Annotated in this window: 53 protein-coding genes, 1 tRNA gene, 1 other RNA gene and 2 pseudogenes (1 of these 57 only partly in view); 19 read left to right on the plus strand and 38 right to left on the minus strand. The window is 68.5% G+C overall.

Annotated features, from left to right (window positions below):
* The 7 genes and pseudogenes from ABS64_RS05065 to ABS64_RS05095 all read right to left on the minus strand — a co-directional run.
* Nucleotides 1-186, minus strand: a 186-nt coding sequence (locus ABS64_RS05065; RefSeq protein WP_292681515.1) for an acyl carrier protein, incomplete at its 3' end; no start/stop codon positions are given.
* Nucleotides 187-279: 93 nt separating this feature from the next.
* Entirely contained in the window at nt 280-1,296 is a 1,017-nt protein-coding gene (locus tag ABS64_RS05070) for a beta-ketoacyl-ACP synthase III (RefSeq protein WP_292681518.1), read from the minus strand.
* Nucleotides 1,293-2,213: an ACP S-malonyltransferase gene (locus ABS64_RS05075; RefSeq protein WP_292681521.1), complete on the minus strand. Its 921-nt coding sequence runs from the start codon at nt 2,211-2,213 to the stop codon at nt 1,293-1,295. The genes ABS64_RS05070 and ABS64_RS05075 overlap by 4 nt, the downstream gene beginning before the upstream one ends.
* A 93-nt stretch (nt 2,214-2,306) precedes the next feature.
* Entirely contained in the window at nt 2,307-3,530 is a 1,224-nt protein-coding gene (locus ABS64_RS05080) for a PucR family transcriptional regulator (RefSeq protein ID WP_292681524.1), read from the minus strand.
* Nucleotides 3,531-3,538: 8 nt separating this feature from the next.
* Complete coding sequence (gene aceE, locus ABS64_RS05085; RefSeq protein WP_292681527.1) at nt 3,539-6,268, minus strand: pyruvate dehydrogenase (acetyl-transferring), homodimeric type; 2,730 nt, start codon at nt 6,266-6,268, stop codon at nt 3,539-3,541.
* Nucleotides 6,269-6,401: 133 nt separating this feature from the next.
* Nucleotides 6,402-6,474: transfer RNA gene (locus ABS64_RS05090), tRNA-Val, on the minus strand.
* A gap of 30 nt (nt 6,475-6,504) precedes the next feature.
* Nucleotides 6,505-8,006 (minus strand): annotated as a pseudogene (locus ABS64_RS05095) (amino acid permease).
* A 118-nt stretch (nt 8,007-8,124) separates the two neighbouring features.
* Here ABS64_RS05095 and ABS64_RS05100 point away from each other — a divergent pair.
* Both ABS64_RS05100 and ABS64_RS05105 read left to right on the plus strand, forming a co-directional pair.
* Nucleotides 8,125-8,856, plus strand: coding sequence for a C4-type zinc ribbon domain-containing protein (locus ABS64_RS05100; protein ID WP_036285062.1), 732 nt, complete (start codon nt 8,125-8,127; stop codon nt 8,854-8,856).
* Nucleotides 8,853-10,580, plus strand: a complete 1,728-nt coding sequence (locus ABS64_RS05105) for a bifunctional 3'-5' exonuclease/DNA polymerase (RefSeq protein WP_036285064.1) — start codon at nt 8,853-8,855, stop codon at nt 10,578-10,580. The genes ABS64_RS05100 and ABS64_RS05105 overlap by 4 nt, the downstream gene beginning before the upstream one ends.
* Before the next feature lie 32 nt (nt 10,581-10,612).
* On the opposite strand, the gene ABS64_RS05110 is transcribed toward ABS64_RS05105, so the two are convergent.
* Both ABS64_RS05110 and ABS64_RS05115 read right to left on the minus strand, forming a co-directional pair.
* Nucleotides 10,613-12,400 carry a DUF4012 domain-containing protein gene (locus ABS64_RS05110; RefSeq protein ID WP_292681533.1) on the minus strand — a complete coding sequence of 596 codons (1,788 nt, stop codon included), beginning with the start codon at nt 12,398-12,400 and terminating at the stop codon, nt 10,613-10,615.
* On the minus strand, nt 12,393-13,061 hold the full coding sequence (locus ABS64_RS05115) for an LPXTG cell wall anchor domain-containing protein (RefSeq protein WP_005049458.1): 669 nt from the start codon (nt 13,059-13,061) through the stop codon (nt 12,393-12,395). The genes ABS64_RS05110 and ABS64_RS05115 overlap by 8 nt, the downstream gene beginning before the upstream one ends.
* Before the next feature lie 107 nt (nt 13,062-13,168).
* Between ABS64_RS05115 and rnpB the strand changes: the two genes are divergently transcribed.
* An RNA gene (gene rnpB / locus ABS64_RS05120) (RNase P RNA component class A) lies at nt 13,169-13,543 on the plus strand.
* Between the two features lie 10 nt (nt 13,544-13,553).
* Here rnpB and ppgK read toward each other — a convergent pair.
* Nucleotides 13,554-14,312: a polyphosphate--glucose phosphotransferase gene (ppgK, locus tag ABS64_RS05125; protein ID WP_292681538.1), complete on the minus strand. Its 759-nt coding sequence runs from the start codon at nt 14,310-14,312 to the stop codon at nt 13,554-13,556.
* Nucleotides 14,313-14,413: 101 nt separating this feature from the next.
* Here ppgK and ABS64_RS05130 point away from each other — a divergent pair, with 101 nt between their 5' ends.
* The 3 genes from ABS64_RS05130 (at nt 14,414) to ABS64_RS05140 (ending at nt 19,045) form a co-directional block, all read left to right on the plus strand.
* On the plus strand, nt 14,414-14,599 hold the full coding sequence (locus tag ABS64_RS05130; protein WP_036285081.1) for a hypothetical protein: 186 nt from the start codon (nt 14,414-14,416) through the stop codon (nt 14,597-14,599).
* Between the two features lie 105 nt (nt 14,600-14,704).
* Entirely contained in the window at nt 14,705-16,042 is a 1,338-nt protein-coding gene (gene glnA / locus ABS64_RS05135) for a type I glutamate--ammonia ligase (protein ID WP_036285083.1), read from the plus strand.
* A 3-nt stretch (nt 16,043-16,045) separates the two neighbouring features.
* Nucleotides 16,046-19,045 (plus strand): bifunctional [glutamine synthetase] adenylyltransferase/[glutamine synthetase]-adenylyl-L-tyrosine phosphorylase, encoded by a 3,000-nt coding sequence (locus ABS64_RS05140; RefSeq protein WP_292681544.1) that lies wholly within the window; start codon nt 16,046-16,048, stop codon nt 19,043-19,045.
* Here the strand turns inward: ABS64_RS05140 and ABS64_RS05145 are convergent.
* The 4 genes from ABS64_RS05145 to ABS64_RS05160 all read right to left on the minus strand — a co-directional run bounded on the left by ABS64_RS05145 (nt 19,036) and on the right by ABS64_RS05160 (nt 22,175).
* Nucleotides 19,036-19,599, minus strand: a complete 564-nt coding sequence (locus ABS64_RS05145; RefSeq protein WP_155947509.1) for a hypothetical protein — start codon at nt 19,597-19,599, stop codon at nt 19,036-19,038. The genes ABS64_RS05140 and ABS64_RS05145 overlap by 10 nt on opposite strands.
* On the minus strand, nt 19,596-19,955 hold the full coding sequence (locus ABS64_RS05150) for a hypothetical protein (RefSeq protein WP_036285098.1): 360 nt from the start codon (nt 19,953-19,955) through the stop codon (nt 19,596-19,598). Before ABS64_RS05150 ends, ABS64_RS05145 begins: the two co-directional genes overlap by 4 nt.
* A complete protein-coding gene (locus ABS64_RS05155; protein WP_036285101.1) occupies nt 19,952-21,739 on the minus strand; it encodes a TIGR03767 family metallophosphoesterase in 1,788 nt (595 codons plus the stop codon). Before ABS64_RS05155 ends, ABS64_RS05150 begins: the two co-directional genes overlap by 4 nt.
* A gap of 103 nt (nt 21,740-21,842) precedes the next feature.
* Complete coding sequence (locus ABS64_RS05160; RefSeq protein WP_036285104.1) at nt 21,843-22,175, minus strand: YbjQ family protein; 333 nt, start codon at nt 22,173-22,175, stop codon at nt 21,843-21,845.
* A gap of 399 nt (nt 22,176-22,574) precedes the next feature.
* On the opposite strand from ABS64_RS05160, the gene ABS64_RS05165 reads away from it, so the two are divergent.
* From ABS64_RS05165 to ABS64_RS05180, 4 genes are all read left to right on the plus strand, one after another.
* Nucleotides 22,575-22,799, plus strand: coding sequence for a DNA-binding protein (locus ABS64_RS05165; protein ID WP_125131959.1), 225 nt, complete (start codon nt 22,575-22,577; stop codon nt 22,797-22,799).
* Between the two features lie 38 nt (nt 22,800-22,837).
* Entirely contained in the window at nt 22,838-24,121 is a 1,284-nt protein-coding gene (locus tag ABS64_RS05170; RefSeq protein WP_292681556.1) for a tyrosine-type recombinase/integrase, read from the plus strand.
* Between the two features lie 77 nt (nt 24,122-24,198).
* On the plus strand, nt 24,199-24,555 hold the full coding sequence (locus ABS64_RS05175; protein WP_125131957.1) for a helix-turn-helix domain-containing protein: 357 nt from the start codon (nt 24,199-24,201) through the stop codon (nt 24,553-24,555).
* On the plus strand, nt 24,530-25,201 hold the full coding sequence (locus tag ABS64_RS05180; protein WP_292681560.1) for a hypothetical protein: 672 nt from the start codon (nt 24,530-24,532) through the stop codon (nt 25,199-25,201). Before ABS64_RS05175 ends, ABS64_RS05180 begins: the two co-directional genes overlap by 26 nt.
* Before the next feature lies 1 nt (nt 25,202).
* On the opposite strand, the gene ABS64_RS05185 is transcribed toward ABS64_RS05180, so the two are convergent.
* The 4 genes from ABS64_RS05185 to ABS64_RS05200 form a co-directional block, all read right to left on the minus strand.
* Nucleotides 25,203-30,137: an SNF2-related protein gene (locus ABS64_RS05185; protein ID WP_205783766.1), complete on the minus strand. Its 4,935-nt coding sequence runs from the start codon at nt 30,135-30,137 to the stop codon at nt 25,203-25,205.
* Between the two features lie 71 nt (nt 30,138-30,208).
* Nucleotides 30,209-30,733, minus strand: a complete 525-nt coding sequence (locus ABS64_RS05190; protein ID WP_125131955.1) for a hypothetical protein — start codon at nt 30,731-30,733, stop codon at nt 30,209-30,211.
* 138 nt (nt 30,734-30,871) lie between these two features.
* Nucleotides 30,872-31,486: a DUF4913 domain-containing protein gene (locus tag ABS64_RS05195; protein ID WP_240640376.1), complete on the minus strand. Its 615-nt coding sequence runs from the start codon at nt 31,484-31,486 to the stop codon at nt 30,872-30,874.
* 9 nt (nt 31,487-31,495) lie between these two features.
* Nucleotides 31,496-31,936: a single-stranded DNA-binding protein gene (locus ABS64_RS05200; protein WP_240640375.1), complete on the minus strand. Its 441-nt coding sequence runs from the start codon at nt 31,934-31,936 to the stop codon at nt 31,496-31,498.
* A 91-nt stretch (nt 31,937-32,027) separates the two neighbouring features.
* Between ABS64_RS05200 and ABS64_RS05205 the strand changes: the two genes are divergently transcribed.
* Nucleotides 32,028-32,837, plus strand: coding sequence for a hypothetical protein (locus tag ABS64_RS05205; RefSeq protein ID WP_125131954.1), 810 nt, complete (start codon nt 32,028-32,030; stop codon nt 32,835-32,837).
* A 4-nt stretch (nt 32,838-32,841) separates the two neighbouring features.
* Here the strand turns inward: ABS64_RS05205 and ABS64_RS05210 are convergent, their stop codons facing one another.
* The 15 genes from ABS64_RS05210 to ABS64_RS05280 all read right to left on the minus strand — a co-directional run bounded on the left by ABS64_RS05210 (nt 32,842) and on the right by ABS64_RS05280 (nt 46,278).
* On the minus strand, nt 32,842-34,653 hold the full coding sequence (locus ABS64_RS05210; protein ID WP_292681578.1) for a type IV secretory system conjugative DNA transfer family protein: 1,812 nt from the start codon (nt 34,651-34,653) through the stop codon (nt 32,842-32,844).
* Nucleotides 34,650-35,240 (minus strand): hypothetical protein, encoded by a 591-nt coding sequence (locus ABS64_RS05215; RefSeq protein ID WP_240640374.1) that lies wholly within the window; start codon nt 35,238-35,240, stop codon nt 34,650-34,652. The genes ABS64_RS05210 and ABS64_RS05215 overlap by 4 nt, the downstream gene beginning before the upstream one ends.
* Before the next feature lies 1 nt (nt 35,241).
* Nucleotides 35,242-36,726, minus strand: coding sequence for an ATP-binding protein (locus tag ABS64_RS05220; protein ID WP_125131952.1), 1,485 nt, complete (start codon nt 36,724-36,726; stop codon nt 35,242-35,244).
* Nucleotides 36,723-37,160 (minus strand): hypothetical protein, encoded by a 438-nt coding sequence (locus ABS64_RS05225; protein WP_125131951.1) that lies wholly within the window; start codon nt 37,158-37,160, stop codon nt 36,723-36,725. Before ABS64_RS05225 ends, ABS64_RS05220 begins: the two co-directional genes overlap by 4 nt.
* Before the next feature lie 33 nt (nt 37,161-37,193).
* The gene (locus tag ABS64_RS05230) at nt 37,194-38,660 is read right to left on the minus strand and encodes an SCO6880 family protein (RefSeq protein ID WP_125131950.1); all 1,467 of its coding nucleotides are present in this window, start codon (nt 38,658-38,660) and stop codon (nt 37,194-37,196) included.
* Nucleotides 38,661-38,663: 3 nt separating this feature from the next.
* On the minus strand, nt 38,664-39,941 hold the full coding sequence (locus ABS64_RS05235; RefSeq protein WP_292681584.1) for a conjugal transfer protein TrbL: 1,278 nt from the start codon (nt 39,939-39,941) through the stop codon (nt 38,664-38,666).
* 30 nt (nt 39,942-39,971) lie between these two features.
* Nucleotides 39,972-40,241: a DUF6112 family protein gene (locus ABS64_RS05240; protein ID WP_045246597.1), complete on the minus strand. Its 270-nt coding sequence runs from the start codon at nt 40,239-40,241 to the stop codon at nt 39,972-39,974.
* Nucleotides 40,242-40,312: 71 nt separating this feature from the next.
* Nucleotides 40,313-40,579: a DUF6112 family protein gene (locus ABS64_RS05245; protein ID WP_125131949.1), complete on the minus strand. Its 267-nt coding sequence runs from the start codon at nt 40,577-40,579 to the stop codon at nt 40,313-40,315.
* Nucleotide 40,580: 1 nt separating this feature from the next.
* Nucleotides 40,581-41,735: a M23 family metallopeptidase gene (locus tag ABS64_RS05250; RefSeq protein WP_292681592.1), complete on the minus strand. Its 1,155-nt coding sequence runs from the start codon at nt 41,733-41,735 to the stop codon at nt 40,581-40,583.
* 26 nt (nt 41,736-41,761) lie between these two features.
* A complete protein-coding gene (locus ABS64_RS05255) occupies nt 41,762-42,436 on the minus strand; it encodes a hypothetical protein (RefSeq protein ID WP_125131947.1) in 675 nt (224 codons plus the stop codon).
* Nucleotides 42,436-43,425, minus strand: a complete 990-nt coding sequence (locus tag ABS64_RS05260; RefSeq protein ID WP_125131946.1) for a ParB N-terminal domain-containing protein — start codon at nt 43,423-43,425, stop codon at nt 42,436-42,438. The genes ABS64_RS05255 and ABS64_RS05260 overlap by 1 nt, the downstream gene beginning before the upstream one ends.
* Nucleotides 43,426-43,429: 4 nt before the next feature.
* On the minus strand, nt 43,430-44,260 hold the full coding sequence (locus ABS64_RS05265) for a hypothetical protein (protein WP_125133392.1): 831 nt from the start codon (nt 44,258-44,260) through the stop codon (nt 43,430-43,432).
* A gap of 7 nt (nt 44,261-44,267) precedes the next feature.
* Nucleotides 44,268-44,708 (minus strand): hypothetical protein, encoded by a 441-nt coding sequence (locus ABS64_RS05270; protein ID WP_125131945.1) that lies wholly within the window; start codon nt 44,706-44,708, stop codon nt 44,268-44,270.
* Entirely contained in the window at nt 44,705-45,346 is a 642-nt protein-coding gene (locus ABS64_RS05275) for a DUF2637 domain-containing protein (protein WP_240640373.1), read from the minus strand. Before ABS64_RS05275 ends, ABS64_RS05270 begins: the two co-directional genes overlap by 4 nt.
* Nucleotides 45,343-46,278 carry a bifunctional DNA primase/polymerase gene (locus ABS64_RS05280; protein ID WP_125131944.1) on the minus strand — a complete coding sequence of 312 codons (936 nt, stop codon included), beginning with the start codon at nt 46,276-46,278 and terminating at the stop codon, nt 45,343-45,345. Before ABS64_RS05280 ends, ABS64_RS05275 begins: the two co-directional genes overlap by 4 nt.
* A 288-nt stretch (nt 46,279-46,566) precedes the next feature.
* Here ABS64_RS05280 and ABS64_RS05285 point away from each other — a divergent pair, with 288 nt between their 5' ends.
* The 7 genes and pseudogenes from ABS64_RS05285 to ABS64_RS14655 form a co-directional block, all read left to right on the plus strand.
* Entirely contained in the window at nt 46,567-47,037 is a 471-nt protein-coding gene (locus tag ABS64_RS05285; RefSeq protein WP_292681600.1) for a hypothetical protein, read from the plus strand.
* Between the two features lie 57 nt (nt 47,038-47,094).
* On the plus strand, nt 47,095-47,559 hold the full coding sequence (locus tag ABS64_RS05290; RefSeq protein WP_292681603.1) for a hypothetical protein: 465 nt from the start codon (nt 47,095-47,097) through the stop codon (nt 47,557-47,559).
* Nucleotides 47,556-48,575 (plus strand): DUF6545 domain-containing protein, encoded by a 1,020-nt coding sequence (locus tag ABS64_RS05295; protein ID WP_125131941.1) that lies wholly within the window; start codon nt 47,556-47,558, stop codon nt 48,573-48,575. The genes ABS64_RS05290 and ABS64_RS05295 overlap by 4 nt, the downstream gene beginning before the upstream one ends.
* Before the next feature lie 133 nt (nt 48,576-48,708).
* Nucleotides 48,709-49,695: an IS481 family transposase gene (locus ABS64_RS05300; protein ID WP_292681605.1), complete on the plus strand. Its 987-nt coding sequence runs from the start codon at nt 48,709-48,711 to the stop codon at nt 49,693-49,695.
* Nucleotides 49,696-49,796: 101 nt separating this feature from the next.
* Nucleotides 49,797-50,813 carry an alpha/beta fold hydrolase gene (locus ABS64_RS05305; RefSeq protein ID WP_288118634.1) on the plus strand — a complete coding sequence of 339 codons (1,017 nt, stop codon included), beginning with the start codon at nt 49,797-49,799 and terminating at the stop codon, nt 50,811-50,813.
* A gap of 330 nt (nt 50,814-51,143) precedes the next feature.
* Nucleotides 51,144-52,412: a DEAD/DEAH box helicase gene (locus ABS64_RS14650; RefSeq protein ID WP_363331267.1), complete on the plus strand. Its 1,269-nt coding sequence runs from the start codon at nt 51,144-51,146 to the stop codon at nt 52,410-52,412.
* Nucleotides 52,354-52,617, plus strand: a pseudogene (locus ABS64_RS14655) (C-terminal helicase domain-containing protein); the annotation flags it as partial. The gene ABS64_RS14650 and the pseudogene ABS64_RS14655, both read left to right, overlap by 59 nt.
* Nucleotides 52,618-53,252: 635 nt before the next feature.
* Here ABS64_RS14655 and ABS64_RS14660 read toward each other — a convergent pair.
* The 5 genes from ABS64_RS14660 to soxR all read right to left on the minus strand — a co-directional run bounded on the left by ABS64_RS14660 (nt 53,253) and on the right by soxR (nt 57,063).
* Complete coding sequence (locus ABS64_RS14660; RefSeq protein WP_363331268.1) at nt 53,253-53,720, minus strand: DUF3817 domain-containing protein; 468 nt, start codon at nt 53,718-53,720, stop codon at nt 53,253-53,255.
* Complete coding sequence (locus tag ABS64_RS05320; protein WP_292681612.1) at nt 53,717-55,231, minus strand: DHA2 family efflux MFS transporter permease subunit; 1,515 nt, start codon at nt 55,229-55,231, stop codon at nt 53,717-53,719. The genes ABS64_RS14660 and ABS64_RS05320 overlap by 4 nt, the downstream gene beginning before the upstream one ends.
* Nucleotides 55,228-55,803, minus strand: coding sequence for a flavin reductase family protein (locus tag ABS64_RS05325; protein WP_125131938.1), 576 nt, complete (start codon nt 55,801-55,803; stop codon nt 55,228-55,230). The genes ABS64_RS05320 and ABS64_RS05325 overlap by 4 nt, the downstream gene beginning before the upstream one ends.
* 106 nt (nt 55,804-55,909) lie before the next feature.
* The gene (locus ABS64_RS05330; protein WP_125131937.1) at nt 55,910-56,509 is read right to left on the minus strand and encodes a superoxide dismutase; all 600 of its coding nucleotides are present in this window, start codon (nt 56,507-56,509) and stop codon (nt 55,910-55,912) included.
* An 89-nt stretch (nt 56,510-56,598) separates the two neighbouring features.
* Nucleotides 56,599-57,063, minus strand: coding sequence for a redox-sensitive transcriptional activator SoxR (gene soxR / locus ABS64_RS05335; RefSeq protein WP_125131936.1), 465 nt, complete (start codon nt 57,061-57,063; stop codon nt 56,599-56,601).
* Nucleotides 57,064-57,148: 85 nt separating this feature from the next.
* Here soxR and fdxA point away from each other — a divergent pair, with 85 nt between their 5' ends.
* On the plus strand, nt 57,149-57,243 hold the beginning of the coding sequence (gene fdxA / locus ABS64_RS05340) for a ferredoxin (protein WP_125131935.1). Its footprint extends 226 nt past the window's final position; only the first 95 of its 321 coding nucleotides appear in the window; the start codon lies at nt 57,149-57,151; the stop codon falls past the right edge of the window.

Consider the following 57,243-nt stretch of genomic DNA (forward strand, 5'->3'; position numbering starts at 1 on the left):
TTCGTCGGGGATCGTGACGCCGAACTTCTCCTCGGCGTTGACGACGATCGTCATCATCGAGATCGAGTCGATGTCGAGGTCGTCGGTGAACGACTTCTCCAGCGCGACCTCGTCCGCCGAGATGCCGGTCTCGTCCGTGATGAGCTCGGCGAGCCCTGCGAGGACCTCGTCGTTGCTGAATGCCATGGGATTCTCCTTGTTTATCGGGGTTTCACCGGCCCTGCGGGGCCGACGTTCAGTCTAGGTGCGACGGCTGTCGCGACCGGGTATCTCGGGCCGTCAGGGAAGGACGACGACCTGCGCGCCGAAGACCAATCCGGCGCCGAATCCGATCTGCAGCGCCAGCCCGCCGGACAGTTCCGGGTGCTCGGAGAGCAGGCGGTGGGTGGCGAGGGGGATGGATGCCGCCGACGTGTTGCCGGTGGTCTCGATGTCGCGGCCGATCACGACCGTGTCGGGGAGCTTCAGCTGCTTGGCGAACTCATCGATGATGCGCATGTTCGCCTGGTGGGGCACGAAGGCAGCGAGGTCGGAGGGCTGCACGCCGGCCTCTTCCAGCGCCTGGCGGGCGACCTTGACCATCTCCCACACGGCCCAGCGGAAGACCGTCGGACCCTCCTGACGCAGCGTCGGCCAGGGTGCCGTGCCGTCGCGGAACTCGGTGAGCGTGTGGTTCATCCCGACCGCATCGGCCTTCGAGCCGTCCGATCCCCAGACGGTGGGACCGATGCCCGGAAAGTCGCTCGGTCCGACGACCACGGCGCCGGCGCCGTCACCGAGCAGGAACGAGATCGAGCGGTCCGTGGGGTCGACGACGTCGCTGAGCTTCTCTGCGCCCACGACGACGGCGTAGTGCGCAGCGCCCGCCCGGATGAGGGCGTCCGCCTGGGCGACGCCGTACGCGAAGCCCGCGCAGGCGGCGTTCAGGTCGTACGCGGCCGCGGGGTTGGCGCCGATGCGATCGGCGACGATCGCCGACACCGAGGGAGTCTGCTTCGGGTTCGAGATCGTCGCGACGATCACGGCGTCCACCAGCGACGGGTCGATACCGGCGCCGGCGATGGCCTCGGCCGCGGCGTCGGCAGCGAGTTCGATCGCCGTCGTTGCGGCATTCGCGCGCACACGCGTGATGATGCCGGTGCGCTGGCGGATCCACTCATCGCTGGAGTCGATGGGGCCCACGAGGTCGTCGTTGGGCACGGCGTTCTCGCCACGGGCAGCGCCGTAGGCGTAGATGCGGGTGTATGCCGGTCCCGTCGACTGGACGAGAGTGGGTCGGGTGGGCGCGTCGGTCACGCGTCGCCTCCTGTCAGCAGGGCGGCCGCAGCCGCGAGGTCATCGGGTGTCTTCACGGCCACGGTCGGAACTCCGCGCAGCGCACGCTTGGCGAGCCCGGTCAGGGTGCCGGCCGGCGCGAGCTCGATGATGCCGGTCACGCCCGCGTCGGCGAACGACTCCATGCAGAGATCCCAGCGCACCGACGAGGAGACCTGTGCGACGAGCAGGTCGAGCGCCTCGCGCCCGTTCTCCACGCGCGCGCCGTCGCGGTTGGTCCAGAGGGCGAGCGTCGGATCGGATGCCGACACCTCCGCCGCCGCCGCGCGGAGCGTGTCGACGGCCGACGCCATGTAAGAGGTGTGGAAAGCGCCGGCGACCTGGAGCGGGATCACACGACTGCCTGCGGCAGGGTGGGCGGAGAGCTCCGCCAGGGCGTCCAGTGCGCCCGCGGCGACGATCTGACCGGCGCCGTTGTGGTTGGCGGCCGTGAGCTCCAGCTCGTCGAGGAGGGCGAGCACGGCGTCGCGGTCGCCGCCGAGGATCGCGCTCATCCCGGTCTGCTCCTGCGCGGCGGCATCGGCCATCGCCCGCCCGCGAAGCCCGACCAGTCGCATGCCGTCATCCTCGCTGAGCACCCCGGCAGCGACGAGGGCGGCCACCTCACCGACCGAGTGCCCGGCGACGCCGGCGGGTGAGGAGCTCGCGGCATCCTGAAGCGCCGCATACGAGAGCAGGCTCGCCGCCACGATCAGCGGCTGGGCGACGGCCGTGTCGCGGATGCGGTCGGCGTCCCACTCCGTGCCCGCGGCGACGAGGTCGACCTGGGCGGCGTCGGCGTAGCGCTCGAGCCGCTCCCGCGTGTCCTCGAGCTCGAGCCAGGGTGTCAGGAACCCCGGGGTCTGCGACCCCTGACCGGGGAAGACGGTGATGATCACGTGCCTATCCTTCCAAGTTCTTCGCCGTCGCGCTGGCGACGACGTCACAACAAACGCGAAATGCTTTGTATCAGATCGACAAGCGCGACCCTGTCAGTCGGCCCGCACAGACCGTCGGGCCGCGCTCCCGCGCCGTCGCGTCGCCTCCGTGCCGATCGATCCGATGATGAGCGCCGTCTGCAGAATGAGGGCCTCACGCGGGCCCGTCGCATCCCATCCGATGACATCGGAGACCCGCTTGAGTCGGTAGCGCACCGTGTTCGGATGGACGAACAGCTCGCGGGCTGTCGCCTCGAGGGAGCGGCCGTTGTCGAGATAGCTCCACAGGGTGGCCACCAGATCGGCCGAGTGCGCCTGCAGAGGTCGGTAGATGCGCTCCACGAGGGTCGCTTTGGCCATCGAGTCGCCGGCCAGTGCGCGCTCGGGCAGCAGATCGTCGGCTTCGACAGGGCGGGGGGCGTGGCGCCAGGCGCCGGCCACGGCGAAGCCCGCCAACGCGGCGCGGGCACTCAGCCCGGCATCCACCAATGCGGGCACGGTCGGCCCGAGCACGAGATGGCCGGGACCGAAGCCCGGCTCCAGGCGCAGGGCGATCTCGGTGAACGGCAGCTCTTCGGCGACGGGCTCACGTCCGGGCAGCACGGCGCGTCCGATCACGAGCACGAGGCGAGATCCCTGCACGCCGATCAGGACATCGACGCCCAGCTTGCGCGCCACACGACGCAGATGATCGACGTCCAGCTGCGGCGGAGAGGTGCCGACGAGGACGGCGACCTCGCCGTGACCATGCCACCCGAGGGCGGCGATGCGGCTGGGAAGCTCCTCGTCCGCTTCGCCGGTGAGGATGGAGTCGACGACCAGAGCTTCCAGGCGCGCATCCCAGAGCCCGCGAGCCTCCGCTGCACGTGCGTACACGTCGGCCGATGCGAAGGCGACCTCGCGCGAGAAGAGCAGGATGCTCTCGCGGAGGTCCTCCGCCTTTCCGGCGACACGCTCTTCCGTGACGGCCACGGTCACGCGGATGAGCTGGAGCGTCTGAGTGAGGCTGACGCTGCGCAGCAGCTCACGCGGAGCGGCGGCGAAGATGTCCGCCGCGATCCAGGGCGTCGAACCCGGGTCCTCGTACCACTGGATGAACGACGCGATGCCCGCCTGCGCCACCAGGCCCACCGCCGAGCGGCGGGCCGGCGGCATGTCGGCGTACCAGGGCAGCGACTCTTCGAGCCGCTTGATGGTCGCCGTGGCCAGGTCTCCGGAGATCCGGCGGAGCCACGCGAGTGTCTCCGCCTTCTCCTGAGGGGTGGGGCGGGCGGGCATCAAATCGATCAGCTTTCGCCGCCGGCGTTCCCGCTCGTTCCGGCCGTCACATCGTGCAGGCGGTACTTCTCGATCGCCTGTGCCGACAGTGCTCGGTCGACGAGCCCTTCGTCGGCCAGCGCCTGCAGGGCGCGGACGACGATGGACGGTCCGTCGATCTTGAAGAACCGACGCGCGGCGGCCCGGGTGTCGGAGAAGCCGAAGCCGTCCGCACCGAGCGTGACGTAGCGGCGGGGAACCCACTCGCGAATCTGGTCCTGGACCGCGTGCATGTAGTCGCTCACGCCCAGGACGGGGCCTGCGGTGTCGCGAAGCTTCTCCGTGAGGTACGCCGTGCGCGGCTCGGCGAGCGGGTTCAGGAAGTTGTGCTCGTCGGCGGCGAGTCCGTCGCGGCGCAGCTCCGTCCAGCTCGTGACCGACCACACATCGGCAGCCACTCCCCAGTCCTCGCGCAGCAGCTGCTGCGCCTCGAGCACCCACGGCACGCCCACGCCGGACGCGAGCAGCTGCACGCGGTGTCCGTCGCCGGAGGCCTCCGAGATGCGGTGGATGCCGCGGACGATCCCCTCGACGTCGACGCTCTCGGGCTCGGCCGGCTGCACCAGCGGCTCGTTGTAGAGGGTGATGTAGTACATGACGTTCGGGTCGGGGTGGTTGCCGCCGTACATCCGATCCAGGCCGGAGCGGACGATGTGGGCGATCTCGTACCCGTACGCGGGGTCGTACGACACCGTTGCCGGGTTCGTCGACGCGAGCAGGTGGGAGTGGCCGTCGGCGTGCTGAAGACCCTCACCGGTCAGCGTCGTGCGGCCGGCGGTGGCACCCATGATGAATCCGCGCGCCATCTGGTCGGCGGCGGCCCACTGGGCGTCGCCGGTGCGCTGGAAGCCGAACATCGAGTAGAAGATGTAGACCGGGATCAACGGCTCGCCGTGCGTGGCATACGAGGTGCCCGTGCCGGTGAACGCCGCCACCGCTCCGGCCTCGTTGATGCCGACGTGCATGATCTGGCCCTGCGGGCTCTCCTTGTAGGCGAGCAGCAGCTCCCGGTCGACCGACGTGTAGTTCTGACCGTTCGGGTTGTAGATCTTGGCGGTCGGGAAGAAGGCGTCCAAACCGAACGTGCGCGCCTCGTCGGGGATGATCGGCACGATGCGGTTGCCGAAGTCCTTCGATCGCAGCAGGTCCTTCAGCAGACGCACGAACGCCATGGTCGTGGCGACCTCCTGCGTTCCGGATCCCTTCTTCGGCAGTGCGTACGCGCTGTCGTCCGGGAGGCTGATCGGAACGTGGTGGGTGCGACGCTCGGGCAGGAACCCGCCGAGCGCGCGCCGCTTCTCGACCATGTACTGGATGGTCTCGTCTTCCATACCGGGGTGGAAGTAGGGAGGGGCGTACGGGTTCTCCTCGAGCTGGGCGTCGGAGACGGGGATGCGCATCGAGTCACGGAAGTGCTTGAGGTCGTCGAGCGTCATCTTCTTCATCTGGTGCGTCGCATTGCGCCCCTCGAAGTGATGACCGAGGCCGTAGCCCTTGATGGTCTTGGCGAGGATGACCGTCGGCTGGCCCTTGTGCTCCGTCGCCGCCTTGTAGGCCGCATAGAGCTTCTGGTAATCGAGTCCGCCACGGCGGAGCTTTCCCCAGATGTCCTCGTCGGACCAGTCGGTGACCATCGCCGCGGTGCGCTCATCACGACCGAAGAAGTGGTCGCGGATGAACTTGCCGTCCTCGGCGCGGTAGGTCTGGAAGTCACCGTCGGGGGTGGTGTTCATGAGGCGAACGAGCGCGCCATCGGTGTCCACCTGCAACAGCTCGTCCCACCCGCGGCCCCAGACGACCTTGATGACGTTCCAGCCCGCGCCGCGGAAGAACGCCTCGAGCTCCTGGATGATCTTGCCGTTTCCGCGCACCGGGCCGTCGAGACGCTGCAGGTTGCAGTTCACGACGAACGTGAGGTTGTCCAGGCCCTCGTTGGCCGCGACCTGGAGCTGTCCGCGGCTCTCGACCTCGTCCATCTCACCGTCGCCGAGGAAGGCCCAGACGCGCGAGCCCGACAGGTCCTTGATGCCGCGGTTGGTCAGGTACTTGTTGGTCATCGCCTGATAGATCGCGTTGATCGGGCCGAGACCCATCGACACGGTCGGGAACTGCCAGTACTCCGGCATGAGGCGAGGGTGCGGGTAGGAGGGGATGCCGTCGGGCGCCTTCGACTTCTCCTGACGGAAGCCGTCGAGCTGATCGGCCGACAGTCGTCCTTCGAGGAACGAACGGGCGTAGATGCCGGGGGAGGCGTGACCCTGGATGAAGATCTGGTCACCGCCGTGGGGATCGTCCAGTCCCCGGAAGAAGTGGTTGAAGCCGACTTCGTACAGCGACGCGGACGACGCGTAGGTCGAGATGTGACCGCCGACGCCGATACCCGGACGCTGTGCGCGGTGCACCGTGAGTGCGGCGTTCCAGCGGATCCACCGGCGATACCGGCGCTCGAGCTCCTCGTCACCGGGGAACTCGGGCTCGTTCTCCGGAGCGATCGTGTTGATGTAGTCGGTCGTGGGCACCTGGGGAACGTTCAGCTGCAACTCGTGCGACTTGTTGAGCAGGCTGAGCATGATTTCGCGGCCACGCCCGGCGCCCTTGCTGTCGACGAGCTGCTGGAGCGATTCCTGCCACTCGTGCGTCTCTTCGGGGTCGCTGTCCTGCGGGCCCTGGGAGTACGGATCCTGATCGTTGACCGTCACGAGACACCTTTCTTCGTCTGGCAGATCATGCCAGGGACGGGGCTTCTGATACGCGTGGCTTTGTGCAGCGTCGACAACGCATCCTGGATCAGCCTAGTCACATCTCGATGGGGTGGATCGCGACCGCGGCGAGTGGGCCCTGCCGGGATCGAACCGACGACATCCACGGTGTAAACGTGGCGCTCTACCAGCTGAGCTAAAGGCCCTGACCTCGACAGTCTACGAGGTCGTGGCGCTCACCCGTCGCGGCCGACCACCTTCGGCTCCGCGGGATTGAGGTACAGATCACCATCCTTGCCGAGCCGCGAGTGGCGACGTGAGTACGCGAAGTAGACGACGAAGCCGATGACCAGCCAGACGAGGAATCGCAGCCACGTCTCCACGGTCAGGTTGAGCATCAGGTACACGCAGATGAGCGCCGCCAGGACCGGCAGCACCGGGCTCCACGGGACGCGGAAGCCGCGCGTGAGGTCGGGCCGGGTGCGGCGGAGCACGACCACTCCGACCGAGACGAGCACGAACGCCGAGAGCGTGCCGATGTTGACCATCTCCTCCAGCACGCCGACGGGGGTCAGCCCGGCCACGAGTGCGACGATGACGGTGACGATGATCGAAATGAGCCAGGGCGTTCGGCGGGTCGGGTGCACCTTCGCGAGGCGCTGGGCAGCAGGCCGTCGCGCGACATCGCGAAGATGATGCGGGTCGCGCCGATGAGCAGCGTGAGCACGACGGTCGTCAGACCGGCCACCGCTCCAGCCGAGATCACCGTCGCCATCCACGTCTGCCCGTGGAAGGCGAAGGCGTTCGCGAGGGCGGCTGCCGGGTCGAGCTCGTCGAAGCGGACCATGCCCGTGACCACCAACGCCACCGCGCAGTACAGCAGTGTGCAGATCGCGAGCGAGGCGATGATGCCGATGGGGAGGTCACGCTGCGGGTTCTTCGTCTCCTCCGCCGTGGTGGCGACCACGTCGAACCCGATGTACGCGAAGAAGACGAGAGCTGCGCCGGCGAAGATGCCACCGACACCGAAGGCCATGGGCGCCGAGCCCGAGATGAACTGCAGCAGCGGCTGCATGAGACCCGTCGCCGCTTCGCGGGGCGCGGCATCCGGGACGAACGGCGCATAGTTCGCGGGGTTGATGAACATGATGCCCGCGACGATCACGAACAGGACGATGAAGAGCTTCACCCCGACCAGCACGAGGTTGACGCGCATCGACTCACGGATGCCGAGCGTCATGAGGGCGCCCAGCACGATGACCAGGACGATCGCCATCACGTCGACGGTGCCGCCGTAGCCGATCGCCGCGGGGAGTGGGATGCCGAGCTGCCCGAGGAGAACGCCGAGGTAGGCGCTCCAGCCCTGAGCCACGACACTCGCACCGAGGAACATCTCCAGGATGAGATCCCAGCCGATGATCCAGGCGAACAGCTCGCCGAGCGACGCGTAGGAGAAGGTGTACGCGGAGCCCGAGACCGGCACCGTGGAGGCGAACTCGGCGTAGCACATCGCCGCCAGGGCGCATGCGATCGCCGCGATGACGAAGCTGACGACGACGGCGGGGCCGGCCACCTCATGGGCGGCGCGACCGGTGAGCGTGAAGATGCCGGCGCCGATCACGACGCCGACGCCGAAGACGGTGAGATCGAGAGCCGACAGCGATTTGCGAAGCCGGAACTCGGGCTCCTCGGTGTCGGCGATGGAGCGCTCGATCGACTTCGTGCGCATCAGGCTCATGATGTCTCCTCTGCGAAAACGAACGACGCCCTCGCAGCGCCGCCGTCGGTGTGGTCATGCTAGTGCGGCGCGAGCGCGCACGGGACGGACTGTCCACGTGTCGCGGTAGGTTGGGACCGTGAAGTCCCGACCCGCAGACCAGCAGCTCCTGCTCGAACTCGCGAGCCTCGACGGTGCGATCCGCGCCGCCGAGCACGCCCGTCGCACTCCCGAGCAGGCGGGCCGCGTTCAGGAGCTGCTCGCTCGCCGTCAGAGCCTGTCGGCGGAACTGACGACACTCTTGGGACGACGTGACGACATCACCGCCGAACTCGCCCGCGTGGAGTCGGACGTCGCCGTGGTCGATGCGCGAGCGGCCCGCGACACCGAACGACTCGCGTCGTCGGCGAACGCGAAGGAGGCCCAGGGACTCGAGCACGAACTGGTCTCGCTCGCCAAGCGCAAGAGCGACCTCGAGGACGCTCAACTCGAACTGATGGAGCGACTCGAGACCGCCCAGAGCGCCGTGTCCGCACAGGAATCGACGATCGCCGCGGTGAACGAGGAAGGCACTCGCCTCAGCGCAGAGGCCAAGGAAGCCGTCGCGGCGGCCACCGCCCGAGGGGAGGCGGCGTCGCGTGACCGCGCGGCGGTCGCCGCGCGCGTGCCCGCCGACCTGCTGGCGATGTACGACCGTCTCGCCGCCCGCGGCGTCGGGGCCGGTCTGCTGCATCGAAAGACCTGCGAGGCGTGCCGCATGGTCCTCTCCGGAACTGACCTGCAGACGATACGACAGGCATCCGACGATGACATCGTGACCTGCCCGGAGTGCGGTGCGATCCTGGTGCGCACCGACGAATCGGGGTTGTGACGATCAGCAGCACGGCTGCGATCGCGCCGCGCTGGCGTCTCGTGGCGCGCGAGGGAGAGGACGTCGTCATCACGACGATCGACGCCGACCTCGACGTCACACACGTGCAACGCCGCCCGCGCGAAGGCTGGTGGGACGCCGATGACGCAGGCACCCGGTGGGTGTGGTCGGAGACGAACCGTTGGTATCCCGGCATCCTGGCGACACCGTCGCTGGTCGCGCGCTGTCACGATCTTCGCCTGGCCCACGCGATCCTCCGCCGCAGCGCGCTCGTCGCCGACGCCAATGCACTCCGGGCGGCGACGCAGTGGGATGTCGCCGGCACGGAAGAGGTGCAGCCGGTGACAGCACCGACCCTGTTCGACGTCGAGGGAACATCACCCACCGGCGTCCCGGATGATCCGGAGGAGGTGCTCGCCGAATTCCGCCGGCAGCAGCTGGCGATACGCGGCTCATCTAACGCCGCACGATTGCGCCTGCTCGTGGCTGCGGAATCCGCCGGCGCACTCTTGGCAGTCGAGATGCACAGCGCCGGACTGCCGTGGGATCGTCGGACGCACGAGCGCATCCTCGAGGAGACGCTCGGTACGCGACCGCCGCCGGGAGAGCAGCCCGAACGCGTGCGTGAGGCCGCGGCGCGAGTCCGTGCCGCGCTCCAAGACCCGACCGCCAACCTCGACTCGCAGCCCAAGCTGCTGCGCAGCCTTCATCGTGTCGGCATCAGCGCAGACTCGACGAGCCGGTGGGAGCTCGCGGAGTACGACCATCCCGCGATCGCGCCGCTGCTCGTCTACAAGAAGCTGACGCGGCTGATGAGCGCGAACGGCTGGGGGTGGCTCGACGAGTGGGCCCCGGACGGTCGGTTCCGTCCCGTGTACGTCCCCGGCGGCGTGGTCACCGGGAGGTGGGCATCGTCCGGGGGAGGAGCGCTGCAGATTCCGCGCCAACTGCGTCCCGCCGTACGCGCGGACCCCGGGTGGACACTCGTCGTCGCGGACGTGGCTCAGCTCGAGCCCCGGGTTCTCGCGGCGATGTCCTCGGACGAAGCACTGGCCGCCGCGGCGCGCGGACAGGACCTGTACGAGGGCATCGTCAACAGCGGTGTCGTCCACACGCGTCAGGAGGCGAAGATCGCCGTGCTGGGGGCGATGTATGGCGCGACGACGGGCGACAGCGGACGGCTGGTGCCTGCCCTGCGGCGCGCCTACCCCCGCGCCATGGGCCTCGTGGATGCCGCGGCGGCGACGGGGGAGCAGGGCGGTGTGGTATCGACCTGGCTCGGACGGACCAGCCCCCGGGCATCGGCGCACTGGCGCGACATCCAGGCCGCCGCAGCTCTGCCGGAGGCAGCCGAGACAGATCGCACCCGAGCACGTCGCGCCGCGCGCGATCGCGGGCGTTTCACCCGCAACTTCGTCGTGCAGGGCACCGCAGCCGAGTGGGCGCTCGCGTGGCTCGCCGACCTCCGTGGTCGGCTGGCGGCGCTCCCGTCGGTCGACGCGAACGATGCGGCGCGGAACTCTGCCGCCGTGTTCGAGAGGCGCCCGCACCTGGCGTTCTTCCTGCACGACGAGATCATCGTCCACACGCCTGTCGTCTACGCCGACGCCGTTGCAGACGCCGTGCGTCAGGCCGCCGACGGCGCGGCGCGGCTGCTGTTCGGCGGGTTCCCGATCGACTTCCCCCTCGATCTTCGTGTCGCGCAGGATGCGGCCAAGAGCTGACACCACCGCGGTGTCCTGCTCGCCCGAAGCGCTCAGCCGCACCCCGTGCGTGCTGCCTCGGCGACACCGACCTCGTTCATCATCGGGGTGTGAACGAGCGTGGGCCGCAGCTGCGCCCCGTTCTTCGCCACGAACGCGAACGTCAGCGTCTTCTGCTCACCGGGACGCAGTGTCACCCGTGCCAGCGAGGCGGCGGCGTCACTCCCGTCCGCGGCGGTCGCAGCGACGTGCGCACCGTCGAGCGTGACACCCGCGATGAACCACTCGCGGGGGACCATCACCGTCACGTCGGTCGTGATGTCTCCGGGAGCGGCAGGGTTGGCGGCGCCGGTCATCGACGCTGCGAAGGTGCGCGCCTCTGCCGGCGCCGCGCTCGTGAGGGTCACGGCCACCGTCACGTCGGCGGCGCCATCTGCCCGACAGTCCCGCACGGACGGCGCGAGATCAACGTGGAGGAACGTGTCCATCTTCCCCGTCGTCGCATCGTTGAAGTAGACGCCCACGGCATCCGGCCCCGCGTCCCGGAATCTCCCCAGCGTTCCCGAGAACGCTCCGTGGGCCACGGCGAGCTGTTCATCGCTGTGTGTGCTGAAGATCGAGATGCGTCCGTCGGCGATCGGCTTCGCGAATGCTCCCACCCAGCGGAAGGGGTCGATGGGGGAAGACGTGATCTGAGCGAAGAGCCGATCGAAAATGTCGCGCTGGACCGCCGTCTGCTCCGCGGGGGTCTTGTCGAGATACGGCGTGACGAGCACGTCACCGACTACATCCGCCGGATCGACGACCGTGCCGTTGGTGAGGGTGATCGGCCCCGTGATCGTGAGCATCGCGGTGAGGACCGCAGGGTCGATGGCGATCACGGCATCCGGAGCTGGACGGCCGATCGACTGCCACCAGGTCGACGCAAGCCGGGCGCTCAGGGCGAAGTCGGCGGTCATGGTCGCATTCATGACGAATCGCCCCGGAGCCTGGCCGTAGAGAGCGACGAGATCGGCGGGCAGCTCGGTGATCGGCGTCTCCCGATGCGGAAAGACACTCGAGTCGACCTGGTCGAGCACTTCGAGCCGATCGCCGTCGGCGCTCAGCAGGATGAACGAGCCCGTGATGCCTCCACCGGTGCGCACTTCGGCAGAGTTCTGCACCATCACCAGAATCGTTCGAGCCCCGTGCGCTCCCAGCATCGCCGGCATGATCTGCGCCACAGAGGCTGCCTCCGCCACCGTCGGCGCGGCCGCGGCGACCGCCGCGCGGATCCGCGCGGTCGCCGTCGCCACGGGCTCGACCAGATCGTCGGTCGACATTCCCGTCAGTGATTCGTCGACACGCGAGAAGACCGCAGCGAACTCGTCCAGCGGCTGCGCGGCCGCCGATACCGCCGACAGGTCGAGCCCGCCCTGCCCGTCGTGCGGCTGCGCCGCCTGGCGCAGCACCGGTTGGGCAGCGGCGGCCATGTCGCGGATGCTCTCCGCGACGATCCGCACCGCGGCGGTGTTGGCGCCGACGACCGGGACGGCCTCGGTGGCTCGCCAGATCGGGTCGGTCGTCAACTCGGCGGCGCGACGCGCGTGCTGTTCGGCGTCGGTCACGACGGCACTGAGCGCACCGGCGTCACCCGCGGCGATCGCTGAGCTCAGCCGCGGCTGCAGCGCCGCGACGTCATCGAGGTCGCCTTTCGCCATCCACCCGCGGATGCCGAGCCATGCGGCCCCGACCACGACGACGCCCACGGAGATCAGGAGGACGACCGCGACGCGCCGCCGGCGGGGACGCCGGCGGGCGTTCTCGCGATGCTCCGGTGAGCCGGTGGTCGCGTCAGTCACGGGCGCGACGGGTGCGGCGCACGTACAGCAGGACGCCTCCACCGACGACCAGGACGACCGCCCCGCCGAGGAGCGGAAGCACCGCGGCGATGTTGCCTCCCGTCGCCGGCAGCGACATGCCGGCCGCTGCGACGGCTCCCGAGGTTCCCACACCGGCCGGGTCTGTCAGGCACGCCGACGTGGACGGCGGGTACGACAGAGCGACGCGCAGCGACGGGTTCACCTCGACCACGGCGGAGATGTCACCGCGAGTCCAGGCGAAGTTGCCCGATGACGCGACCCACTGGCCGTTCTCGAACGCCCATCCGGGCCATCCGTTGCCGACGCCGTTCGCGTCGACGGACGCGCCGGGCCAGAGCACGCGCCCCGATAGCCGCCCGTTCACCAGCTCACCGAGCGGGATGGTCGTGGATTGGTTGCCGTCGCTCAGCACGATAAGGGCCGTGTGACTCGTGACGAGTCCGCCCGGGTCGTTCATGACGATCGAGTAGTTGATCCACGGAACATCGGATTCGCAGGACGGTGCGACCATCGTGCCGACCAACGTCGGCGCCGGCGGTGTGTCGGGCCCGTAGCCGTCGGTATCGGCGGCGGCCGCAGCGGTCGCACCTCCCGACAGCAGCAGGACAGCGAGAACAGCGGACAGTGCGTACTTACGCATGATGATTGCCTCCCCCAGGCGATGCGAGCCCAAACCCCCCAGCCGGGTCTCGTGGCGACACCGTATCACGATCACTCGGCACCGACCAGTAGGATCGAGATCGCGAATGGGTCGGCTGGACGGTCGCGTGGCGGGGTGACCCGCACCGAGGAACGTCCGGGCTCCACAGGGCAGGGCGGTGGGTAACACCCACCCGGAGCAATCCGCGAGACAGTGCCACAGAGAGCAGACCGCCCCGGACTCCGCTCGTCGGAGTTCCGAGGTAAGGGTGAAAGGGTGGTGTAAGAGACCACCGGGATCGTGGTGACACGATCCGCACGGTAAACCTCGCCCGGAGCAAGGCCAGACAGGGGATGCCGACGCGGCTCGCCGAGTCCCCGGGTAGGCCGCTGGAGCGGCACGGCAACGTGTCGCCGAGAGAGATGACCGTCCACGGAGCGTCAGCTCCCGGACAGAACCCGGCGTACAGGCCGGCCCATTCGCCCCCGTCTGTCAGACGGCCAGCGCGGCGGCGCCGATGATGCCGGCGTTGTTGCGATGCGTCGCGGGCACGATCGGTGTCGTGAGCGTCAGCATCGGGAGGAACTCGTCGGCGTGCTTCGAGACGCCGCCACCCACGATGAACAGGTCGGGGCTGAGCAGGAACTCGAGGTAGCTGTAATACCACTGCAGGCGCTTCGCCCACCCCTTCCACGTCAGCGCGTCGCGCTCCATCGCCGAGTACGCGGCCCACGCCTCGGCATCCTTGCCGTGGTTGGCGCGCTGCAGGTGACCGAGCTCCGCGTTCGGGATGAGCACGCCGTTGTAGAGCATCGCGGTGCCGATGCCCGTACCGAGCGTCGTCAAGAGCACCAGCCCGGACACATCGCGCGCGGCGCCGTAACGGGCCTCGGCCACACCGGCGACGTCGGCATCGTTGGCGAAGTGGATCTCGCGCCCCAGCCCGTCCTCGAAGAACTTCTCGGCTTCGAAGCCCACCCACGTCTCCGCGACGTTCGCCGCCGACAGGGTCTTGCCGTTCTTCACGATCGCCGGGAACGCGACGCCCAGCGGAACGTCGGCATCACTGACGCCGAGCGTCTCGAGCACGGTCTTCACCGCGCCCAGCACGTCGTCTGGCTCTGCGCCGGCCGGTGTCGGAACCTTGACGCGGTCGCTGAGCAGGTTTCCCCCCTCCAGATCCACGAGGGCACCCTTGATGCCGGTTCCGCCGATGTCCACACCGACCGCGCGGGTCGCCTTCGTCGTCATGGCGTCCAGCCTATCCAGGTCGTCGGTGCCGCTCGTTAGGATCGAGCCAGAGCCCGCAGATCGGGACCGGTGGGCGTACGCCCCGACAGGAAGGACGCGCCATGACGTCAGGCGAAGACAAGTACTGGTACAACTTCTCCACCGGCGCCGTGGAGCGCGGCTTCGAGTCGCCGGCGATCGACCGCGCCGGCCCGTTCGACACCGCCGAGGAGGCGGCCAACGCTCCGCAGCTGCTCGCCCAGCGCTCTCGCGAATGGGCCGAGGACGACGAGCGCGAGAACGACTGACGCGCGCCCGGCGACACGTCGGACACGAGCCGGGACCGATAGTCTGGGCGTGGGCCCGGCTTCCCTTCGAAGCGGCATCTGAGAAGCGGCATCTGAGAGGACGCGATGGACAAGCAGCGGGACTTCGTACTGCGCACGATCGAAGAGCGGGGCGTGAAGTTCGTCCGCCTCTGGTTCACCGATGTGATCGGCACCCTGAAGTCGGTCGCGATCGCTCCGGCCGAAGTCGAAGGGGCGTTCACCGAGGGACTCGGCTTCGACGGCTCGGCGATCGAAGGACTCACGCGCTCCTACGAGTCGGACCTTCTGGCGCACCCCGACCCGACGACGTTCCAGACTCTTCCGTGGCGCGGGGAGATCGACCCCACGGGTCGCATGTTCTGCGACATCACGACCCCCGACGGGCAGCCGGCGGTCGCCGATCCCCGTCACGTGCTCAAGCGCACGCTCGCGAAGGCGGCGGATGCCGGGTTCACGTTCTACACGCATCCCGAGATCGAGTTCTACCTGCTCAAGTCGTCGTCGTTCGGCGCCGAGGGTCCCGAGCCGGTCGACTCGGCCGGATACTTCGACAACGTGCCCGGAGGCACGGCGCACGACTTCCGCCGCCGCAGCGTGCGGATGCTCGAAGACCTCGGCATCTCCGTCGAGTACAGCCACCACGAGGGCGGCCCCGGTCAGAACGAGATCGATCTGCGCTACGCGGACGCCCTCGCCACCGCCGACAACATCATGACCTTCCGGACGGTCGTCAAAGAGGTCGCGATCGAGCAGGGCGTCTACGCGACGTTCATGCCGAAGCCCCTCTCCGGCAAGCCCGGCAGCGGCATGCACACCCACATGTCGCTGTTCGAGGGCGACCAGAACGCCTTCTACGAGGAGGGCGCGCAGTACCAGCTCTCCAAGACGGGCCGACAGTTCATCGCCGGTCTGCTGACCCACGCGAACGAGATCGCCGCCGTCACGAACCAGTTCGTGAACTCGTACAAGCGCCTCTGGGGCGGTGACGAAGCCCCGAGCTTCATCTGCTGGGGCCACAACAACCGCTCCGCCCTCGTGCGCGTCCCCATGTACAAGCCGAACAAGGGACAATCCACGCGCGTCGAGTACCGGGCGCTGGACTCTGCGGCCAACCCCTACCTTGCCTTCGCTCTCATGCTGGCCGCCGGCCTCAAGGGCATCGAGGAGGGATACGAGCTTCCTCCCGAGGCCGAGGACAACGTGTGGTCGCTGACGGATTCCGAGCGCCGCGCGCTCGGCTACGCGCAACTGCCCGCGAGCCTGGACCACGCCCTCGAGTACATGGAGGAGTCGGAGCTGGTCGCAGAGACCCTCGGCGAGCAGGTGTTCAACTACGTGCTGCTCAACAAGCGCCGCGAATGGCAGGAGTACCGCGCGCAGGTGACGCCGTTCGAGCTGAAGAGCAACCTGGAGATGCTCTGAGCCGTGTCCTCGAACGAGCGCACGTCGGTTCTCACACAGCTGGCGCGCGACGGGTTCGGTGAGCTCGGCGACGCCGACGCACTGCTGACCGAGCTGGTCGATGCGCTCGCGATGGACCGGCAGGAGATTCTGCGCGGGGCTGCGGAAGCGGGCGACCCCGACGCCGCTCTGTCGGCGCTGGCGCGCATCGCACGACGTGACGCACCGGCCGTCGGAGGCGCCCTGCGTCGCGTCTCCTCGAGCGTCTGGCGGCTGCTCGGCGCCTCGAGCGGCTTCGCGGACTTCTACCTGCGCCATCCCGACGAGCTGGCTCATCTCACGGGTGCGGGTGCGCCGCTGCCGACGGCCGACGAACTTCGCGCAGAGCTCACGAACGCTGTGAGAGCGGATGCCGATGGCTTCGCCGCCACGGGCGATGAGAGCGCGTGGGTGGCGCTGCGCGTGCGCTACCGCCGCATGCTCGCACGCATCGCGACGTATGATCTCGGCGCCGAGGATGGGGTCGACGTCCTGGCGTCGGTGGCCGCAAGCCTTGCGGACGCGGCCGGGGCGGCTCTGGAGGCAGCTCTCTGCGTGGCGCGCACCCGCGTCGCCGGCGGTGCGCCGGGCTCCGGGTTGTTCCCCCGGGAGCAGGTCTCCGCCACACGGCTGGCGATCATCGGGATGGGCAAGACCGGCGCTCGAGAGCTCAACTACGTCAGTGATGTCGACGTGATCTTCGTCGGCGGCGGCTCGGATGAGCTCGTCGAGCAGGTGGGGGAGAGCCGCGTCATCGACATCGCCACGCGACTCGCCGTCCAGACGATGCGTGGCATCTCGGGAATGGAGATCGAGCCCCCGCTGTGGGAGGTGGATGCGAATCTGCGGCCCGAGGGCAAACAGGGCGCCCTCGTCCGCACGCTCGACTCGCACCTGTCGTACTACGACAGGTGGGCCAAGAGCTGGGAGTTCCAAGCCCTTTTGAAGGCCCGTCCACTCGCGGGTGATCGCATGCTCGGCGACGCATACGTCGCCGCCGTCCAGCCGAAGATCTGGACGAGCGCTGCCCGGGAGAACTTCGTCGACAGCGTGCAGCGCATGCGTGAACGCGTCACCGAGCACATCCCTCCCGCCGACGTCGCCTATCAACTCAAGCTCGGACCCGGCGGCATCCGCGACATCGAGTTCACGGTGCAGCTGCTGCAGCTCGTACACGGACTGACCGACGACAGCATTCGTCAGCGTGGCACGCTCGACGCGCTGGAGGCCCTCGCGGGCGCCGGTTACATCGGCCGTGAGGATGCCGCGACCTTCTCCCGCGACTACCGCATGCTGCGCGTACTCGAACATCGCATGCAGCTGAAGGATCTTCGACGAACCCACCTGATGCCGCAGCACCCCGAGGGCCTACGTGTGCTGGCCCGCTCCTCCGGGCTGGCCGAGACCGGGCCCGCCGTGTGGGCGCTGTGGGAAGGGATCAAGCGCGAGGTCCGCGAGATCCACGTGCGTCTGTTCTACCGTCCGCTGCTGTCTGCGGTGGCGGCGCTCAGTTCCGACGAGCATCAGCTGTCGCCGGATCAGGCGCACGACCGGCTGGCGGCGATCGGATTCCACGATCCGGCGGGGGCCCTCCGGCACATCGGCGCTCTCACCGGCGGGCTGAGCCGGAAGGCGACGATCCAGCGTCACCTCATGCCGGTGATGATCCGTTGGTTCGCCGACGGCGTCGACCCCGACTACGGTCTGCTGGCCTTCCGACGCATCAGCGAGCGCCTGGGCGACACACCCTGGTTCCTGCGCATGCTGCGGGACTCCTCCGGGGCGGCCGAGCGTCTCACGCGCGTGCTGTCGGGTTCGCGGTACATCGGCGAGCTGATGGAGTGGATCCCTGAGTCGGTGGCCTGGCTCGACTCAGACGAGCAGTTGCGTCCGCGCGGCGGGCACGCGCTGCAGGAGGAGGCGCGGGCGATCCAGACACGCCACGAGACGGTCGGCGACGCCATGCGAGCGGTGCGCGCGCTGCGTCGGCGCGAACTGCTGCGCCTCGCCTTCGGCGCCATCCTCGGCACCCTCACCATCGACGAGCTGGCACAGGGTCTCACGACGGTCAGCGAGGTGACCATTCAGGCCACTCTCCGTGCCGTCCGGCGCGAGATCGTCGCTCCGCAGGACGCCTCCCTTGATTTCTCCGTCATCGCGATGGGGCGCTTCGGCGGCGCCGAGCTCGGCTTCGGATCGGATGCCGATGTCCTGTACGTCTACGAAGCCAACGGGATCGATCCGCAGCGCGCCCACGATCTGGCGATCAAACTCGTCAGCGGCCTGCGCTCGTACTCCGAAGACCACCGCGTTCCGTTCGATCTCGACGCCGATCTGCGGCCCGAGGGGCGCAACGGGCCGCTGGTGCGTTCGCTCGACTCGTATACCGAGTACTACCGCCGCTGGTCGCTGTCCTGGGAAGCGCAGGCGCTGCTGCGGGCCCGCGGCGTCGCTGGCAGCGTGAAACTCATCAACCGTTTCATGGCCCTCGCCGACGAGGTGCGCTACCCCGCGCGGCCTGCGGTGCAGGATCTGCGGGAGATCAAGCGCATCAAGGCCCGTGTCGAGAACGAGCGCCTCCCACAGGGCGTCGATCGCGCACGTCACCTCAAGCTCGGGCCCGGCGGCCTGAGCGACGTCGAATGGCTCGTGCAGGTGTTGCAACACGAACACGCGCACGATGTCCCGCCCCTCCGGACGACGTCGACCCTCGAGGCCCTCGAAGCGGCACGCGCGGCCCGGCTGGTGCCGGATGCCGCCGCGCAGCGCCTGCACGACGCGTGGCGCCTGGCCAGTCGGCTGAGGTCGGCGAACACGCTGCTGTCGGGGCAGACGAGCGACGTGCTGCCGACCGACCGCGGCAAGCTGGACGGCATCGGGCGGCTCCTGGAGTATCCGGCGCGCTCGGCGACCCTGGTGGAGGAGGAGTGGCTGCGCACGGCGCGACGGGCGCGCCGCGACTTCGAGAAGCTGTTCTACGGCTGAGCCGGCCCCGGCGAGGTCCTCGCACCTGCCCATCGCACCCAGGCGCCGATCAGACCGACGGCGCCGACACCGATCAGCACCCAGGCCAGCGCAGCCCCGGGCGCACCGGGGGAGAGCAGCCCGAGCAGCATCGCGACGGTCATCGCCAGCACGACCGCGACATCCGTCACGATCAGCCAGGCCAGCGTGCGCCACGGATGCCGACGCGCGATCGCTGCTGCCGTGGATGGCGAGCCCACCGCGATGAGCGGGCTCGCGAGCGCGACGACGACCGGGAGCGCGACGGGTGCCACGACGGCGGATGCTCCGACGACGAGCCCCACGATGAAAAGCGTCAGGAGCGTGCCACGGGCCACCGCGCGCAGGGCAAGTGTCCACAGGGCAGCGGCGGCCACGAGCATCACGAGTGCGGATGCGGCGGCGAGGGCGATCGCTCCGGCATCCAGCGGCAGCCGGGGCGCCACGGCGACGAACGCGGCCTGCAAGCCGCCATGCGACGTGACCACGAGTGCAGCCAGGACGCCGCGACGTGCCCGGGAGCGCAACATGCTCATCCGCGAGCCGCCTCGTCGAGCACCTCGGTCAGCGCGCCGGAGAAGATCGTCTCGCCGCCGACGGCGACGACCAGCTGCGCGTCGGATGCGACGCTCGAGGTGACCGTGATCTGCCGACCATCGATGCTGGTCCCGGAACAGGTGACAACCGGTCCGGATTCCGCCAGCGCGCAGACCGGCGCGGTCAGCACGGCGATGTTCTTCTGCTGCAGGACGTCGTTCGCTCCGAAGCGCACCTCGGCGAGTGCGTTGCCGCCGACCGGGGCGAGAGCAGCGACCTGAGAGCACCCGGTCAGGGCGCCGACCACGGATGCCGCGGCGACCACGACCAGGGCGCGTGACGGGCGCGAGGTCACGACAGAGCTCCTTCGTGCGCGAGAATGCGGGCACGAGCGGTCAGATGCTGCGTCTCCAACGCCGCGTCGCTGATGGTGGCGAGATCGAACGGCGCAGGAAGCAGCAGCTCGGTGTTGCGGTCGAGCGGTGAGCCGCGTCGCATGAGCGGCGTCTCGGCCCAGTCGTTGGACGCCAGCTCCCGGCTCCGTGACGCGAGCGCCAGGTAGTCGCCGCCGCTTCCCGGAACCGGATCGGCCGCATGGTCGACGACCGTCGTGAAGAGCGAGAGCGTGCCGTCGCGGTTGTCGACGAGCTCGACGGTCTGCTGCTGCTGCGGGAAGTCGATGCAGGATGCCGTGGTGATCTCCCAGAAGCCGCCACCGGTCGGGGCGGGATGCGCGAGGATCTGGTTCAGGTGCGTGTGCCCGTTCAGCCATGCTACGACGACGGGGAACCGCGTGAGCATCGCCACGAACTCGTCCGCTCCGAGCAGCACCTCGTCCTGACCGGGACGCTGAGCGCGGTTCTCGAGCGTGTCGCTGTTGTGGTGACTGAGCACGATGGCCAGGCGGCGCTCCTTCGTCGCCGCGGCAAGCTCGGCCTCAAGCCAGTCGAACTGATTCTTCGGGACCGCACCGTCGGGGCCGGCGACCTGATTGCACGTGTCGAGCCCGAAGACCCGCACGTTGGCGGACAGGTCCGCTTTCCACCACGTCTCGCCGGTGCTGAGGTTGTGGTCGGTGAACCCGTGCCCCACGGGACCGGGGCGATCGGCGGTGCGGAAATGCTCCTGCATGAACTCCTGCTGGGTGAAGAGTGCACGGTCGCGGTTGGCGGGCACGGCCTTGAAACCCGGACGCAGCCCGAGCTCGAGCCCCCACGCGTCGAGCGTCTGTTGGACGGCGCTGGTGCGCGCGGCGTACCCGCCCAAAGCCATCGCGGCGGTCGCTTCCAGCGTGTAGGACTTGCGACCGCCCACTGCCAGGGCACGCAGTTGGGTGTCCAGATCGAAGGTGCCCAGCAACAAGGTCTCATGATTGCCGTACACGGCGTACCAGGGTGCGGGAAGGCCCACCGAGGCGACCGGGCGGGCGATGGCCTCGTCGAGCAGAGTCGGCAGCGTGGGGAACCCGTAGGCGCCGAACGCACCGCCGGTTGGATCAGCGGGACGGTAGGCCCAGACGGCCTCAGCCCACGCCTGCACGCCCTGGAACGTGTCGCTCGTGCGCGGGTCGACGCTCAGGCCGTCGAGGAGGTCGATGTACCAACGCAGCTCGCGATGAGAGTGCATGTCGGCGCTGTCTCCGGTGACGACGGCGGCATCCATGGGCGCGCCGGTCACCGGGCTGTAGCGCAGGTCCGAGATCGACTTCGTCATCGCCGCGATCACGTGCGGACTGAGCGGATCCTGCGGGTGAAACGCCGAGCCCCACGCCGAATGGTCTTGGACGATCATCGGCTCGATCCGGCCTGGGGACTGTGCGTCGATCACATGCATGTCCGACAGGTGCGCGAGGTAGAGCAGCGATCGACGGGATGCCGCGCGTCCGGCCGTCGCGCCGCGACGGAGCACGTCGAGGCGCGGCAGATGGGGTTCACCCGGACCGGCCACGAGCCCTCGGTAGGACCCCTTCTGCACCGCGCCCTGCAGGATCGTGCGAGCGAGCGTCGACGGAGACTCGGCGATCGCCGCGCGCGGCGGCGCCGTCGCCAGAGCCTGCGCCAACTGGTCGCCCGGCAGCGCACCGGCGGCCGCGAGACCGCCGACGACGGCGAGGAACTGGCGGCGGGAGAGCACGCCCACGGGCACCTCCGGGTTGGTGCGTAACGCTATCGGGTGCGCTCAATCTAGCGGGCGCGACGCGTCGACCACCACACTCTCCCGTCGCTCGGCCGCCGTGCCGCGCTCACCCCTGGGGCGGGTCGATCGGCTCCACGACGACGGCCGTGCCGTAGGCGCAGAACTCTGTGAAGCTCCCGATGGCTCCTGAGTCGAAACGCATCGCGACGACGGCGTTGCCGCCCCGCTGCTGCGCTTCCGCCCACATCCGCTGCATCACCTCGAAGCGCGACTCGTAGATGACCTTCGTGTATTCGGGCATCTCACCGCCCGCGAGCGAGCGGAAGCCGGCGGTGAAGTTCTGGCCGAAGTTCGCCGAGCGAACGGTCAAGCCCATCACCTCGCCGAGCACCTTCGTGATGCGGTAACCGGGGACGTCATTGGTGGTGACGGCGAACATGGATCCTCGTCTCTGTCGTTGCCTGCCCGCGGCCGGGGTGGTGCGCGGGGGAGAGCGACGCGACGATCCTACGGAGCACGCGGCATCGTCCGCGAGGCGCTTCCGCTGGGAAAGCAGTCTGAGGGAGCGCCGCACGACGGCGAAGAGCCCGCCGGCGCGGTGCCGACGGGCTCTTCGTGCGGGTGTCGCTCAGACGCCGAAGTACAGCTCGGCTTGAGGATCTGAGAACCGGAGGGGGTTCCGCAGGCTCACACTTCCCTGCAAACACAGGGAAGTGCAATGGTGAGCATGGGTGGGGTCGCTGCTGCGGCTGTCCGAGAACCCGTCCGTTTACTCGATTCTTGGCCGTCCTACGGGGTTCGCTGGAGGTCGACGGGTGGTGCCGCCTACCTCATTGGTATGAGCGACGCCCGCCCCCGCCTCTGGACTCCGCAGGAGCTTGCGGAGTACACGGGCATCCCGATCAGGACGCTCGCTGACTGGCGGACAGAGCGTGCGCGCAGCCGAGGTCTCGGGTTGCCGTTCGTCGCGCTCTCGTCGCACAACGTTCGCTACCGCGATGAGGATGTCGAGGCGTTCATCACGGGGCGGATCGTGGCCCCGACGGAAAGTGCGGGCGACTGATGGCTCGGCCGAAGCGCGCGCTCGGCGAACTTGGCAAGGTGACCTACACCGTTGAGCCGAACGGCCTGGTCATCGCGCGAGCGCGGGTCTATGACGGCAACGGGCAAGAGCGTCGTCCCAGCGGCAGCGGAGCGACCGAGGCTGAGGCTCTGACCGCGTTGCAGGAAGCGGCTGATGTCGCCGTCGGTCGAGTCCTGGCGCGACGAACACAGCTCATGACCGTCGCTGAGCTGGCGACGACGTGGCTGAAGACGGCGTACCACGACGACGATCCGCGGGTGCTGCGCCAGCGCCGCGAGCAGACCGTCGATGGCTACGCCTCGGTGGTGCGCGCGCATGTCATCCCGCGCGCTGGGGCCATCCCCATCGCCGACATCACTGCCGACCGTGCTGATGGGCTGCTTATGGACATCGCACGGGAGAAGTCGGTGACGACCGCGAACAAGGTTCGGAACGTGATGTCGCTCATGTTCGACTGGGCGATCCAGCAGGGGCATTTCTCGGCTGCCGGGTCGATCCAGAACACACGGTACGGGGCGGTCGTCGTGGCGAACCCGATCCGTGCGACCAGACGAGCGGACGAGCCGGACACGGTGTACTTCGAACTCGACGCGGTGCAGGTCAAGTACATCCTCCACCTCATCCGCGAGGTGTGGCCCGAGCGGCACCGGAAGCGGTATCCGGTGGGTCGACGGCCTAACTACAAGCTGCTCGCCGACTACATCCTCATCACGCTCGGCACCTCCGAGCGGACAGCGGAACCGATTGCGATCCGGTTCCAGGACGTGCGGTTCGAGGCGGTGGAACAACCGGATGGAAGCCTCACGATGGAGGCGCTCGTCTGGGTCGGCGGGACGATGGTGCGCACCAAGTCCCGCGGCCTGTTCCGTCAGGACTCACCCAAGGCGGAGCGGCAGAAGCGTTGGGTTCGCGTTCCGAAGTTCGCGGCGAAGGTACTGAGCGAATTCGTGGCGAGCCACGTTCCCGACTCCGAGCGGAATCCAGACGACGTGCTGTTCACGACCGAGCGCGGCCGTCCGCGCGACCCCAGCGCAGTCGGCGAGTTGCTCAGGATGTTCCGCCGCGAGTTCGAGCCGGAACTGTTGGCTATTGGGGTCGACGCCGAGCATCTCACCTTCCGCAGTCTCCGCAAGGCCGTCGCTGCCGCGGTATCGGACACGGCTGGCGTCGAGGTCGCACGCGACCTGCTCGGGCACAGCAGTACCGACATCACGGAAGGGCACTACGCGAAGCGTCCCGACCTCATCGTCGAGGTCGCGGCTGACGCGCTCGACGAGGCGTTCGCGGGCATCGACGCATGAACTGTAAGGCTCAAGAAGGGGATGCCATATGAACACTTGTATTGTCCAGAGTGTGCAGGTGGAGGTAGGATGGGGTCATGACCATGACGAGCTTGACGATCAACCCGGAGGATGTGCGCTCCAGCGCCGGGGCGCGCCCGGCTTGGCTGGAGCAGGTCGCCGCGTATGTGCAGCAGGCGGCAGCCGATGGGGAGACGGTGACGCTGACGGCCAAGCGCCGCATGATGACCCCCGAGCAGGTCGCCAACGCGATGGGCGTGTCTCGTCCCACCATCTCGCGGAAGATCAAGGCGGGGGAGATTCGCGCGGTCAAGGTCGGCAATCGCAATCGCATCCCCTACGAGGAGTTCGAGCGGTACTGGCGCAAGACGATGGGCGACCTCGTGGAGCTGACGCGCGATGAACTCCGTGACGACCTCTTCGGCGATCAGTGAGCTGACGCGCGTTCTCCTGGACGCGAACATCATCGCTAAGCCCGTCACTCGGACTCTGCTGGTCGTCGGCGGGGTGCCGAGCGGCTTCCGCGCCTTCTGGAGCCGGGCTGCCGAGCGGGAGGCCCAGGTGCACATGCGCCCGAGGGCGTTGCCGCCGTCGAGTGTCCGGGAGCGATTCGACGTCTTGCTCGGGCCGACCGGCACGGGTGCGGAACGCTTCGGAGGGACGAAGGGCGCGGATCGGCAGATCCTTGCCGATGCTGCGGCCGCGGGCGCGCGGTTCCTGATCACCGAGGATGTGGACGACTACGGGCTGGACGATCTTGCTAGCGTCGGCATCTCGGCGGTGAACCCCGATCTGTTCCTCGCCGCGCGGCTCACCCGCGATGCCTACTCGACGGTGATCGACCTGTTCGTCGAGCGTCAGCTCAACCCGCCGACCACGCCCGCGCAATTCCACGCCTCCATCGCCAAGAACCATCCGCGCCTGTTCGCCGCACACGCGGACCTCTACGACATCGCGCCCGAGCAAGGAATCCACGGCGAACCGGAGGTGATCTTTCGCGGTGCGCGCTGCCTGCGCTGCGAGCAGATCATCGCCGACCCCGCCACGATCATCGACGGGCTCGGCCCGGAGTGTCGCTGAGCTACAGCCGCGGGGCGTTGCCCGGCGGCGCGGCCGGGGGCGGCGCGGGGACGAATGGGGCCGCGGGCTCACGCCCCGCACCCTCCCGCGACCCGAGGTTCGGTTCGTAGGCGCGCACGGCTTCGATAGTCAGCTCGACGGGCTCGGACTCTGGCGCGGCGGGCTCGGGTGCGGGTTCGTCCTGCATCGCGGCGAGCTGGGACTCGACGCGGGCGAGGTCTTCCTCGGCGTCGGCGAGGGCCTGGGCGTGGCGGAAGGGCTGGCCCAGGCGCTGCTGGGTGTCAGCGACGGTCTGCTCGGCTTCTGCCAGGTCTTCGCGGGCCTGGTCGAGGAGGGAGGGGATGCCGCTGACGCGGTTCTCGATGCGCTGCACGAGTCCGAGCCCGGCCTCTAGGAACGACTCCTTCGGCATCGTGAATCCCGAGCGGGACACCTCGGGCAGGGAGACGGTCACATCGAGGGTGGTGAGCCCGGAGCGGGCCTCGACGTGGATGTCGAAGCCGGAGATGCGGCCGATGATCCCGAAGTCCTTGTGCCCGTACCGGGGCAGCCACTTCAGCCCGGAGTCGCCCATCCACGCGGCCAGGGCGTGCGCGGCGTCGGAGCGGGAGTCGTAGTCGCGCGTGCCGAGCGTGATGCGGAACCTGTCGCCGCTCGTGTCGATCATCCGTGGGGCGGCGGCTTCCAGCCCGCGAATGTCCGCGGCGGCGCGCTCGGCGGACGACCGGGCGCGATTGCCGGTGTGGACGAGCATGTCCTCGTTGCGCTCGTGCGCGCGCTGGAGGCGGCGGAGCCGGTTCACCTCGTTGAGGATGACGGAGTGCTCCAGCAGGAGCGGATTGCCGGAGGCGATGGCCTTGGCCTCTGCTGCGGAGAGCGCGGAGGTGTCGATCTCCTCGATCTCTCGGGCGTTGATCTTGCCGCGCAGGAGCTGCGCGAACGACGCGGCCTTCCGCTCGACCGTCTGCCACATGTAGGAGTCGAAGGAACGCTCGGTGACGTAGCGGACGATCGCCACTTCCTCGTTCTGGTTGCCCTGCCGCATGATGCGCCCGTCGCGCTGCGCGATGTCGGAGGGCCGCCACGGGCAGTCCAGATGGTGCAGCGCGATGGCGCGGGCCTGGACGTTCGTGCCGACGCCCATCTTCTCCGTCGAGCCGATGAGCACGGCGACGTGGCCGGCGCGGGCCGCGGCGAACAGGCGGGCCTTCTCCACGTCGGTCTTCGCCTCGTGCATGTACCTGACCTGCTCGGCGGGGATGCCGCGCTGCACGAGCTGCTGCCGCAGCTCGTCGTAGGCGTTCCACCTGTCCTGGTTCGGGGTGCCGATATCGGAGAACACGAGCTGGAGCGACCCGCGCACCGTGGAGGGCTGCCCGGTCACCGTGTCGAGGTACTCGTTGTCTCGGGTGCGCTCCCAGATGCGGTGGATCGCGTCGGCGGCGACGTCGACCTTGCTCGGCCCGGACGGGTCGCGGGGGACGACCATGCGGATGTCGAGCGCGGCCTTGCGTCCGTCGGTGGCGATCAGGAGCATGTTGTCCTCGTCGGGCCGCACCTGGCGGGTGGCGACCTTCTCGGCGCGCTCGGCGAGGGAGGCGACGTACTGCTCCAGCTCGACGGTCGGCTGCACCGGCACGGTGGAGGGCGCGCGGCTGCCGTCGTCGCGCTGCACGAGCGCGGGCACGGGCAGGTCGAGGTCGTCGGCGGTCTTCACGTCGGCGAACACCGACCACATCCGAAGCAGCTCCTGCCCGTTCTGGAACCGGGCGAAGCGGGTCTTCATTCGGAAGGTACTGCCGGTCGGCGAGATCTCCATCTGCGTGACCAGCTCGCCGAACGTCGCCGCCCACGCATCGAACGCGCCAACACCCGCCGACTCCAGCACGTCGGGCCGCAGGTATCGCTGCATGACATAGGTCTCGGTGATCGAGTTCGAGATGGGCGTCGCGGTAGCCGCGGTCACAACCCGCTCGCGTCCTGCCGAGCGAAGGTATTCGAGCTTCATATGCAGGTCGCTCGCGCGATCCGAGCCCTCGATGGCAGCGTCGCGGATGTTCGACTCCGTGGCGAGGTTCTTGTACATGTGCATCTCATCGACGATGACGTAGTCGATGCCCGTGTCTTCGAAGCAGACCCCGCGGTCGCGGTCGGTATCGGTGCGCTCCTTCAGCTTGTTCTCCATCGCCAGGAGCTTGCGCTGGATGCGCTTGACGCTCATCCGCTGCTCGCCGGTCGCCTCGCCCAGCACTTGCCGCACGTCCTCCACCTGCCCTCGGATGTACTGCTCCTGGGTCGAGGCGCGCAGCGGAATCTTGGCGAACGCGCCCTGGGTGACGATGATCGCGTCCCACTCGTTCGCGGCGGCGCGGGCAACGAACAGCCGCCGCTTGTCTGCCGTGAGGTCGAGGCTCGACGCCGCGAGCACGCGGGCGCGCGGGTAGATCTGGAGCCACTCGCGCCCGAACTGCTCCAGCATGTGATTCGGCACGACCACGACGGGCTTGCTGATGAGCCCCATCCGGCGCATCTCCATTGCGCCCATAATCATCTCCGCGGTCTTGCCCGCGCCGACTTCGTGGAACAGGCCCGCGGCGGGCTCGGACACCATGCGCGCGACAGCGGCCCGCTGGTGCGTGCGCGGCTCGAAGTTCGACGCCAGGCCGGGCAACGACAAATACGCCCCGGCATCCGTGTAGTCGCGGAGCACGATGGAGTTGAAGCGTTGGTTGTACTCGTCCACGAGTGCTTGTGCGCGGGCTGGATCTTCCCACACCCACTCGCTGAACCGCTCCTGGAGGGCGTCGGCTTTCTCCTGCGCTGCGGCGGTCTCGACGGGGTTGAGCACGCGACGCACCTTGCCGTCGATGTCCTTCTCCTCGTCGTAGACGAGCATCGTCCGCTGCTCCATGACGGCCTGGGCGATGTCCGGCGCGGGGCGGCGAGGCGTGCCCCACTCCGAGGTGGAGGGCAGCCCCTGCCGACCGCCGCGAATCTCCCACATGCCTGGCAGCGGGTTCTCCACGCGAACGTCGGGCGCGCGCAGGGTGCTCCGCAGGAACTGCTCGTGCACGTCGGCGCTGATCCAGACCGCGCCGAGCTTCGCGTGGATGTCCTGGATGCCCAGCGGCGCGGGCAACACCTCAGCGAGCGCATCGACGTTGACCTGGAACTCCGGGTCGTCCTCGGCGCGGAGCCGTGCCGCTTCGAGCTTGACCCGCACGTCGCCCGACAGATACTCCGGCGCGTGGATGAGCTGGTTCGTGACCGGATCGGCGAACACGAGCGTTCCCAGCGCCTCGCGCGCCTCGCGGTCGTTCATGCCGAGCAGGTCGGCGACGAGAGTGATATCGATGCGGCCAGTGCGGTCGAGGCTGACCGCGATGGCGTCGGCCGGGCTGTCGACACCCTGCACCTCGGCGCGCGGCACCACCACGCGGTGACTCATGATCGCGGCAGGCGACGCGGACTGATCCTCGTCGTCGAACTGTTCCAGCGCGAGCACCAGGGGACCGAACGGGTCGGAGCGCAGAAGCCGGATCGGGGTCGGCACGATGCGCGCGAAGGTCTCCTCGCCGTCCTCGTTCGTGCGCCCGGTGGGGCGCAGCGTGTAGCGGTTCAGCGCCCCGTAGGTGCCGACATACTTCAGGTAGTCACGGCGCAGCGTCGTGCGGGTGAGCACGATGTCAGGCGTGTCGTCCACGCTCGCAGCTTCCGCGGTCAGCAGGCGAGATGCCCCGTCGCGCAGACGCAGCAGGGCGCGTAGCTCGCGCTCGGCGGACTTCGGCACCGCAAGCGGCTCCAGCGAGCCGGAGACAACGGTGCGGAAGCCGCCGCTTTCGCCCGCCACGATGCTGCCGTCCCACAGCTCCGGCGCCGACGGGGTGAACGCCGCCCGGCGCGCCTGCTGCTCGGCGGTGCGCTCGGTCATCGTCAGCCCGGCCCGGCGCGCGGAGAACACGATCTGGTCGACGGCGACCGCGAGTTCCGCCTCCAAGTCGGCCAGATCGGTCGTGATGGTGAGCGTGGCCGCGTCGTACATCCCGTGGCCGACGCCGACCTCCCCGAGCATCTGCTCCGGGTGCTCATCGAAGTAGCGGTTGATTCGCATCGGCACGCCGTCGATGGGCACCTGCGCAACCGTCTCCCAGGCGTCGTCGCGCATCTGCTCGCCGTCCGGTCGCCGCCGGAACACGAGCAGGTCGGTCACCACCTCCGTCCCCGCGGCTCGGCGGTGCGCCCCGGTGGGCAGGCGGATTGCGCCCACGAGGTCGGCCAGCTCGTTCATCTCCCGCCGCGCGCCGGGGTTCTGCGCGTCCATCGTGAAGTGCGAGGTGAGAACCGCGACGAGTCCGCCGGGCCGGGTCAGGCGCAGCGATTTGATGATGAAGTGGTTGTGCATCGACTGCCGGGTCGCGTTGTGCAGCGGGTCGTGCAGGGTGACGCTGCTGAACGGCACGTTGCCGATGGCGGCGTCGAAGTGTCCTTCAGGCAGTCGGGTGTCGGCGAAGGACTCGGCGCGGACGGTCGCGTGCGGGTACAGCTCGGCGCAGATCGCCGCCGTCAGCGGATCGAGTTCCACTCCGGTCATCTGTGCCGACTCCGGCGCGAGGCCGATGAACGTGCCCGCCCCGGAGCCGGGCTCCAGGACCGCGCCTCCGCTGAACCCCAGGCCGTCCAGCAGTCGCCACACCTGCCGGGCGATCGTCGGGTCGGTGTAATGCGCGTTGATGGTCGTCCGCTCCGCGGCCTCCCACTCGTCGTCGCTCAGCAGCTCGCGCAGCTCGGCGCGCTCGGCATCCCAATCGGGCTTCAGGTCATCGAACACCTCGGGGATCGCGCCCCAGCTCGACCAGCGGGCGAGCACGCGCTGACCTTCCGGGGACACGGGGCGACCCGTCGAGTTCAGATCGTGGATGAGCTGGATCGCCTCCACGTTCGCCCGATAGCGCGCTTTCGCGCCTGACGGCCCGAGGTCGTCCTGCGAGGCAGGGACGAAACGGGGCGCTACCGCAGCTCGCGGAAGAAGCGGATCGTCGCCGCCTCGGCGAGCGTCGCCTGGTTCGCCCGCATGTACTCCCGCGGGGGCTCCGTCGCCACGAGCTCCAGCAGGAACTCGACGCTGAGCGCCCACTTCTTCGCCAGTTCCTCCAGTTCCACGGAGGAGGGCATCGAATCCGGGCAGTCCTGCATCCGCTCCGCCCAGAGGATCAGGTTCTCGTCGGAGGGCCGGGTCTGCTCCCATTCCTCCCGCGCCTGATCCAGCGGCAGGCTCGGGTCGGTGATCCACGCCAGTTGTGACATCACGACCTCCTCCGCCTGCTTCCGGGCTGCTGTCAGCCGGGCGACCTTCTGCAAGAAAGTCTCCCCCTGCCGGTCGCTCCCCGCCAGCATTGACGCGAGGTTCGTCACCTGCGTCTGCATCTCCAGGCCCATCGCCTCGAAGAATGCCGCCGGATCGGTCAGCTCCGCCACTCGGCTCGGGGCCGTCGCCTGCCAGTGGGACAGCGCCATCTGCCCGTACTTGTTCATCGCCTCCCCCAGCCTCCCGAGTTGCGGTGAGCGCGGCGTCGGCCGCGGGCTCGTCGAGCCCCCACAGATCGAACTCCAGTTGCCCCGGCCAGGGCTTCCGGGATCGCTGCCGCGCCATTCGCAGTCACCGTCCGCGCCCTATTGCTCCGCCGCGAGGCGGGCGTAGAACTCGTCCTCGATGGCCTGCCTGCGTGCCACGTCCTCCTTGACGAACTGCGTGAAGTCGGCGTCCCGGTTGGGGATGATCGTCTCCGTGACCGGGGGCAGGTCGTCTTCGCCCGGCCAGACAGCCTGCCGCGTCGGGCGATCCGTGTTGAGCTTCGTCCCGCACGCCGTCACCGCGTCCCGGAGCTGCGGGATGAAAGCCCAGAAGTCTCGCCACCAGCCGAAGGGTGCCGAGCCGTGCTGCTTCTTGTCGTAGGCATTCAGGTAGTGCTGGCGCAGCGCCGACAGCGGCCACACCAGCTCCGGGTGCCGGTGCCAGTATGGCGGCACGACATTCACGCTCAGCCCGAACTCGTGGCGCAGCCAGTTCACGAAGGCGTTCAGCTCCAGCCACTCGACCTGTGCTTCGGCCGCGGTCAGGATGTTCCAGTTCACGGGACGCGGCGGCTCGGGCGCATCCTCCGTCTCGGCGTCTGGCTCCTTGGCCGGCCTCGGCGAAGGTGTCACCGGCTCCGGCTCCGGTTCTTCGAGCGGGGGCACGTCGAAGTCGGGATCGTCCGGCGGGAACAGCGTCGTCTCGGTGGTCATGACGCGGCCTCACAGCGTCATCGGTCGGGGCGACGGCTGCTGCGGGAGGGTCGGGTCGGGCGCTTCGATGGGCGCGCTCTCGACCTGCTGCGACCGCGACCGGCCACGGTCGACGGCGTAACTCGTGCGGGCGGCGTCGGGGCCGATGTGCGTGGCGATGAACTCCTCGCCGCTGACCGTCTCACCATTCTTCGTGTAGCTGAACTTCTGGACGTGGCCGCTGGCGACGAAGTTGTCGCCGCGCGCGAACTTCTCGTAAGCGTGCTCCGCGCTACGCCGGAACATCTTGAACGGGTAGAACTTCGTCTCGCCCTGGGTGAACGAGCCGTCTGGGTTGCGCTCGAACTGCTCCTGACCGATCCAGGCGAACATCCGCGCCTCACCGTCCTCGTTGAAGGACAACTGCGGGTCGCTGGCGAAGAAGCCCCACAGGGATTCTTTGGTTCGCATCGGGATGCTCCTAACTTCTCCTGCCGAGAGAGGACTGCTACCCGATAGGTGCGCAGGCTCGACCGTCCGCGCCCCCGACTACTGTGATGGCATGGCTGAGATCCGGGGCAAGTACGTCTACGACGACGACTTCACACCGGGGCGCAAGAACGACGGGGGGCTCAGTCAGAACCTCTACAACGACGAAGGTCGAGTCGAGACCCATGCGACTTTCATCCCCGACGATGAGTACGAATACGAGCCGGACTCCGAGCCGCAGGGGTTGAGCGACGAGGATCGCCGCCGTGCTGAGGAACTCGGCGTGCTCCTGGGAGCGGCGCTGGTTGCGATTGCGATCGCGGCAGCTCCTCATGTGAAGCGATGGTGGCTGGATACGGCGTGGCCAGGACTCAAGAAGCTCGTTGCCCGAAAGCCGAAGGTCGTACCTGCCCGCGACGAGTCTGCGGCGCTCGCGCTTACCGCGCTGTCGAAGGCTGAACCCGCCGACATCTCGACCGCAATCGAACTCGCCATCGACGACACCCGCATCGGGATGAGCAGCGAGGAGGCACAGCAGCGCCTGTTGGCGATGCTCGCGGCGTCAGCGTTCATCGCGGAGCAGCGGCGAATCCTCTCCAACGTGCGACTTGACGATCAAGCGGAGCTGCCCGAGCTGCACCGAGCCCTGGAGCAACTTTCATCGCCCGAAGTCATCGAGAACATGAACCGGATGCTGGAGGCGAACCCCACCCTCCTGGACGAGCGTGCCTCGGCCGAGTTCATGCGCATGTTCGGGGGCGGTGGCGTTCTCGACGGTGAGTATGTGCCGCTGCGCAGCCAGACAGTGAGGGACGCACTCCATCTCACGGAAGGCCGCAGGTTCCCCGACGAAGACGGGCAGGGCGACCTCGTTCCCGCCTGACCCGCTACTCCGCGGGAAGCGCGAGCGCGCCGCCCGCAGCGGTGCCCGGCTGCATGATCGCCTCGACCTCGGCGCGCTGGGCGAGCAGCGTTTCGGCATCCGGCCGATGGAGCCAGTAACGCATGGACGTGATGATCGGCGGCGCAGAGCGCAGCAGCACGAGTGAAGTGCCCTGGGGCAGGGTGCGGATGTCTTCGACCTTCATGATCGGGACGCGGCGGATCGAGCGTTGATTCGAGCGCAAGCCGCGCTCGCCGACGGTCACGGAGTCTGTCGTCTCGTCGCGTTCGCCGATCAGTGTGGAGATGTCCTGGAGGTGCCGTGTGTCCGTCCCGCCGCCGAGCACGATCTTGGTGATGCTCGCATCCCACATCGCGGTCGCGGCGTCGTCGCCCCAACGACCTCGCGCCTGGGCGAGCGACTGGAACACGGGCATCACCGTGAGCCCGGTGCCGCCGCCCTCTGCCATGAGGACCGGGAGCGAAGGCAGAGGCGCGAGGTTCCCGATCTCGTCGAGTGCGAGCAGCACGGGCGGGTCGAGCCGCGCGCCCGGCGAGCGCGCGGCGATGCGCCGGGCCGTCTCCACGAGATCTTCGATGAACGCCGCGACGAGCGACGAGGACGCTCCGGCTCCGGCTCCTGTCGCAAGCAGGTAAAGCGTGCCGGAGTCGCGCAGGAACGCCTCGGGGTCGAATTGCTCGTCCTCGCTAGGACTGACCGCTTCCAACACCCGCGGGTCGGCGAGGGAGGCGAGAGAGAGCGAGACGCCCTGCCAGATGGAGTCTCGCGTGCGCGGGTCGGATTGCAGCATCCCGTCGAGCGACTCGGCCCATCCGGTCGCAGCCTGGGGGTGCGAGGCGAGAATGGAGACGGCATCCGCGGCAGCCGCGGGGTCGAGCGTCCAGCGGAACAGCTCGGCGGGCTGCCGATGGTCGAGGGCTGCGGCGTGCAGAAGCGCCTGAAGCGCCGTGCGCGTCTTGCCCTCCCAGAATCCACCGTTCTCGACGGAGGGGCCGGAGAGGCCGGTTCCCGCGGCGAGACCTGTGCCGCGGATCATCGCAGTCAGGGGCACCTCGCACCCGCGAATCGGCGACCATCGCAGACCCGCAGGCACGCCCTCGGCGAGATGCTGGGGATCGAACACGGAGACCGGGCCGCGACGCGCCTGGCGAGCGCGGAGCGTCGCCGTGAGGTTGTCCGGCCGGGTCGAGGTCGTGATGACCGCACCGGGCGCGTCGAGGATGGAGTTGATGACGATGTTCGCACCCTTCCCGGATCTCGGCGGGCCGATGAGCAGGATCGAGTCCTCCACGGATGTCCACACGCCCTTGCCGCGCGAGGTGCCAAGGAGGTAGCCGACCTGCTCGGGCTTCGGGTCCGTGAGCGAGGGGCGCAGCGTCTTCGCGCGACGCAGAAGGTCGCGTTCGGATGCGGCGCGCTGCACGTCGCGCGCATCGGCGATTCCCTCGATCCGGTTCGGGTCGGCCTTGGTCCGCTTGCCCAGCTCGCGCACCCATCGCCAGATGAACCACGCCGCGGTGCCGATGGCGGCGAGCAGGAGTGCGACGGTGATCCAGTAGGCGACGGGGCTGAGCGACGCGGAGCCGAGTACCGAGCCGGGGTCGTCGGCGCGGAAGACCACTCCGACTCCCGCTTCGAGACCCGCCCCGGGCTGGGGCGCGCCCGTGACGAACGCAGCGATGCTCCCGGCCAAGCGCAGCGCACCGGCCAGCAGCAACGCACCGATGAGCGCGCCGAGGGCGAGGTTCGTCAGCTCGTCGCCGAACGCCCCGGCTCGCGGTGACGAACTGGTCATGCCGGGTGCCCGACGATGCAGGTGCCGGATACGCGGCCGAGCAGGATGACCTCGTGCGTGGGGCTGAGGTCGAGCAGACCCGTCTCAATCAACGCCCGAGCTGCACCTTCGCGGCCTGCTCCGGTGTGCCGCACGATGACCGCGACGGCAACATCCTCGCCCGGCACGAAGCCCTCGGCGTTCTGGAGTGCGAGCGGGTGCAGCGGCGCAGCATCGTCGGGTGCAAGGTCGTCGTGCTCGACGGAGGCCGGCGGCAGCTCAGCTGGGGACTGGTCGAGGGATGCAGGGTGCAGTGGAGCGGTCACGATGTCCGTGTAGACGGTGCCGTCGAGTTCGTGCACCACGACGCGGACGGGGGAGCGGCGCTGCTCGATCACTTCGCTGATGATCTGCGCGAACGAGTGCCGCTGCCACGGCGGAGCGAACGTCGGTGGGCCGAACGGCTCTCCGTCGACCGCGACGCGCAGCGTCGCGTTCGCCTGCACGGTCATCGTCACGACCGGCAGCACGGGCGGCACGTTGGCTGAGTCCTCCTGCTCGGCGCTCGCTGAGCGAGCGCGGCGTCGCCGCGAAAGGGTGATGGACATTTCACGCTCCTCTGGCCTTCTGACCTGTCTCGTACATCGCAAGTTCGGCAGGGTGGAGCTGGTGCTGGACGACGAACGAGCGGTTCTTGATCCTCCAGAGCCCCTGCCCGGTGCCGAGACCGGGGAGCAGCCCTTGCTCGGTTCCGGTGAGCCCCAGGGCCTGGGCGGTCGCGCCGAGCTGATCGCTCTCCTGCCGGTAGATCACCCTCGTCTCCGCGTTGGCGAGCAGCGACGAGGCGAGCGCACGCATCGCCGAGCCCTGGTCGCCTACGTTGTCGAGGTCGCTGAGCTTGTGGAAAATGAGCAGGTTGGCGATGCCGTAGTGCCGCGCGAGCCGCCACTGTGCGTCCATCCGGCGCAGCAGCGCCGGATGCGACATGAGCCGCCACGCCTCGTCGTAAACGACCCACCTCGGGCCGCCCGCCGGGTCGAGCAGCGCCGATTCCATCCACGCCGACGAACACGTCATGAGCACGGAGATGAGCGTCGAGTTCTCCGCCACCCGCGACAGGTCTAGCGACACCATCGGCAGCGACGGGTCGAAGCGCACGGTGCTCGGGCCGTCGAACAATCCCGCCAAGTCACCGGCCACGAGTCTCCGCAGCGCGTGTCCGACGAGTCGGCCGTCCTCGGCGAGCCTGCCGTCGTCGTTCTCGGCGTTCGGAGCGAGGATGCGGTCGACCACCATCGGAAGGATCGGCACCTCGGCCGAGCGCACCGCATCGGCGAGCGCGATGTCGACGGCTGTGTGCTCCAGTGGGGTGAGGCCGCGGTCGAGGACGGTCTCGGCGAGTGCGCCGATCAGGTCGCGTCGTCGGGAGGTGACCTGGCTCTGCCACTCGGCATCGCTGAGGCCCGAAGGCCGGTGCCCCTCATCGAGGGGATTCAGCCGCGTAGACATCCCGTGCCCCAGCATGATCGCCCGGCCGCCGACCGCCTCAGCGACGGCCGTGTGCTCGCCTTTCGGATCGCCGGGGACGTACACCCTCCGACCGAATGGGATTGACCGTGTATACAGACTCTTGGCGAGCGAGGACTTGCCGGAGCCGACAATCCCCGCGAGCACGATGTTCGGTGCAGTGATGATGCCCTGCGCGTAGAGCACCCACGGGTCGTAGACGAACGACGCCCCGCTGTAGAGATCCTGGCCGACGAACACGCCAGCGGAGCCGAGCCCGCCTTCGGCGAGGAACGGATACGCCCCTGCCAGCGTCGCGCTTGTGTCCTGGTGGCGCGGCAGCCGGAAACGGCCGGGCGTGCGGAGTGCTGCGGGCCGCGTCTCGCCGGACGGTGGCAGGTAGGTCGTCGCCCGCCTTGCCTCGCGTTCCGCCTCCCATGTTGCCCGCGCCCGCTCCTGCTGAGCCTTGCGGTCGGCGGTCTCGATCTTGCTCGCCGCTCGCCGTCGCGCCTTCCGCGCGGCGCGGCGCTCGCCTGCCGGGTCGAGCAGGACCGTGGTGTGCAGGCGCTCGCGGTCGCCGGGGCTCATAGTGATAGTCCTCGCCGGGAGCTGACCGGGAGTGCCTCGAACGGGTCGCGGGAGAACGGGTCCAACTCAGGTCGATTGGCGACAGGTGCCGGGTGCCACGCGATGTAGCTCGAATGCTGCGACGCCTGATCGACGGCGGTCTCGGCTGACTGGACGAGTTCTGCGGCCCTGCGCAGTGCATTGGCGGCGGCCCAAGCCTCGTCGACCCCGGCCTCGTGGTCGCCGTTGTCGAGGAACGCCTTGTCTTGGTGCAGGACATGCGCCGCCGCGACCTGCTCCAGCACTTGCTCCAGGGAGCGCAGCGTCCCTAATAGCTCGCCGACCACCTGATAGGTGTCCTCGGGGTCGGCGAAGGCCCGGCTCGCATGAGCGAGCGCCCGCACCGCCTGGCGGGTCTCCGTGGCGTCCTGCACGGGGTTGCTGAAGGTTGGCATGGCTACTCCTTCCGGGGTCGAGGGCTGGGTGCGTCACACGTCCCGACAGAGCGGGATCGCGGCGACGGCGAACGCGGTGGCCTGCTGGCCGACGAGTCTGCGCGTTTCGCAGGACGCCTGGACCGCGGCTTGCTCGATGGCGGCGACGGCGGCATCCAGCTCATCGACCGTGGGCGCGGAGACGGAGATGAGGCCGGTGTAGCGGAGCACGCCGTGCCCCGCGGTGAGGTCGGACTCCTGCTGGAGCACGTCCTGGTACTCAGCCGTGCGCGAGGCGTCCTCGACCTGCCCGATCTTCGCACGTTGGGTTGCGTCGGAGAGCAGGCCGACCTTCTTCTTCCGCAGGTCGCGGGCCGCGATGTCGGCGCGAACTGGCGTGCAGATGAGCGAGAACGACCGCTGCACGCCGGAGGTGAGCAGCAGCGGGGCGAGGAATCCGGGGAACACCTGCGAGCGCGGCCACTCGGAGAGCCAAAGCACGGTGTGGTGCGCGGAGTCGGTGCGCACGCGATCCCAGCTCTCGGTCACCGCGACCGGCCCCGCGGTGGCGAGGGAACGCCCGATGTCGGCGTGCCGCTCCAGCGCGGGCGCGGCAGCCGGGTCGTAGGCGGAGCGCAGGATGACAGCGACTTCGCCGGGCGCGAGCCAGCCGGTCGTGGCGAGGTCCGCAGCTCGCAGCGCCGTGACGAGCGTGGTCATCTCCTGACGCAGCACGGCGGCAGCTCCACGGATGCCGCCGCCCGCTGAGCGGATCTGTCGTCCCGAGGCGTTCATATCGAGCGCAATCGAGATGGTCGTCGCATGGCGCTCGCCGGTCGGCCCAGCACGCTCGATCAGCTCCCGGTAGGTGGTCGCAGGCCAGGAATCGTCGTCGGTGCCGTGCCTGGCCCACCATTCGGCGAGCCCCGTGCCTGAGTCCGGCAGCGTCCGCTCGCAGACCTGGAGCCGGGCGATCCGGCCTGAGCGGCACGCGGTAGCGAGCACCCGACCCCAGCCGTTGATCCGCCGCTCCTGCTCGCCCGGATCGAGCAGCACGAACGCCGGGTGCGTCACCCCCAGCACCGCGGTCAGAGTCTGAGCGTGGGGGTCGTGCACCATCGCCGCGCCCGTCTCGGGATCGACCCATTCGCGCAGCGCGGTCGCATCGCCGGGGAGCGCGAGCGTGCCGACGGGACGCGGCTTGATGACACGGCGGCGGAAGATCAACTGCCCAGCGGTGCTCCGCCACATCCAGCGCGACACGATCGGCAGCCAGTCCACGAGCTTGCGCCCGCCCACGGGGACGACCGCGAGCAGCAGACAGCTGAGCCAGATCGGAGATGTCCAGACCAGCCCCATGCCACCGCCCGTGTAGATCGTGGCGACGACCGTGACCACGCCGATGCCCAGCACGATCAACTGTGAGATCGACAGTCCGAGCAGGATGCCACGATGCGCGAGTCGGGAGAACTGCACGGGGGAGAGCTGCTGCTCGGGAGCCGGAGGGTGCGGGGTGGCCATGTTCTACCCCCTCCTCGGTGCCACGGGTATCGGCGGCGTTGATGTCTCTGCGTGCCCGGCTGCTGCGCCGCCGACCGCGGCACCGACTTTCGGGCCAGTCGTCGCTGCGGCTTTGACAACCTGCGCCCCGACGACGGCTGCTGCCGCAGGCCCGGCCGCTGCTGCCCCGGCACCTGCCGCGCCCCCCGACGCCGCCGCCCCGCCACCGGAAGCGGCCGCCCCGCCACCTGCGCCCGCAGCGCCGCCTGCTGCGCCACTTGCAGCGGGAGCTGTGCTCGGCGCGGGAGGAGTCCCGCCTCTCGCGCCGCTTTGCCCTCCGAGGACGGACTTTGCCGCGTTCGGCTGAGCCTTGACCGGCAGCGGGACGGGTCGGTTGAGGGCCGACTTCGCTTCCTGCTCGCTCGACATCGCGTGGTACATGTCGAAGCCCACGAACGAGATGAACTTGTAGGTCAGGTATGGCGCGAACGCGGCGATGAACATCAGCACGACGCCCGAGATTGGGTCGCTGATCGAGGCGAGGTCGAGGTCGATGGGCGCGCTGATCTGCCCAATGGCGACGAGGAACACGACGACGATGACGAGCTTCGAGAAGATGAGCGCCACGACGAACGCCGCCCAGCGTCCGAACCAACCCTTCGCGGCATCCCAGGTGAACCCGGCGAGTGCGATGGGCGCGAAGACAATGGCGACCAACAGCAGCGCCTTACGGATGAGCAGCGTGAACCACACGATGCCCGCACCCGCGATGCCGAGCCCGGCAAGGAAGATCGTGATGATCGCACCGACGCCGGGCGAGGCGGTGTTGATCGTCGTCAGCCCAGCGGCGAGCAGGGCCATGCGGTCGCCGATGCCCTCCATCGTGTTGCCCGTCGCCTGCACGATGCCGATGGTGAGCTGATCGGTGACCTCCAACAGGGTTGCGGTGAGGGTGATGGCGACGAACGATCCGAGCACCGACTTGGCGAGTCCCACGCCCGCGCGCGACAGTGCCATCGGATCTCGATGCACGAGCCCGGTGATGAGCTGGAGGCAGAAGAAGACGAGCATGACGAAGATCGCCACCCCGAACAGCACGTTGTAGACCGAGACGTACTGGCTTCCGGTCACGTCGACGAGCGTGGTCGAGTCGAACACCGTCCACACGCTCTCGAACAGCCAGGCGGCGGCCTGCCCCATTGCCTGCGCAAGCCAGTCGAACGGCGCGGAGATGAGCGACGCGGTTCCCTCACCCACGGCATCGCACACTGACGCAATGACGGGCACATCACAAACACTCATCGGCTCAGCCATCTCAACTCGGTCGTGGTGCTAGACCGACTGGCCGACGTTCCAGAAGAAGTTGACCAGGGTGACGGATGCCCCGCAGATGATGGCCGCGCCGCACGAGACGAGCACGCCGACCTTGCCACGGCTGGCGAGGTGCGGATTCGAGCTGTTCGCCCCGTAGCCCCAGACCACGGCCGAGATGATGAGGGCGAGGACAGCGAGGATGAGCCCCACCGTCATGGCCGCGCCGACGATGACGCGGAGCTGCTCGATGCCGGGCAACCCGTCGGTATTGGGGTCGATGTCGATCACTGTGTGCTCCTTCAGCAGGCGAGGGACGCCTTTACCCGGTAGGTGCGCACGCTGTTCCGGTTGGACTGGCGTCAGATGCTCGCGCCGACGCCGAGCAGGAAGTTGACCCAGGTGACGCCGAGGCCGGCGAGTGCGGCAGCTCCGACGGAGACGAGGAATCCGGTGCGCGCGCGGACAGCCGAAGTGATGTTGCCGTTCGCCGACGAGATCGCCCACACTGCGGCGCAGATGACGAGCATGAGCACGGCGAGGATGAGCACGATGGTCAGCAGCGCGCCAACGATGGCGCGCAGTTCTGCCTGACCGCCGACGGCTCCGAAGTCGGGGAATATGTCCATGTCATGCGGCCATCTGTGCTGAGCAGAGCGCCGCGGTGCTTGCGGCATCGAGGTTCTGAACTCCGTGGGCGGCAAGCCACGGCTCGGCATCGACCGCCGCTGCGTTCGACCCGCCTGGCCGGATCTCGAAATGCAGATGGGCTCCGGTCGACCTGCCCGCCGAACCGACGTTGCCGATGTGCTGCCCGGCAACGACGCGATCCCCGACGCTGACGAGGACGCCGCTCTGCCACATGTGGGCGTAGGCGGAGGCGATGCGCTGTCCATTGATGGTGTGCTCGATGATGATGAGGTTGCCGTAGCCACCCGACGGCCCGGCGAAGCTGACCACGCCATCGGCGAGCGCGAGGATAGGCGTGCCGTCGTCGGCAGCCCAGTCCGTTCCTGAGTGGAACGCTCGCTCACCGGTGAAGGGGTCTTCGCGCCACCCGAAGTCGCTGCTGTTCACCCACGTCCCGCTCGGGAGTGGGTAGACGATGGCAGTCGTCTCGGGTACGTTGCCGATCGGCGTACCGCCCGGCGTGGTTTCGGCGCGGCGCGTGAGTGCAGCGAGGATCGCCTCGGCGACCGGCTGGTAGTTCTGGTAGCGGTCGGGATATGCCGAGACCTCGACCGCTTGCGCTGCCTCGCCAGGGTCGAGGTGCTGCCAGTCGGGTATGTCTAGCAGGCCGCGCGGTGATGGGTAGTTCGGCCCGCTCGAACCTCCGTAGAAGGCGCGCGATTGGTAGGTCGCGTTCATCAGCTCCGCGACGGTGCCCCATCCTGCGCTCGGCCGCATCTGGAATATGCCAAGAGAGTCGTGATCGCTGCCCTCTCCGTCGTTCGGGAAATCGCTCGACTCTGGAATCGCCGCCGAGTTTGCAAGCATCCGTAGCCGCGACTCGGTGAGTGCGGCCATGAGCGCGATGACGATGCCAGCGCGACCAACACCCTCGGTCTGCGCGCCGACCGTGATGATGGTGGCTGCATGGGTTAGCTGCTCATGGTTGAGGGTCACGGTCTCGCCCGCGTGCGTCGTGGCTGTGAGCGACTCCGGGATCGGCCCGACAACGAGCGAGCTTGACGAGAGACATGCGGCGAATACCGCGGGCGACACGAGCAGACCCACGCCGACCAGGCTCATGGGGAGCATTGCGACGAGGGTGGCGATGGCCACAACGAACTTCTTCATGCGGGTGCCGATCAACGCAGGGGGTTGTCAAGCTCGGAGATGCGAAGCGCGCGGCAGGTATCGAAGGTCGGCTCGCAGGTGATGAAGACGGTGAACGCGACCTCGTGGGAGCTGGTCACGGGCTCGGTGCCGTTGATGCCCTCGCGTTGCCGAATGCCGGTGATCGTGTAGGCGACGGTGCCCGGAAGGATCTGTCCCTCGGCTGCCTGCCCCAGCGCCGTCGCCCACTCGTCCGGCACGAACACGTCGTTGATGTCGAGCCATTGGCGGGTCTGCATCGTGCGAAGCTGCGCCCAGGCGTCCGCGGTCGGGAGATAGGTGCGCACGTCAGAGGCGAGCCCGGCGGTCTCATTGCCGGAGGGGTCGCCCACATCCACGATGACTTGCGCATAGTCGGTCGGCCCGAACTCGGTCGCGGTGTCCCATGTGAACAGCGCGATGGCGACGGCTCGCGCGAACCTCTCGGGGTCGTCGGACTCACGGACGACGGGCGGCGTGCTCGATGTCGGGGACGGTGCGCTGGTGGAAGCGCCTGGTGGGTCGCTCGTGGAGCTGCCGCCCGGCGAAGGCTCGGATCGAGGCGCGAGCAGCAACCCGTAGAGCCCGACTCCGACGAGGACGGCAAGCACGGCGGCACCGACGATCAGGAGGATCATGAGGCGACGAGGGAAGCGAGTCTGCGGCATCAGGCACTCTCCTTGGCGAGACGTTGGAGGGCGGTTCGGGCGGCGCGGGCCGCGTCGAAGAAACGGACGGTAGCGTCGAGGATCGTCTCGAAGTGCTCCCACTGGTCATCACTCAGCGCGGTGCCGACCTCAGCAGGGTCGTAGTGTGACCACCACTGATCGAGGTCGCTCCAGGTGAGGGTGAACGCCCGCACCGGATAGCGAACCGGCACGGCGCTCGACGCTGGTCCGGGTGCCGGGCCTCGCTTGCGCCCTTGCTTCGCGCGCTCCAGCGCCTCCTGTGCGAGCAACTCCAGCTCGCCGGGTGGTTCGGGTTCCTCCTGCGGGATCGCCAGCATGGCGATCGTGCGGGCGTGCGCCGTGGTGATCGACGAGCCGCGGTCGATGGCGTCGAGTTCTGAGCGGGCGAAGCCGCGCACATCCTCCGGCTGTCGGGGGTCATTGGCGATCCGCTGGAGGTCGTTGATCTGTTCCAGGCTCGTGTACGACTTGCGCCCGGTGACCATGAGCGCAGCCTGCGCGCGGGACTTGCCCGGAGCGCCGATCAGCGGTGGTGCCGTGACGGCACCACCGCTCGTTCCGGCGATCTTCCCGCCAGCACCGAACTGCGTCGCCGCCTGACGACGAGCGGCGTCCTCGGCCATGAGCGTCTTCAGCTCGCGGTACAGCGCCGCGGCCTCGGTCTGCGTGAATGGCTTGTGGAGCACGTTGTCGGCCTGCTCGGCCATGAGCCTCTGGAGCCGGTCGCTGATCCCGGAGCGCACGAAGACGTTGACCTTCTTATGGCCGAGCTTGCGCAGCGCCGCGATGCGTCGAGCGCCGCACACGAGCACGCCGTCCGGTGTCACGGTCGGAGGCTGGAGAAGTCCGTCACGTTCGATGGATGCTGCGAGTGCGTCGATGTCGCCCAGCTCCATGCGATGACGGCTGCCGACGACGATGGAGTCGATGGTGCGTTCCAGCTCGATGTGCCCGGTGCTCGCCGCCATGTGCTCACCTCGCCCCCGCCAGAGTGGGCGCGTTCAGGCCGAGCAGCAGCACGAGGTCGTCATCGGTGAGCAGCGCACGCAGGGGCTCGCCGACAAGAAGGCGGAACAGCACGCCGCGGCCGACGGCGGTGTGGGCCTGATCGGGATCGGGGTTGCCGAGGATCGCACGGAGCAGCGCGTTCCAGCTCGTCGACGACAGATCGAGCACGGCCCGAGCGTGTGGGTCTCGCCGAAGCGATTCCGCTGCGCTCGCCCGCGACGGCGCGTCGCCGAGTCGAGTGCAGATGTGCTCGATGGCCGCGCGCGCCGTCTGCTCCGGCCAGTCGAGCAGCGCCAGTAGCTTGATCGCGTCCTCGACTGCACGGACGACGCCAGATGCCTCGTCGTCCGATTCGTTCTCGTCCTCACCCGCGGGCGCGACCTGCAACGCTTCGTGGTAGTCGGTGAGTGGGTTCTCTCGGTCGCTGAACCGCTCCGGGTCGTGGAAGCCGCTGTATTGCGGCCTGCGTGCCTGATGCGTCGAGCACAGCAGCCCATTGCCCCGTTCCTCGGCGATCAGTGTGACCTGCACGGCCCGGGTGACGACGGCCCACGGATCTTCCGCGTTGCGCACGGCCGGGGTGCGCATCGCGTCGAACGCGGCGCTCGCCGCCTCCCACGGGTCGAGGCCGTGCTTTCGCGCGAGGCTCGCGTACCGACCCGCCGTGTACTCCATGAGCGCCGCGACATCCACGTCGCGCCGCCACGCGCCTTTCCCATCGTCGTGAAGACGCTCCAGGAGCGCGCGCAGTCCCTCCGGGGTGCGGAACGACGTGGGAGCGGCCTGGGCAGACATGGCGCGCTCACAGGCGGCGGAGCGGGTCGCGGCTGACAGAGGACTGGTGCGCGGGCGACTGCCCGAACGCGGAGAGCGGCGCGATGCCCTGGGCACGCCCCCTGATGCCGGGCCGGGTCACCGGAGTTGCCTGCGGCGAGGTCTGCCGACGTTCCTCGACGCGGCGCGCCAGTTCGGTGCGCAGGTCGATGCTGCGCCCGATCATGCGGGCCGAGGCGGATGGGAGCAGCTCGGTCGGGCGCACCCACACGACCTGGCTGCGGTCGTGCTCTGCGCTCAGCCGCTCCAGGAGTGGGTGGCCGCCTCGCCACCTCTGCGCGGCGAGCCACGGGTCCGTGTGGCGCGCCAGCTCCGAGATCTCGGCAGCCTCGCTCGGAGTCGGCTTCAGCGTGTGGAGGACATCGGCAAGCCGACGCGCGTGCTCGTCCTCCGGCAACTCATCGTTCACAGCGCGCCTCCTTCCGATGCGGCGGAGAGCGCGGGCGTCGCCAGCCAGCGGCCGACCGTGGACGGATGCACCCCGGTCGCGCGAGCGATGGCGGTGTTCGTCATGCCGTCCTCCTTCAGTCGCAGGGCGAGTTCTCTAGGAGCAAGGTGCGCAGACGGTTCCGGCGACAGGTACTCGACCGCGCTCGAGACCAACTCGGCCGTCTGCGTCAACGGCTCTCCACGGAACCGTCGAGTGAGCACCACCGTCAGGTGAGTGATCGCCAGCAGCACGAGCGGCGGTACTGCGGCGACCGATCCTGCGAGGGCCGAAGGAACGTCGGCGTCAGCGGCGACGACCGCGTGGATCGCGTTGGCGGCGACCGAGACCGCGGCACCGGCCATGAGCAGGAGCCACGGATACCAGGCGGCACGTTGCCCCGCGAGCGCGACGACGGACACCGTGGCGACGACGATGATGCCGTCCACGATGAGCGGCCATGCCCACGCCTGGCTCTCATCGACGCCGGAGCGTCGCGCGAGGTCGGCGAGCGCCGTGAACGACAGCCAGAAGGCGGCTGCGGCGATGAATACGGTCCCAGCTACCGCCGTCCACACGGCGATCCGCCCGCGCGGCTGCTGCGTGCTGCCGGGGATCACGAGAGCACCTGACCCGATGAAGGCTGAGCTGCATGGCTGGGCACGGAACTGGCGGTAGGCGCGGATTGTGCGCCCCTCGCTACGCGGTGCGCCGAGCGGATCGTCGTCTCGATCTCCGGCGTGGGCAAGCCTGCGCGCTCGGCAGCCGGCCCCAGCGCGGCACGCACGCGGTCGGGCGGGATACCCGCCTCGATGAGTCGACACGAGGCCCAGAACAGGCCGCGGTTGCGCTCGCCCTCGCCGCGCATTCCGACCCAGCGGGCGATCCGCTCCACGTCAATGTCGTCCGTTCGCTCGACAGGGATGACGGGCATCGGGCGCGCCGGTCGCGGATCGAGGAACTGCCGTAGCGCGCGGGCATCGACGGGAACCGCGTCGCCTCGCCCGGAGCCGATGAGGGCATACGCACTCGGCCCCGCATCGGTGGCGATGATCGAGGGCGGCACGATGACGTAGCCGCCCGATCCCCGGAAGTCGATGCCAGCACGCGCCACCTGCCAGGACGGCTGCACCAGCTCGGGGTCGGCCGGGTAGTAGGCATGGACTCCGCCCGAGGGCGTGCGGATGAACGCGGCCCAGCGATCCGTCAGCCCCTCGCGCCGGGCCAGCTCGAACGCTGCGAAGCCGCGGATCGCCCCGTGCACGTCGACATCCACGACCTCCAGCCCGGAGATCTGACCCGTCGGCATCCCGATGTTGGCGCGCGGCCAACGCGCCCACCAGCGAGCGACCTGGCGCGGTTCGGTGCTCGCCTCGTGGAATCCCCGTTTGGTCAGCGGGCGCTTGCCTCCTGTGACGCAGGGAAAGACCGGGATGCCTGCCTCGGCGTAGCGACACGCTGCGGCGCTCGGCGACAGCCCGGTGAGCGAGGCGAGCAGGGCGGCGGCATCCATAGGCTGGCGCTCTCCGCGCGAGGCTTCCGGTATCGTCATCTCGGCACCTCCTCTCGCCTGGGCGTGAGCCGTGGGGCTCTTGTCGATCAGGTGCGCCGGGGTTCCCAAGAGACGGTTGCCGTCCGATGGGCAACGCGGTCAGGCTGCGGGTCGCTGTGCTCATGGAATCGTCTCCTCCCGCTCGTCGGGAAACCCCGTTGAGCATGCTCAAAACTCTCCCGAGACTCCGTTCTAACACCGCACGTTGAGCATGCGCAACGGTTGATTTGTGCATGCTCAACGGGTAGATTGAGCATGCACAACTACCCTTGGGCCTGGGCTACGTCGATGCCTTCGCCCTCCCGAAGGGAAGGGGGGTCAGCGACGATGACTGAAGACGAAAGTCAGGCTGCGGCTGACGACCTCGCCAAACGCCTGCGACTTCTGATGGATGTCGCTGTCGCCGAGTCCGGCTCCGAACCGACCTACTCGCAGATCGCGGAGTATCTGAGACAGCGTGGCATCAGCCTGTCTCGATCACGATGGACGTACATGGTCAACGGCCACCGATACGTTCAGGACACTGCAGTCTTCGAGGGACTCGCGGACTTCTTCGACGTTGATGCTGCCTTTCTTGCGGGGGAGAGCGGCGTGGCAACCCCGGAGAAGGTCTCCGCCCAGCTCGACCTCGTGCGCGCGATGCGTGCAGCGAAGGTGAAGTCCTACGCTGCACGCACACTCGGCGATATCTCGCCGAAGGCGCTCCAAGCCATCGGCAAGTTCCTGGACGAGGAAATGATGCGAACACCCGAGCACTGACGGGTGTCGCGCACCACGGAGCCGAGGCCAGTAGTGCTCGGCCGAGAGGGGGTAAACGTGAACACCGAAGAAACCGTAACGGCCGCCGTCTCCGATCTGCGGCTCGGCAGCAGATTCACGCTTGCGCACCTTCTCCAGGCCATACAGGAACGGCGCCATCGTAAGCTCCGCGTCGTCGAGCTCGCCGACCTCGACACCCGCGACGGCATCTGTGCGCTCTGGCTGGTCACCGACACCGAGGACTTCGTGCTCCACGCACGCAGCGACTCTGCACTGCACCGCCAGCAGTTCGTCCTTCACGAGTTGGCCCACATGATCCTCGGTCACACGGAGGGCGACGATTGCACAGCCGGGGACGTCTTGCTGCCCAACATCCCTCCTCACACGCGCGGACGCCTGCTCAAGCGACAGGACATCGACAGTGAGACGGAGATCGCCGCCGAGTCGCTCGCAGATCGGCTGGCCGCGGGCATCCGAGGATCGGTGTTCGCCGAGTCCCGCTATTCGGAGATTTTCGGGTGATCCAGGCGCTCGTCGCGACGCTCATGTGGGCGCTCGTGGCGAGCCTGCTCATCTTCCGCCGCAAACGGGCGGATCGAAGCATCACCTACGCTTCCTTCACGATTGCCGTCGCAATGACCCTGAACGTCGACGCCATCTACCTCGCCACCGATCCGCTTCTTGGCGGGACGAATGTCACGACCCTCGTTTCGGATGGGCTGCTGATGACCGGGATCTTCTTTCTCGGTCGAGGCGTCATGAAGGCCGACGAGTACCGCCCCAGGCTCGTGCGGGTCGCCGTGGGCATCCCCGTGCTCCTCACCTCGCTTCTTGCGATCACCACGACGTTCGTGTTTATCGACCGAGGCACAACCACGACTCGGTTCATGATCGACCTCGGCGCGCAACCCGCAGCAGCGGCCTACTCGATCATCAACTTCAGCTACTTCTTCCTCGTAATCACGACGATGATGATCCTCGCCGCGCGGCAGTATCTGCGCAGCTCCGGCATCCAGCGTCTCCCCGCGGCTCTGCTGAGCCTGGGATCGGCGTTCGGCGGCGCGCTGTGCCTGGCCGTGCTCATCATGGACGTCGCACACGTCACAGGACATCTCGATCTCATGCGCGCCGTCCAACCCGCCTACGAACCGCTCTCTCTACTCGCGTTCCTTTTCCTATGCGCGGGCTTCGCCGCGCAGCCTGCCGTCCGCCGCGCACAGCACGACATGCGCCGGAAGCACACCGTCGGCCTCGCGACACAGTTGGAGCCTCTCTGGAAGCGGGCGTCCCTCGTGCGGCCTGGGCTGAGCCAAGCAGACCCGCTCGCTGCGAGGGCGGATGACTTGGAGAGCCGTCTACACCGAGAGATCGTTGAGATCCGCGACGCGATGATCGACCCGCGCGTCACCTTCGACATCAGCGCAGCAGAGCGCGCCCTACTGAATCGCGCCGAGAGCCACCTCCTCGGACTCGACACGAGGGCGACACGGACCACCGCTTCGCCAGGAAGCCGGGTCGACCAGGGGGGCAGTTCGTGATGCGACGGGTCGCGCTAGGTGTGATGTCCAGGGACGTTGTTGCGTGAATCGCGGTTGAGCTGCTGGTAGGCGAAGGCCTCCCGTTGTGAAGTGGAGCTGTCTAGTTCACCGCTTCACGCAACAGGAGGCCTTCGTGTCCCACGCTAATGCTGCTCTGACTCCGCGCGCCCGGTTGAGGCTGGCGCGGCTGATCGTTGATGACCACTGGCCGGTGATCGTCGCGGCGAAGATGTTCCTCGTCTCGCCCGTCACGGCCCGCAAATGGGCTGCCCGGTATCGTTTCGAAGGCCCGACCGGGATGGCAGATCGGTCAAGCCGTCCACGATTCATGCCGAACAAGACACCGCCGGGAGTGGTCCAACAGATCGTGAGGATCCGTTGGCGGCGGCGACTTGGCCCGGTGCAGATCGCCGGAGAGCTCGGGATTCCGGCATCGACTGTTCATGCGGTGCTCGTCCGATGCCGCATCAACCGGCTCTCGCGGGTCGACCGGGTCACGGGTGAGCCTATTCGCCGCTACGAACACGACTATCCCGGGTCGATGATCCACGTCGACGTGACCAAGTTCGGGAACATCCCTGATGGCGGCGGCTGGCGCTACGTCGGCCAGCTTCAAGGCGACCGCAATCGCGCGAACACCGCCGACCGGGGCGGGAGCCGACGCAAACCACTGTTGGGGACCGCGTTCCTGCATACCGTGATCGATGATCATTCCCGGGTCGCGTACGTCGAGATCTGCGCTGACGAGAAGGCCGTGACAGCGATCGGGGTGCTGCAACGCGCAGTCGCGTGGTTCGCCGATCGTGGAGTCACCGTCGAGCGGGTGCTCTCCGACAACGGATCCGCCTACAAATCGCACGCCTGGCGAGACGCGTGCGCCGAGCTCGGCATCCGACCGAAGAAGACTCGCCCCTACCGCCCACAGACGAACGGGAAGATCGAGCGCTTCCACCGCACTCTCGCCGACGGGTGGGCCTACGCACGCTTCTACGGATCGGAAACCGAGCGACGCAGCGAACTACCCCGCTGGATCCACTTCTACAATCACCACAGGCACCACTCCGCAATCGGAGCCCCGCCCATCAGCAGACGCAACAACCTCCCTGGACATCACAGCTAGGTGCCGGACTCGTTGCGGCAGGCGCGTTGGGTGTCGGATGGGCGATCGCGCGGCGGCTGACGGCCCCCAGCACGCGAAGATACGATCTGATCGTCCGCGAAGTGGAATACGACGGCGACGCCTGTCTCATTGTGCTCGACCGAACTCCCCAGACCGCAGCCGAAGGCGCTTACAACCTCTGGTTCGAGAACGGAGGCTGGGCGCAACTCTCCGAGGAAGTGCTCGACCGTGGACCGACTCTGATCGCACGACGGGTGACGAGCACGGCATCGGGGCTCACTCTCAGGGCTGGCGATCACGTCTCCTGGAGCGGCATCTACTACGCGACACCGCACGACGCCAGCCTTCATGCACACGACATCACCATCGACACCCGCGCGGGGCCTGCCCCAGCCTGGCGCATCGACGGCGACGGTGCCAGGTCAACGTGGGCGATCCACCTTCATGGCCTCGGCAGCGTCCGGGCCGGAACCCTTCGCGGCGTGCTCGCCGCGACCGAGCGCGGCCACACCTCGCTCGTCATCAGCTACCGAGCCGACGGCGAAGGCCCGAAAGTCGGCAACGGTCGCTCAACACTCGGCTTCACTGAGGTCGACGACGCCGCGGCCGCTGTCGAGTACGCGATGCGGCACGGAGCCCGACAGGTCGTGCTGTTCGGATGGTCGATGGGCGCGGCCATCGCGCTCCAGCTCGCTCACCACCCGTCATATCGACGCAGCATCGCCGGTCTCGTGCTCGACTCGCCTGTGCTCGACTGGACCGAAGTCATCAAGGCGAACTGCACCCGCAGCGGACTCCCCTCAGCCGCGGGGAGCCTCGCGATCCCGTGGCTGACGCTCCGCCCGCTGGCCCGGATGGTCGGCCTGCCCGAGCGCATCCCGCTCCGATCCTTCGACTGGACGGTTCGTGCCGAGGAACTCACCGCGCCCACGCTCATCCTTCACGGCACCCACGACGACTCCGTGCCGATACAGCTCTCACAAGCACTCCGAGATTCTCGGCCTGACCTTGTTTCGCTGGAAGTCTTCGAGGCCGGTCATACGCTCTCTTGGAACTCTGACCACGACCGATGGCAGAGCGCGGTGAACGCCTGGCTCACTGCGCACGTCCCGTCTTGAACGTCGGCACTCGTCGGTAGTCTCGAAGTCGAGTTTCGAGTCGGAAGGGTCGCCGTGCGGCTAGAGGACATCGCCGCGACTGCGCGGCTAGCAGGCATCGTGCCGGGGCGCGCCGTCACGGTGCTGGCGGCGCAGATGCACGGCGCGAACGCGGTCGAGGTGACCTACCAGGACGACAACGGGGCGCTCGGGCAGGTCGTGCTCTTCCGTGAGGACGAGGCGAAGATCGCGCCGCACCTGGAGTCCGGCCGTCCCTTCGATGCCGATCCGCGCAATTTCCGGCTGGCTGCTGAGGCGCAGCGCATCATGCTCGCGGGGCTGCATGATCCGATGCTGGCGGTGGCGACGAGCGACGTGCAGCCGTTGCCGCATCAGATCCGCGCGGTGTACGGGGAGCTGCTGCCGCGCACGCCGCTGCGGTTCCTGCTGGCGGACGACCCCGGCGCGGGCAAGACGATCATGGCCGGGCTCTATATCAAGGAACTGATCCTCCGGGACGACGTGCGCACCTGTCTTGTGGTGGCCCCCGGCGGGCTGGTGGAGCAGTGGCAGGACGAGCTGGCGCTGAAGTTCGGCTTGGAGTTCGAGATTCTCGCGCCCGGCGCGGAGGACACCGCACCGGGAAAGAGCGTGTTCGAGCAGAAGCGGCTGCTCATCGCGCGAATGGATCAGCTCGCCCGGAATGAAGTGCTGCTGGAACAGATCGAGCAGGCCGAGTTCGACCTCGTGGTCGTGGACGAGGCGCACCGGATGAGCGCGTCCTGGTTCAGTGGCGAGCTGAAGGCGTCGAAGCGGTTCCAGCTCGGCGAGCTGCTGAGCGAGCGCGCCCGGCACTTCCTGCTGATGACGGCGACGCCGCACAACGGCAAGGAGGAGGACTTCCAGACCTTCCTCTCGCTGCTCGACCGCGAATCGCTTTGCCGGTCCCGGCGACCGGCATGCGCAGACCGGCACCGCCGACGGGCTGATGAGGCGCATGTTGAAGGAGAAGCTGGTCACCTTCGAGGGGCGTCCGCTGTTCCCCGAGCGGATCGCCGAGACCGCCTCCTACCGGCTGTCGCCCGACGAGCAGTACCTCTACGAAGAGGTCACCGAGTACGTCCGCAACGGGATGAACCTCGCCGACCGGCTGGAGGGCAAGCGGAAGAACACGGTCGGCTTCGCGCTCACGGTCCTCCAGCGGCGTCTCGCGTCCAGCCCGGAGGCGATCTTCCAGTCGCTGCGCCGCCGCACCGACCGGCTGGAGCGCACCCGCGCCGACCTGCTCGACGGCATCCTCGACGCCCCGCCGCGCGAAGCCCCCGCCTCGCTGCTCGGCGACGACCCCGACAGCGGCGACTTCGACACCGACGAACTCGACGCGGCCGAGCTGGAGGAGGCCGAGGAGGAACTTGTCGACGCGGCGACCGCAGCGCGCACCGCGGCCGAGCTGGAGACCGAGATCGCGGACCTGCGCCGATTGACCGAGCACGCCCGCAGGCTGCTGGACTCGCAGCAGGACGTGAAGTGGCGCGAGTTGCGCGGTGTGATCGAGAGCCAGGTGCTCACGACGCCGGACGGCAAGCCGCGCAAGCTCATCGTCTTCACCGAGCACCGTGACACCCTGATCTACCTGGAGCGGCGCATCACGCAGCTCCTGGGCAGGCGCGAGGCCGTGGTCGCGATTCACGGTGGTGTTCCCCGTTACGAGCGACGCCGCATCACGGCCGAGTTCACCTCGAACCCCGAGGTGCAGATCCTCATCGCCACCGACGCCGCGGGGGAGGGCCTGAACCTCCAGGCCGCGCATCTGATGGTGAACTACGACCTGCCGTGGAACCCGAACCGCATCGAGCAGCGATTCGGTCGCATCCACCGCATCGGCCAGACCGAGGTGTGCCGACTGTGGAACCTCGTCGCCGAGGACACCCGCGAGGGCGAGGTGTTCATCCGCCTGCTCGACAAGATCGAAGAGCAGCGCGCCGCCTACGACGGCGAGATCTTCAACGTGCTCGGCACCTCCCTCGGCGACCTGTCGCTGACCCGCGTGCTGCGCGACGCGATCCGCTACGGCGAGCAGCCCGACGTGAAGGCGAAGATGTGGGCGGTCATCGACGAGGGCGTCTCCGCCGGGCTCCAGGAACTGCTCGACGACGAAGCCCTCGCCAGCGAAGCCCTCGCGCCCACCGACCTGGAGGAGCTGCGCCGCCAAATGGAGGACGCCAAGGCCAAGCGCCTCCAGCCGCACTTCATCCGCGACGCCTTCCTCGAAGCCTTCGACCGCGCGAGCGGACGCATCGAGCGGCGCGAGAAGGGCCGCTACGAGATCACCCACGTCCCCGCGAGCATCCGCGAACGCGCCGGGCGCGCACCCGTCGCCCGCCGCTACGAGCGCATCACCTTCGACGCCGCCACCATCGACGTTCAGGGCACGCCCCGCGCCGAACTGCTCGCGCCCGGTCACCCGCTGCATGACGCGGCGCTGCAGCTCGTGATCGACCAGTATGGGCCGGTGCTCGACCGTGGCACCGTGCTGACCTCCGACGCGGTGACCGAGCCCACGCTCCTCGCCGGGGAACGGCCTGCAACGGTGACGGTCCACGCACGACCGGACTTTCCCAGGCGGCGCGTGCGCTCCATCCAGATGTCGAACGGCACAGTGAGGAACGGCAGCACCGACATCACCAGTCCCAGCAGCGTCACCCACCACGCCCAGCGGAATCGGATGGCGGCGGCGAGGCACGCGATCACGAACGCGATCCAGGCGATGCCGTGCACCCACCCGGCGACGGTCACACCGTGCGGCGATCCCTGCAGCGGGTACTTGACCACAAGCGCGGTGAGCAGGGCGAGCCAACTGAACGCCTCGACGATCGCCGTCGTGCGGAACGCGACGCGGACGGAGCCGTCGAACCGACCCGGAGTCACGCGGTCGATCCGCGCACTTCGGCGCCCTCAGGGACTTCCCGGTCGGCGGGCTTGCGGATGAAGAACGACAGGACGACGGGCGCGAGTGAGATGATCGCGGCGATGAGGAACGCGGCCTGCGTCCCGGACGCGCCGGCGTCGGCAGGGTCGAGTCCCTGCTGTTCACCGGTGTGCAGGAGGCTGGAGTAGGCGGCGATGAGGATCGCCACGCCCGCGGCTCCTGCGACTTGCTGCAGGGTGTTGAGCACGGCGGACCCGTGAGAGTAGAGCCTGCGCTCCAGCGACCCGAGGGACGCAGAGAACAGGGGTGTGAACGACATCGCCATCCCGACCGACATCGCCGTCTGCATCGCGATCAGCTGCCAGACCGGGGTGTGCGCACCGACCAACGAGTACAGGAACAGCACCGCGGAGATGATGATCGTTCCCGGGGCGAGCAGTGTCTTCGGGCCCTTCGCGTCGTAGATGCGTCCCATCAGCGGGGCGAGGAGCCCCATGAGGATTGACCCGGGGAGCAGGATGAGTCCGGCGACGAGGGCGTCGAGTCCGGCGACGTTCTGGAGGTAGAGCGGCAGCAGTGTGAGTGTGCCGAACATCGCCAAGGCGATGACGGACATGATGATGATCGCGATCGTGAAGTTTCGCGAGCGGAAGACGCGCAGATCCAGTAGGGCGTTGTCCTTGCGTTGCAGAACGAGCTGACGCCAGACGAACAGGGCGAGCGTCACGACGCCGATCGACAGGGTGAACGCGCCAAGCGTGGCAGGCGTGATGCCGGAGGGTGCGGCGTCTGGCGTGCCTTCGCCTCTGCCGAGCTGGGTCAGTCCGAAGACGATGCCGCCGAAGGCCAGCGCCGACAGGATGATGGAGAGGATGTCAATGGGCGCCTTGGTGGTCTCGCCCAGGTTGGTCATCCAGCGCATCCCGATGAGGAGGGAGATCAGCGCGATCGGCAGGACGATGGCGAACAGCCAGCGCCAACTGAGGAGGTCGAGCACAGCGCCGGACAGGGTCGGTCCGATGGCGGGTGCCAGGGAGATGACGAGGCTGACGCGACCCATCATCCTTCCTCGCGAATGCGGCGGCACGACCTTCATGACGGTGGTCATCAGCAGCGGCATCATGATGCCGGTGCCGAGCGCCTGGATGACGCGGCCGACGAGCAGGATGACGAAGCCGGGCGCGATCAGGCACACGAGGGTTCCGAGGGAGAACGCTGTCATCGCGGCCAGGAAGACCTGCCTCGTGGTGAAGCGTTGCAGAAGGAATCCGGTGGTCGGGATGACGACCGCCATGGTGAGCATGAAGCCGCTGGTCATCCACTGGCCGAGCTCGGGCGGCACGTGCAGATCCTCGTTGAGGTGCGGAATCGCGATGCCCATCGTCGTCTCGTTGAGGATCGCGACGAAGGCGGCGACGAGCAGCAGCCAGATGACCCGCATGCTGCGCGGGTCGATGACGTCGGGTGTGACGGGTGTGGCGGGTGTGGGGGTGGTGTGGGTGGATGTCATGAGAGCTCCGTAGTGAGAGAGGTGACCGGGCGGCGGCGGGACGGGATAGCTGCTTCGCCGTTCGGCAGTTCGGCGACCGTGTGGAAGTCCCGGTTCCAGCGCAGCAGCGGCAGATCGGCCTGGTGGGAGCTGCCGCGAAGGACACTGCCCACGAGGAGCAATTGATCGTGCAGTGGCATCGTGGCGTGCGTGGTGCACCACAGGGTCACGAGCGCGTCGGGCAGCCAGAGCGGACCTTCGGGGGAGACCTCCGCACCGGCGGCGCCGAGGGCGTCGAGCCGCTCGGCGCGCGTCGTGCGGGCGGTGAGCAGGCGCACGAGCGGGAGGTGGTGCACGGAGAGCACCGAGACGGCCCACGGGGCACCGGCCGTGATGAGGGGGAGGGCATCGCGATCCTGGCCGACGGACAGAGCGATCGTGAACGGGTTCACGGAGCTCGTGAGGACGGAGGCTGCGATGAAGAAGCGGTCCTGGTCGCCCGGGACGTCTCGGACGGCGACGAGAGTGACCCCGCTGCCGTACAGCGCGAAGCTGTCGTAGAGGGGCGGGATGTGCTCGGGGCGGGAAGACATGGGTGCGGCTCGATTCGGGTGGGGAAAGCAGAGCATCGCCGTCCCGCCTGTGGGCGGACGGCGACCGTGCCGGGTGCGGGCCTGTGTGGCCGGATGATGAGGGTGCTCAGGCGGTGACGGCGGCGAGGCGCTGCGCGACGTCTTGCCAGTTGGCGATGTTCCAGAACGCCGTGACGTAGTCGGCGCGGACGTTCTTGTAGTCCAGGTAGTAGGCGTGTTCCCAGACGTCGAGCTGGAGCAGGGGGGTGACGCCGAGGGGCGCGTTGCCTTGCTGGTCGAACAGCTGGAACACGACCGGCTTCGCTCCGAGCGCGTCCCACGCGAGCACGGCCCAGCCTGAGCCCTGCACGCCGAGCGCGGTCGCGGTGAAGTGGGCTTTGAACGCGTCGAAGGAGCCGAAATGGTCGGCGATCGCGGCGGCGAGCTCGCCTTCGGGCTCGCCGCCGCCGTCGGGAGAGAGGTTCTGCCAGAACACACTGTGGTTCAGATGCCCGCCGAGGTTGAAGGCGAGGTCCTTCTCGAGCTTGTTGACATTCGCGAAGCTTCCCGCGGCACGGGCTTCCTCGAGCTGATCCAGCGCCGCGTTCGCCCCGGTGACGTATGCCTGGTGATGCTTGTCGTGATGCAGCTCCATGATCGTCGCGGAGATGTGCGGTTCGAGGGCCGAGTAGTCATAGGGCAGCTCGGGCAGCGTGTACGTGCTCATCCGGGGTCCTTTCGGGGCGTATGCCTTCACGCTAGAACCTCAAGCGGACTTGAGGTCAAACGCGGCCTGCGCGACGGCGCCATCGGCCCTCAGTCGCCCGGAAGGTCCTCCAGCCGCCTCGGCCCCGCCCCGGTTGCTGCGAGGGCGTCGCCGGGGTTGAGGAGCGCGCAGGCCTTCATCGAGAGGCATCCGCAGCCGATGCACCCGGTGAGTTCGTGCTCCAGCCTTTCGATGCTGCGGCGACGCTCTTCGAGCTGCCGCTTCCATGCGCGGGAGGAGCGCTGCCAGTCCTCGTGGCTCGGTGTGCGGTCGAGCGGGACCGACGAGAACGCCTCCTGCACGTCGGTGAGCGGGATGCCCAGGCGCTTGGCGACGGAGATCAGCGACACGCGGCGCAGCATGTGCCGGGGATAGCGGCGCTGGTTGCCGAAGGTGCGTTCCGAGGCGATCAAGCCCAGCTCCTCGTAGTACCGGAGGGCCGAGACGGCGACCCCGGTGCGGCGGCTCATCTCGCCGATCGTCAGCAGCTCGTCCGGTTCCGGGGCGGGTGGCATGGTGCCTCCTCATCGATTTGACCTCAAGTTCACTTGAGATTTTAGCGTTGCCGTAGTGCCATCGTCGTTGAGAGAGGGGGTGCCCGTGACCTATGTGATCGCCCTGCCGTGCGTGGATGTGAAGGACCGCACTTGCATTGCCGAGTGCCCGGTCGACTGCATCTACGAGGGTGAGCGCAT

The sequence above is a fragment of the Microbacterium sp. SCN 69-37 genome, from assembly GCF_001724435.1.
GTDB classification, from domain to species: domain Bacteria; phylum Actinomycetota; class Actinomycetes; order Actinomycetales; family Microbacteriaceae; genus Microbacterium; species Microbacterium laevaniformans.

What these genes read in the sequence shown, in the direction of transcription:
- ABS64_RS05080 (WP_292681524.1), bottom strand. Translation starts at nt 3,530, where the DNA reads ATGCCCGCCCGCCCCACCCCTCAGGAGAAGGCGGAGACACTCGCGTGG.
- ABS64_RS05115 (WP_005049458.1), bottom strand. Translation starts at nt 13,061, where the DNA reads ATGCGTAAGTACGCACTGTCCGCTGTTCTCGCTGTCCTGCTGCTGTCG.
- ppgK (WP_292681538.1), bottom strand. Translation starts at nt 14,312, where the DNA reads ATGACGACGAAGGCGACCCGCGCGGTCGGTGTGGACATCGGCGGAACC.
- ABS64_RS05130 (WP_036285081.1), top strand. Translation starts at nt 14,414, where the DNA reads ATGACGTCAGGCGAAGACAAGTACTGGTACAACTTCTCCACCGGCGCC.
- glnA (WP_036285083.1), top strand. Translation starts at nt 14,705, where the DNA reads ATGGACAAGCAGCGGGACTTCGTACTGCGCACGATCGAAGAGCGGGGC.
- ABS64_RS05145 (WP_155947509.1), bottom strand. Translation starts at nt 19,599, where the DNA reads ATGAGCATGTTGCGCTCCCGGGCACGTCGCGGCGTCCTGGCTGCACTC.
- ABS64_RS05160 (WP_036285104.1), bottom strand. Translation starts at nt 22,175, where the DNA reads ATGTTCGCCGTCACCACCAATGACGTCCCCGGTTACCGCATCACGAAG.
- ABS64_RS05165 (WP_125131959.1), top strand. Translation starts at nt 22,575, where the DNA reads ATGAGCGACGCCCGCCCCCGCCTCTGGACTCCGCAGGAGCTTGCGGAG.
- ABS64_RS05175 (WP_125131957.1), top strand. Translation starts at nt 24,199, where the DNA reads ATGACCATGACGAGCTTGACGATCAACCCGGAGGATGTGCGCTCCAGC.
- ABS64_RS05190 (WP_125131955.1), bottom strand. Translation starts at nt 30,733, where the DNA reads ATGAACAAGTACGGGCAGATGGCGCTGTCCCACTGGCAGGCGACGGCC.
- ABS64_RS05195 (WP_240640376.1), bottom strand. Translation starts at nt 31,486, where the DNA reads ATGACCACCGAGACGACGCTGTTCCCGCCGGACGATCCCGACTTCGAC.
- ABS64_RS05200 (WP_240640375.1), bottom strand. Translation starts at nt 31,936, where the DNA reads ATGCGAACCAAAGAATCCCTGTGGGGCTTCTTCGCCAGCGACCCGCAG.
- ABS64_RS05205 (WP_125131954.1), top strand. Translation starts at nt 32,028, where the DNA reads ATGGCTGAGATCCGGGGCAAGTACGTCTACGACGACGACTTCACACCG.
- ABS64_RS05210 (WP_292681578.1), bottom strand. Translation starts at nt 34,653, where the DNA reads ATGACCAGTTCGTCACCGCGAGCCGGGGCGTTCGGCGACGAGCTGACG.
- ABS64_RS05215 (WP_240640374.1), bottom strand. Translation starts at nt 35,240, where the DNA reads ATGTCCATCACCCTTTCGCGGCGACGCCGCGCTCGCTCAGCGAGCGCC.
- ABS64_RS05220 (WP_125131952.1), bottom strand. Translation starts at nt 36,726, where the DNA reads ATGAGCCCCGGCGACCGCGAGCGCCTGCACACCACGGTCCTGCTCGAC.
- ABS64_RS05225 (WP_125131951.1), bottom strand. Translation starts at nt 37,160, where the DNA reads ATGCCAACCTTCAGCAACCCCGTGCAGGACGCCACGGAGACCCGCCAG.
- ABS64_RS05230 (WP_125131950.1), bottom strand. Translation starts at nt 38,660, where the DNA reads ATGGCCACCCCGCACCCTCCGGCTCCCGAGCAGCAGCTCTCCCCCGTG.
- ABS64_RS05235 (WP_292681584.1), bottom strand. Translation starts at nt 39,941, where the DNA reads ATGAGTGTTTGTGATGTGCCCGTCATTGCGTCAGTGTGCGATGCCGTG.
- ABS64_RS05245 (WP_125131949.1), bottom strand. Translation starts at nt 40,579, where the DNA reads ATGGACATATTCCCCGACTTCGGAGCCGTCGGCGGTCAGGCAGAACTG.
- ABS64_RS05255 (WP_125131947.1), bottom strand. Translation starts at nt 42,436, where the DNA reads ATGCCGCAGACTCGCTTCCCTCGTCGCCTCATGATCCTCCTGATCGTC.
- ABS64_RS05260 (WP_125131946.1), bottom strand. Translation starts at nt 43,425, where the DNA reads ATGGCGGCGAGCACCGGGCACATCGAGCTGGAACGCACCATCGACTCC.
- ABS64_RS05265 (WP_125133392.1), bottom strand. Translation starts at nt 44,260, where the DNA reads ATGTCTGCCCAGGCCGCTCCCACGTCGTTCCGCACCCCGGAGGGACTG.
- ABS64_RS05280 (WP_125131944.1), bottom strand. Translation starts at nt 46,278, where the DNA reads ATGACGATACCGGAAGCCTCGCGCGGAGAGCGCCAGCCTATGGATGCC.
- ABS64_RS05285 (WP_292681600.1), top strand. Translation starts at nt 46,567, where the DNA reads ATGCCTTCGCCCTCCCGAAGGGAAGGGGGGTCAGCGACGATGACTGAA.
- ABS64_RS14650 (WP_363331267.1), top strand. Translation starts at nt 51,144, where the DNA reads ATGCTGGCGGTGGCGACGAGCGACGTGCAGCCGTTGCCGCATCAGATC.
- ABS64_RS05320 (WP_292681612.1), bottom strand. Translation starts at nt 55,231, where the DNA reads ATGACATCCACCCACACCACCCCCACACCCGCCACACCCGTCACACCC.
- ABS64_RS05325 (WP_125131938.1), bottom strand. Translation starts at nt 55,803, where the DNA reads ATGTCTTCCCGCCCCGAGCACATCCCGCCCCTCTACGACAGCTTCGCG.
- ABS64_RS05330 (WP_125131937.1), bottom strand. Translation starts at nt 56,509, where the DNA reads ATGAGCACGTACACGCTGCCCGAGCTGCCCTATGACTACTCGGCCCTC.
- soxR (WP_125131936.1), bottom strand. Translation starts at nt 57,063, where the DNA reads ATGCCACCCGCCCCGGAACCGGACGAGCTGCTGACGATCGGCGAGATG.